46 protein-coding genes are annotated in these 53245 nt (G+C 31.9%); 31 read left to right on the forward strand and 15 right to left on the reverse strand.

From position 1 onward, the window contains the following. Positions 1 to 123 precede the first annotated feature (123 nt). The 6 genes from proS (at position 124) to AB671_RS09830 (ending at position 6974) form a co-directional block, all read left to right on the forward strand. On the forward strand, positions 124 to 1599 hold the full coding sequence (proS, locus tag AB671_RS09805; RefSeq protein WP_066675533.1) for a proline--tRNA ligase: 1476 nt from the start codon (positions 124 to 126) through the stop codon (positions 1597 to 1599). A 126-nt stretch (positions 1600 to 1725) separates the two neighbouring features. Next, positions 1726 to 3015, forward strand: coding sequence for an OmpA family protein (locus AB671_RS09810; protein ID WP_066675530.1), 1290 nt, complete (start codon positions 1726 to 1728; stop codon positions 3013 to 3015). A gap of 124 nt (positions 3016 to 3139) precedes the next feature. Then, positions 3140 to 4462: an Nramp family divalent metal transporter gene (locus tag AB671_RS09815; RefSeq protein ID WP_228390885.1), complete on the forward strand. Its 1323-nt coding sequence runs from the start codon at positions 3140 to 3142 to the stop codon at positions 4460 to 4462. A gap of 324 nt (positions 4463 to 4786) precedes the next feature. Then, positions 4787 to 5323 (forward strand): nucleotide exchange factor GrpE, encoded by a 537-nt coding sequence (locus tag AB671_RS09820; protein ID WP_066675528.1) that lies wholly within the window; start codon positions 4787 to 4789, stop codon positions 5321 to 5323. A 78-nt stretch (positions 5324 to 5401) separates the two neighbouring features. After that, positions 5402 to 6520, forward strand: a complete 1119-nt coding sequence (gene dnaJ, locus AB671_RS09825; protein ID WP_066675527.1) for a molecular chaperone DnaJ — start codon at positions 5402 to 5404, stop codon at positions 6518 to 6520. Between the two features lie 103 nt (positions 6521 to 6623). Continuing rightward, positions 6624 to 6974, forward strand: a complete 351-nt coding sequence (locus AB671_RS09830) for a prevent-host-death protein (protein WP_066675525.1) — start codon at positions 6624 to 6626, stop codon at positions 6972 to 6974. 74 nt (positions 6975 to 7048) lie between these two features. On the opposite strand, the gene AB671_RS09835 is transcribed toward AB671_RS09830, so the two are convergent. Next, the gene (locus tag AB671_RS09835; RefSeq protein WP_066680829.1) at positions 7049 to 7966 is read right to left on the reverse strand and encodes an acyltransferase family protein; all 918 of its coding nucleotides are present in this window, start codon (positions 7964 to 7966) and stop codon (positions 7049 to 7051) included. A gap of 728 nt (positions 7967 to 8694) precedes the next feature. Next, positions 8695 to 9600, reverse strand: coding sequence for a DUF808 family protein (locus tag AB671_RS09840; RefSeq protein WP_066680190.1), 906 nt, complete (start codon positions 9598 to 9600; stop codon positions 8695 to 8697). 126 nt (positions 9601 to 9726) lie between these two features. On the opposite strand from AB671_RS09840, the gene AB671_RS09845 reads away from it, so the two are divergent. Then, positions 9727 to 10212 (forward strand): hypothetical protein, encoded by a 486-nt coding sequence (locus AB671_RS09845; protein ID WP_066680192.1) that lies wholly within the window; start codon positions 9727 to 9729, stop codon positions 10210 to 10212. Between the two features lie 57 nt (positions 10213 to 10269). Then, complete coding sequence (locus AB671_RS09850) at positions 10270 to 11130, forward strand: alpha/beta hydrolase (protein ID WP_066680194.1); 861 nt, start codon at positions 10270 to 10272, stop codon at positions 11128 to 11130. A gap of 183 nt (positions 11131 to 11313) precedes the next feature. On the opposite strand, the gene AB671_RS09855 is transcribed toward AB671_RS09850, so the two are convergent. From AB671_RS09855 to AB671_RS09870, 4 genes are all read right to left on the reverse strand, one after another. Next, complete coding sequence (locus AB671_RS09855) at positions 11314 to 12030, reverse strand: DedA family protein (RefSeq protein ID WP_066680196.1); 717 nt, start codon at positions 12028 to 12030, stop codon at positions 11314 to 11316. 87 nt (positions 12031 to 12117) lie between these two features. Next, a complete protein-coding gene (prfB, locus tag AB671_RS09860; protein ID WP_066680198.1) occupies positions 12118 to 13230 on the reverse strand; it encodes a peptide chain release factor 2 in 1113 nt (370 codons plus the stop codon). Between the two features lie 244 nt (positions 13231 to 13474). Next, on the reverse strand, positions 13475 to 14434 hold the full coding sequence (locus AB671_RS09865) for a T9SS type A sorting domain-containing protein (protein ID WP_066680200.1): 960 nt from the start codon (positions 14432 to 14434) through the stop codon (positions 13475 to 13477). Between the two features lie 369 nt (positions 14435 to 14803). Beyond that, the gene (locus tag AB671_RS09870) at positions 14804 to 16159 is read right to left on the reverse strand and encodes an AAA family ATPase (protein WP_066680202.1); all 1356 of its coding nucleotides are present in this window, start codon (positions 16157 to 16159) and stop codon (positions 14804 to 14806) included. A gap of 176 nt (positions 16160 to 16335) precedes the next feature. Between AB671_RS09870 and AB671_RS09875 the strand changes: the two genes are divergently transcribed. Together AB671_RS09875 and AB671_RS09880 are read left to right on the forward strand one after the other, a co-directional pair. Further along, positions 16336 to 17238: an ABC transporter ATP-binding protein gene (locus tag AB671_RS09875; protein WP_066680204.1), complete on the forward strand. Its 903-nt coding sequence runs from the start codon at positions 16336 to 16338 to the stop codon at positions 17236 to 17238. A gap of 2 nt (positions 17239 to 17240) precedes the next feature. After that, a complete protein-coding gene (locus tag AB671_RS09880) occupies positions 17241 to 18086 on the forward strand; it encodes an ABC transporter permease (RefSeq protein ID WP_066680206.1) in 846 nt (281 codons plus the stop codon). A 239-nt stretch (positions 18087 to 18325) separates the two neighbouring features. Here AB671_RS09880 and pruA read toward each other — a convergent pair whose 3' ends face one another. The 3 genes from pruA to AB671_RS09900 form a co-directional block, all read right to left on the reverse strand. After that, the gene (gene pruA / locus AB671_RS09885) at positions 18326 to 19951 is read right to left on the reverse strand and encodes an L-glutamate gamma-semialdehyde dehydrogenase (RefSeq protein WP_066680208.1); all 1626 of its coding nucleotides are present in this window, start codon (positions 19949 to 19951) and stop codon (positions 18326 to 18328) included. A gap of 213 nt (positions 19952 to 20164) precedes the next feature. Continuing rightward, the gene (locus AB671_RS09890) at positions 20165 to 21268 is read right to left on the reverse strand and encodes a DNA topoisomerase IB (protein ID WP_066680210.1); all 1104 of its coding nucleotides are present in this window, start codon (positions 21266 to 21268) and stop codon (positions 20165 to 20167) included. Between the two features lie 205 nt (positions 21269 to 21473). Continuing rightward, positions 21474 to 21911, reverse strand: coding sequence for a DUF6526 family protein (locus tag AB671_RS09900; protein ID WP_066680222.1), 438 nt, complete (start codon positions 21909 to 21911; stop codon positions 21474 to 21476). 305 nt (positions 21912 to 22216) lie between these two features. On the opposite strand from AB671_RS09900, the gene AB671_RS09905 reads away from it, so the two are divergent. The 12 genes from AB671_RS09905 to AB671_RS09960 all read left to right on the forward strand — a co-directional run bounded on the left by AB671_RS09905 (position 22217) and on the right by AB671_RS09960 (position 33631). Then, the gene (locus AB671_RS09905; RefSeq protein ID WP_066680225.1) at positions 22217 to 23986 is read left to right on the forward strand and encodes an aminopeptidase P family protein; all 1770 of its coding nucleotides are present in this window, start codon (positions 22217 to 22219) and stop codon (positions 23984 to 23986) included. A 290-nt stretch (positions 23987 to 24276) separates the two neighbouring features. Further along, positions 24277 to 24843 carry a Crp/Fnr family transcriptional regulator gene (locus AB671_RS09910; protein ID WP_066680227.1) on the forward strand — a complete coding sequence of 189 codons (567 nt, stop codon included), beginning with the start codon at positions 24277 to 24279 and terminating at the stop codon, positions 24841 to 24843. Between the two features lie 75 nt (positions 24844 to 24918). After that, the gene (locus AB671_RS09915) at positions 24919 to 25497 is read left to right on the forward strand and encodes an NAD(P)H-dependent oxidoreductase (protein WP_066680228.1); all 579 of its coding nucleotides are present in this window, start codon (positions 24919 to 24921) and stop codon (positions 25495 to 25497) included. An 84-nt stretch (positions 25498 to 25581) separates the two neighbouring features. After that, a complete protein-coding gene (gene mnmE / locus AB671_RS09920; RefSeq protein WP_066680229.1) occupies positions 25582 to 26967 on the forward strand; it encodes a tRNA uridine-5-carboxymethylaminomethyl(34) synthesis GTPase MnmE in 1386 nt (461 codons plus the stop codon). Positions 26968 to 27134: 167 nt separating this feature from the next. Beyond that, positions 27135 to 28274 carry a site-specific integrase gene (locus AB671_RS09925; RefSeq protein WP_066680231.1) on the forward strand — a complete coding sequence of 380 codons (1140 nt, stop codon included), beginning with the start codon at positions 27135 to 27137 and terminating at the stop codon, positions 28272 to 28274. A gap of 11 nt (positions 28275 to 28285) precedes the next feature. Continuing rightward, positions 28286 to 29206 (forward strand): hypothetical protein, encoded by a 921-nt coding sequence (locus tag AB671_RS09930; protein WP_066680232.1) that lies wholly within the window; start codon positions 28286 to 28288, stop codon positions 29204 to 29206. 105 nt (positions 29207 to 29311) lie between these two features. Next, entirely contained in the window at positions 29312 to 29593 is a 282-nt protein-coding gene (locus AB671_RS09935) for a helix-turn-helix transcriptional regulator (RefSeq protein ID WP_066680233.1), read from the forward strand. Between the two features lie 7 nt (positions 29594 to 29600). Continuing rightward, positions 29601 to 30590, forward strand: coding sequence for a RepB family plasmid replication initiator protein (locus tag AB671_RS09940; protein ID WP_157444177.1), 990 nt, complete (start codon positions 29601 to 29603; stop codon positions 30588 to 30590). Between the two features lie 391 nt (positions 30591 to 30981). Further along, on the forward strand, positions 30982 to 31806 hold the full coding sequence (locus AB671_RS09945) for a toprim domain-containing protein (protein ID WP_066680768.1): 825 nt from the start codon (positions 30982 to 30984) through the stop codon (positions 31804 to 31806). 136 nt (positions 31807 to 31942) lie between these two features. Then, positions 31943 to 32239, forward strand: a complete 297-nt coding sequence (locus AB671_RS09950) for a plasmid mobilization protein (protein ID WP_066680767.1) — start codon at positions 31943 to 31945, stop codon at positions 32237 to 32239. Between the two features lie 24 nt (positions 32240 to 32263). Further along, a complete protein-coding gene (locus AB671_RS09955; protein ID WP_066680766.1) occupies positions 32264 to 33133 on the forward strand; it encodes a relaxase/mobilization nuclease domain-containing protein in 870 nt (289 codons plus the stop codon). A gap of 9 nt (positions 33134 to 33142) precedes the next feature. Further along, positions 33143 to 33631: a hypothetical protein gene (locus AB671_RS09960; RefSeq protein WP_066680764.1), complete on the forward strand. Its 489-nt coding sequence runs from the start codon at positions 33143 to 33145 to the stop codon at positions 33629 to 33631. A gap of 5 nt (positions 33632 to 33636) precedes the next feature. Here AB671_RS09960 and AB671_RS09965 read toward each other — a convergent pair whose 3' ends face one another. Further along, positions 33637 to 34221 (reverse strand): hypothetical protein, encoded by a 585-nt coding sequence (locus AB671_RS09965; RefSeq protein ID WP_157444178.1) that lies wholly within the window; start codon positions 34219 to 34221, stop codon positions 33637 to 33639. 457 nt (positions 34222 to 34678) lie between these two features. On the opposite strand from AB671_RS09965, the gene AB671_RS09970 reads away from it, so the two are divergent. From AB671_RS09970 to AB671_RS22765, 8 genes are all read left to right on the forward strand, one after another. Then, entirely contained in the window at positions 34679 to 37828 is a 3150-nt protein-coding gene (locus AB671_RS09970; RefSeq protein ID WP_066680761.1) for an Eco57I restriction-modification methylase domain-containing protein, read from the forward strand. A gap of 141 nt (positions 37829 to 37969) precedes the next feature. Then, a complete protein-coding gene (locus AB671_RS09975) occupies positions 37970 to 39994 on the forward strand; it encodes a hypothetical protein (protein ID WP_066680760.1) in 2025 nt (674 codons plus the stop codon). 154 nt (positions 39995 to 40148) lie between these two features. Next, positions 40149 to 41120: a hypothetical protein gene (locus AB671_RS09980; protein WP_066680758.1), complete on the forward strand. Its 972-nt coding sequence runs from the start codon at positions 40149 to 40151 to the stop codon at positions 41118 to 41120. Positions 41121 to 41122: 2 nt separating this feature from the next. Continuing rightward, on the forward strand, positions 41123 to 41602 hold the full coding sequence (locus tag AB671_RS09985; RefSeq protein ID WP_066680753.1) for a type II toxin-antitoxin system antitoxin SocA domain-containing protein: 480 nt from the start codon (positions 41123 to 41125) through the stop codon (positions 41600 to 41602). A 217-nt stretch (positions 41603 to 41819) separates the two neighbouring features. After that, a complete protein-coding gene (locus AB671_RS22760) occupies positions 41820 to 44474 on the forward strand; it encodes an AAA family ATPase (RefSeq protein WP_066680751.1) in 2655 nt (884 codons plus the stop codon). After that, positions 44464 to 45705 (forward strand): McrC family protein, encoded by a 1242-nt coding sequence (locus AB671_RS09995; RefSeq protein ID WP_066680749.1) that lies wholly within the window; start codon positions 44464 to 44466, stop codon positions 45703 to 45705. The genes AB671_RS22760 and AB671_RS09995 overlap by 11 nt, the downstream gene beginning before the upstream one ends. Positions 45706 to 45903: 198 nt before the next feature. After that, on the forward strand, positions 45904 to 47028 hold the full coding sequence (locus tag AB671_RS10000) for a hypothetical protein (protein ID WP_066680748.1): 1125 nt from the start codon (positions 45904 to 45906) through the stop codon (positions 47026 to 47028). Positions 47029 to 47326: 298 nt separating this feature from the next. Further along, entirely contained in the window at positions 47327 to 47422 is a 96-nt protein-coding gene (locus AB671_RS22765) for a hypothetical protein (RefSeq protein WP_228390988.1), read from the forward strand. A 147-nt stretch (positions 47423 to 47569) separates the two neighbouring features. Here AB671_RS22765 and AB671_RS10005 read toward each other — a convergent pair whose 3' ends face one another. Genes AB671_RS10005 through AB671_RS10015 form a run of 3 tightly spaced genes read right to left on the reverse strand, consistent with a single transcriptional unit; the run spans position 47570 to position 50701 of the window. Further along, complete coding sequence (locus AB671_RS10005; RefSeq protein ID WP_066680746.1) at positions 47570 to 48520, reverse strand: hypothetical protein; 951 nt, start codon at positions 48518 to 48520, stop codon at positions 47570 to 47572. 10 nt (positions 48521 to 48530) lie between these two features. Next, positions 48531 to 49631 (reverse strand): AAA family ATPase, encoded by a 1101-nt coding sequence (locus tag AB671_RS10010; RefSeq protein ID WP_066680744.1) that lies wholly within the window; start codon positions 49629 to 49631, stop codon positions 48531 to 48533. Beyond that, complete coding sequence (locus AB671_RS10015) at positions 49628 to 50701, reverse strand: DUF262 domain-containing protein (RefSeq protein WP_066680743.1); 1074 nt, start codon at positions 50699 to 50701, stop codon at positions 49628 to 49630. The genes AB671_RS10010 and AB671_RS10015 overlap by 4 nt, the downstream gene beginning before the upstream one ends. A gap of 833 nt (positions 50702 to 51534) precedes the next feature. On the opposite strand from AB671_RS10015, the gene AB671_RS22260 reads away from it, so the two are divergent. Then, positions 51535 to 51750 carry a hypothetical protein gene (locus AB671_RS22260; protein ID WP_157444179.1) on the forward strand — a complete coding sequence of 72 codons (216 nt, stop codon included), beginning with the start codon at positions 51535 to 51537 and terminating at the stop codon, positions 51748 to 51750. Positions 51751 to 51902: 152 nt separating this feature from the next. On the opposite strand, the gene AB671_RS10020 is transcribed toward AB671_RS22260, so the two are convergent. Both AB671_RS10020 and AB671_RS10025 read right to left on the reverse strand, forming a co-directional pair. Beyond that, positions 51903 to 52412, reverse strand: a complete 510-nt coding sequence (locus AB671_RS10020; RefSeq protein ID WP_066680742.1) for a YkgJ family cysteine cluster protein — start codon at positions 52410 to 52412, stop codon at positions 51903 to 51905. A gap of 377 nt (positions 52413 to 52789) precedes the next feature. Beyond that, a complete protein-coding gene (locus tag AB671_RS10025) occupies positions 52790 to 53131 on the reverse strand; it encodes a hypothetical protein (RefSeq protein WP_066680740.1) in 342 nt (113 codons plus the stop codon). Positions 53132 to 53245 lie beyond the last annotated feature (114 nt).

The raw sequence follows: 53245 nt of genomic DNA on the forward strand, positions 1-53245 counted from the left end.
AAATTATATTTGCATTCTGTACCAAAAATATACCAACTTATTGGTAACAAAAATCTATCAAAAATAGATTTTTATTTTTAGATTACATAATTTTAGAAAAGTTAAAATATTAAAAAAAAATTAATGGCAAAATTAACTTCAAGAAGCGAAGACTACAGCAAATGGTATAATGAATTGGTTGTGAAAGCTGATTTGGCTGAAAACTCAGGCGTGAGAGGCTCTATGGTTATAAAACCATACGGATATGCAATCTGGGAAAAAATGCGTGATGAGATGGACAGAAAGTTCAAAGAAACCGGTCACGTTAATGCTTACTTCCCGCTTTTTGTACCCAAAAGCTTGTTTGAAGCTGAAGAAAAAAACGCTGAAGGTTTTGCTAAAGAATGTGCTGTAGTAACGCATTACAGACTAAAAAACGATCCAGATAATCCAGGAAAATTAATTGTAGACCCGGAAGCTAAATTAGAAGAAGAGCTTATCGTAAGACCAACTTCTGAGGCAATCATTTGGAATACTTATAAAGGTTGGATCCAGTCATACAGAGATTTACCAATTCTTATCAACCAATGGGCAAATGTTGTGCGTTGGGAAATGAGAACCCGTCTATTCTTGAGAACTTCAGAGTTTTTATGGCAGGAAGGTCACACCGCTCATGCCACCAAAGACGAAGCGGTAGAAGAAGCAGAAAAAATGAATAAAGTATATGCAGATTTCGCAGAAAACTTTATGGCAATGCCGGTTGTGCAAGGTTTAAAAACACCTTCAGAGCGATTTGCTGGTGCTGATGAAACGTATTGTATCGAAGCATTAATGCAGGATGGAAAAGCCCTTCAGGCTGGAACTTCTCACTTTTTAGGTCAGAATTTCGCAAAAGCATTTGACGTAAAATTCACCAACAAAGAAGGAAAAATAGAGCACGCTTGGGCAACTTCTTGGGGAACTTCTACACGTTTGATGGGTGCTTTAATTATGACGCATTCTGATGATTTTGGTTTAGTACTTCCTCCAACTTTGGCACCAATTCAGGTGGTCATTGTTCCTATTTTCAAAGGAGAAGAGCAATTAAATCAGATTAGTGAAGTAGCATTGGATATTCAAAATAAATTAAAACTGAAAGGAATTTCGGTAAAATTTGATAATGACACCCAAAATAAACCAGGCTGGAAATTCGCAGAATACGAATTAAAAGGTGTTCCGTTGAGAATTGCGATGGGACCTAGAGATTTGGAAAATGGATCTGTAGAAATCGCAAGAAGAGATAATCTTACGAAAGAAACCCGTTCGTTGGAAGGTTTAGATTCTTACATCGAAGATTTATTGAAAACTATTCAACAGGATATGTACACAAAAGCTTTAAACTTCAGAAAAGATAATTATACGAAAGTAGATTCTTATGATGAGTTTAAAAAAGTTTTAGAAGAAAAACCAGGATTCATCTATGCTCATTGGGATGGAACCGCTGAAGAAGAAGAACAAATCAAACAAGAAACCAAGGCAACCATCAGATGTATTCCTCTGGATGACGATATCGAAGAAGGTGTTTCTTTAGTATCTGGAAAGCCATCAAAAAGAAGAGTTTTATTTGCTAAGGCTTACTAAAACTTTAACATAATAATTATTAAATCTGCAAAAATTTTAAGAATTTTTGCAGATTTTTTTTGAAAATTACAATTTGGATAGATTTTTGTTTAAATTTATCTCACATTAACTTCAAAATAAATTAATATGTCATTAAACATCATTGATCTCATCAAGGGGCAGCTAGGTTCTGCACTTGTTTCTCAGGCTGCATCGCAACTTGGAGAAAGTGAAGCTGGAATTTCTAAAGCCGTTTCTGGTTTACTTCCAGTGATTGTAGGTGGACTAGCCAACAATTCTGACAATCCTGCGGTATTGGATTCTGTTTCCAATGCTTCTTCGCAAGGTGTTTTGGGGAATTTATTAGATACAGCATCTAACAATTCTATGGTTTCAGGACTGCTATCATCAATTTTTGGCGATAAGCTCAGCGGAATTATCAACACCATTGCTACTTACGCAGGAATCAGCAACAATTCTTCATCTTCTTTATTCAATTTAGTAACCGGAGCAACAGTAGGTTCTGTAGGAAAATATGCCGCAGAAAATAATCTTGATAAATCTGGAATCTCTTCTTTATTAAATGATCAGAAAGGAATTGTTTCTACACTTTTACCAGCCGGACTTTCCTTAGCATCATTAAATATCGGAGATTGGGCTAAAGGCTATAAGTTTGATAACGATGCGATCACAAGCCCTCCGCATGACGAACCTAAAGTAGAAGTTACCAGAAGCGTTGCTGATGGCGGTACTTTTCCAAACAATCCTACTCCTTCCGAAGGGGGATCTATCTGGAAATGGCTTCTTCCCTTATTGCTATTAATTGCAGCAGGGTATTTTTTATGGAAACAATGTGAGAAAAAAGAAACAACTACAACAACCACCGTTTCTGGTGACAGCTTAAGTACTGTAAATGATACGATGTCGACACAAAACGACACAACTACAATGACGACCACCAAAGTTGATGAAGATATCGATTTAAACGGAATGGCATTGAAAGGTTATAAAGGTGGACTGGAAGATCAAATGATCACTTTCCTAAAATCTGATGGCTATAAAAATGCAGCAAACGATGACGCTTTAAAGACCAAATGGTATGATTTTGACCACGTAAACTTTACCATCGGAAGTGCAAACACTTTAGAAGCAGGATCTGAAGGACAATTACAAAATTTGGTGGCGATTTTAAAAGCGTATCCCGATGCAAAAATAAAAATTGGAGGTTATACGGATAAAACCGGAGATGAAGCTAAAAACAAAAAGCTTTCTTCTGACAGAGCTCATTTCATTAAAGATTGGTTAGGAAAACAAGGTGTAGGAGCACAAGTTATTGCAGCCGATGGATACGGAAGTGAATTTGCAAAAGTAGACGCTTCAGCTTCTAACGAAGAAAGAGCAATTGACAGAAAAATGTCTGTAAGATTTGCAAAATAATCGTATTTAAAAATATAAATTCAATCCCGAAAAATATTTTTCGGGATTTTTTATGAGAACTTTACGTTCATTTCATTTATTTAATTAAATTTGTTAGTCATTTCTAACAATGACTCAGTTCAATATGAAAAACGCTTGGCGAAAAGATAAAACATCCCACTCATTACCAGAGGTATTCTCTTCTATTTCTATTCCTAAAAAATCAGGTTTTTGGAGGAAATATCTTGCTTTTGCTGGTCCCGGATTAATGGTTGCAGTCGGATATATGGATCCCGGAAACTGGGCAACCGATATTGCCGGTGGATCGCAGTTTGGATATACTCTCCTTTCTGTAATACTTATTTCTAATATTTTTGCAATGGTTTTGCAACATTTGTCTGTAAAATTGGGCGTTGTTGCTGAGAGAGACTTAGCTCAGGCTTGTAGAGATCATTTCAAACCAACTACTAATTTTATTCTTTGGGTATTTTGTGAAATTGCCATCGCCGCCTGCGATTTGGCAGAAGTGATAGGTTCAGCAATTGCCTTAAATTTACTATTTGGAATTCCGCTGACTTGGGGAATCGTCATTACAACGATTGACGTATTAATTATTTTACTGCTTCAGGCAAAAGGTTTCCGCTGGATAGAAAGTATCGTTGCCGGATTAATGTTTATTATTTTAGTTTGTTTCGGGTACGAAATTATCATTTCCAAACCTGAGATCAATGCTATTTTAGGTGGATTAATCCCACAAAAAGAGATTATCACCAATCCCGCAATGCTTTATATCGGAATAGGAATTTTGGGTGCGACCGTAATGCCACACAATTTATATCTCCACAGCAGTATTGTACAGACACGTGACTACACAAGAGACCGAGAAGGTAAAAAAGAAGCCATAAAATTTGCAACTTTAGACAGTACAGTTTCTCTATTATTAGCTTTTTTCATTAATGCTGCTATTTTAATTTTAGCCGCCGCCACTTTTCATACCACAGGAAATGAGCATGTTGCTGATATTCACGACGCTTATCAAATGTTAACTCCTATTTTGGGAGCTTCTATGGCAAGTATCGCTTTTGCAATTGCTCTTTTAGCTTCCGGACAAAATTCAACATTAACCGGGACTCTTGCCGGACAAATTGTAATGGAAGGATTTTTAAATATCAGACTAAAACCTTGGCTGAGAAGATTAATTACGCGACTCATTGCTGTAATTCCAGCATTAATTGTAACCATTATCTATGGAGAACACGGAACGACAGACCTCTTGGTTTTAAGTCAGGTTATTTTGTCGATGCAACTTAGTTTTGCGGTGGTTCCTTTGGTTATATTTACGAACGATAAAGCGAAAATGGGTGAATTTGTTAATAAACCTTTTTTAAAAATCTGTGTATGGGCTATTTCTATCGTTATTATTATTCTAAATCTTTATCTTTTGTATCAAACATTTTTTGGAGATTAGTATAAAAGTGAATAGTCACTTAGTTACATTGTCAATCTTCCTTAGTGAAGGTTGACTACTTTGTTTTTAGCCCGGATTGAACGGCATGTTTGAGCTCTTTTTGCTAAAAAGGAAAGTTAGGGCGCAAAAAAGCGAGTAGTGAAAGCCGGAATAAGCTCCTAAAAATAACATAAATACTATTCAACAAAGTAAAAAAGCTTTTAAAATCATCAATTGATAAATAAGAAAAAATGGCAATGTTAAATTTCTCTAAAGTGACTAAATGTCATTCTTTTCCCTTTGGCAGAATGTTTGTGAAACAACCTTGTAAAAAGTTATTGAAATATGGAAAATAAGGATATCAACGAAGAAAATATCAATAATCAGGAAGAAAACATCACTCAGACTCAAGAAACAGTTGAGGAAAATGTGACAGAAATACCTACCGCAGAAGAACTTTTGGCAGTAGAAAAAGACCGTTACATCAGACTGTACGCTGAGTTTGAAAACTATAAAAAAAGAACATCTAAAGAAAAAATGGAATTTTTCACCTACGCCAATCAGGAAATGATGGTTTCTATGTTGGGTGTTTTGGATGATTTTGAAAGAGCATTGAAAGAAATTGCTAAAAACGGTAACGAAGCCGACCTTCAAGGTGTTGAATTGATTTACAACAAGTTTAAAAACAAACTTACTGAAAAAGGCTTAAAAGTAATGGAAGTAAGAGCGGGAGACGACTTTAATGTTGATTTCCACGAGGCTATTACACAGATCCCTGCACCTTCAGAAGAATTAAAAGGTAAAATTGTAGATGTTATCGAAACAGGATATACTTTAGGTGATAAAGTAATTCGTTTTGCAAAAGTTGTAACAGGAAACTAAAACATAAGCAATGAGCAATCGATAATAAGCAATTTTGAATATTATTGATTACACATTACTAATTACTCATATAAAAAGATGTCAAAAAGAGATTATTACGAGGTTCTTGAGGTAAGCAAATCTGCGAGTGCCGACGAAATAAAGAAAGCATACCGAAAAATGGCTATCAAATTTCACCCAGATAAAAATCCGGGAGATAAAGAGGCTGAAGATAAATTTAAAGAAGCTGCAGAAGCTTACGAAGTTTTAAGCGACGACAACAAAAAAGCACGCTACGACCAATACGGACACGCCGGTGTAGGTGGTGCCGGAGGTTTTGGAGGCGGAGGCTTCGGAGGCGGTATGAACATGGAAGATATTTTCAGCCAGTTTGGAGATATCTTTGGTGGTGGTGGTTTCGGAGGATTTGGTGGCGGCGGTGGTCGTCAACAGGTGAAAGGTTCTAATCTAAGAATCAGAATCAAGCTGAATCTTGAAGAGATGGTGAACGGAACTCAAAAAACTCTTAAAGTAAAAAAAATGAAGATGGCAGAAGGTGCCACTTCAAAAACTTGTCCTACTTGTAACGGAGCCGGAGTTCAAATGAAGGTGATGAATACTATGTTTGGGCAGATGCAAACGCAAACCACTTGTGGAACTTGTCAGGGAATCGGTAAAGTCGCCGATAAAATTCCTGCAGGAGCCAATGCACAAGGTTTAATAAAAGATGAAGAAGAAATTACCATCAACATTCCTGCAGGTGCAAGAGACGGCATCCAGCTGAATGTAAGAGGAAAAGGAAACGATGCGCCATTTGGCGGTATTCCTGGAGATCTTTTGGTGATTGTTGAAGAAGAAGTAGACAACACAATCAAAAGAGAAGGTGATAATCTTCACCAGGAATTATATGTTTCTTTTGCTGAAGCTGCTTTGGGAGCTAAAAAAGAAATTCCTACCGTGGGTGGAAAAGTAAAAATCACTGTTGATCCAGGTACACAATCCGGAAAAATCTTAAGATTAGCAGGAAAAGGGTTACCAAGTATCGATAGCTACGGTAAAGGTGATATGTTTATCCACATCAATGTATGGACTCCTCAAAAACTTACAAAGGAGCAAAAAGACTTTTTCGAGAAACAAATGAACAGCGGAGAAATGGTAGCTGAGCCTTCTGGAAAAGAAAAAACCTTCTTTGATAAAGTAAAAGATTTATTCAACTAAAAAAAAATTAAAAAGGGGCTTTTTAAAGTCTCTTTTATTTTTAAATTTACATCATATTTAATTTGATATATTCCTTTAAAAAGGATATTGTAAAAAATCTCTCATGAACTACAAGCTTGAACTTCGCACACCAGATTCACAACCTAAACTAATCTTCCATGCCATTACTTTTGATACATTCAAAGTGAATATTGTGGAAAGATATGGTGGCGTAAAACCAATATTATGTGATGTTTTATTTAGAGTAAGAACTCTGGATGATCAAATCATCAAAAGAAAAGACGGACACATAAAAATAAGAATTAAAGGGGAAGAGCTTGAAATATATCAAAGATTATTAAAGGTTTTCAAATCTTATGACTATAAAAACCGTCTTATCAGCAGAAGAGATGCTGAGCAGGATTTGGTGCATTTTATTTTGCGAATGGTCATTATTAATTACGAAATGAACTAATCTATACTAAGACTAAGACAACGATATTTTTTTCGTTGTCTTTTTTTATAAAACAAAATAGTCCACTATAAAATTTACAGCAAATACTTCAGTTTTTTATTAAGGTAGACCAAAGCAAAGCTTACCGGAATTAAAATAGCTAAAAAAATAAGGACCTTAAAAGACTCTATTTCTTTGTAAAGATCCGATTTCATGATCAGCGGATGTACAACGTATATTGCAGTTGAAAAACTGGCTAAAATTTTCGAAGTGGTTTTTATATATATTTTTTGACAATACAAAAACAGCAACGGGCTCGCAAAAATTAGAGAAAATAATATATCTGTGCTTTCGATACTGATGTATTTATAGTTTAAAAAAGCCTCGCCAATAACACATAAGATTGATAAAATTACCAGCAGAGACGAGTGTTTATATGTTGAAATATCAATTTTGTGCCTGTTAATTAAAAAGCCAATTGTTAAAAACGGAAAACATACGAAAAGGAAGTTTCGGTAAAGCAGATAATCATTCAAAAGGGAATCTGATTCAGCATTTAAATAATGAAGATTTCCTAAAACCTGAACAACGTATCCAAGCGAGAATAAAATAGCCGTCAAAGCAATCAACAATTTTGAATTTTGGTTTCTTAGTACATAAAGGATTAATCCGGAAAAAAAGGTTCCTATCAAGTACCATAAATGATGATATCCGAAAATAATTGTCAGTAAAATCTCATCATTATCTTTCCAGTAAGAAATGTAAATCAGCATCCAGATTACATACAAAAGAAACGTTCTAAAGAGCCATTTTTTTAGTTTTTTTGCAGTATCGATATGGAAGAAATAAAATCCTGTGATGACTAGAAAGACGGGAACAGCAATTCTAAAAAGTCCGTTCACTAAAAGGTAGCTTAGCAAAGGATGTGTTTCTTTCAGAAAGTTCATGTGCAGAAACACGACAAAGAATGCCAAGATAATTTTTAAAACATCAATTGATAAATTTCTACCCATAATTAAAATCAAACCTTTATTGAAGATTTATATTTTAGCAAAAATAAATATTTAAAATTGATTAATAAGTCCAATTATTCACTGTTTATTTTCAAAATAAAAAGAAGTAAGCAGATTAATTCATATTAAAAAGAAAACTTTAATGTTTGTCCGCAGTTTCTCATATCTTATTACTTCTTGTATTTCTTTGCTAAGTTTACGCCTTTGCATAACTTTAAAACGGTCAAAATTTTAATATTCTTTGTTTGTCTTTGCGTTAGTAAAAAACGGACATTCATTAAAACTTTAGATAAAAAAATTGTTTAAACTTTTTGTTTAACCACAAAAGAGGCAAAAGATTTAGATATTTCTTTTTAAAGTTAATGAGTAAGTAGGTTAAAACAATTAACAATATATTTTTGGGCAGCTATTCCGCCCTCCGTTCCCAATCTTTTTTGCCCTCGTTTTTCCAGCCGCAAAAAAGGATTTCCACTCAGGTCGGGCTGCAATCATATTGCTTTTCAAAATGTATGGTTTAATTATTATTAATACTTATAAAGAAAAAGTACACAAAAACTCTTTAAAAATTTTTGATTTTTATTCTTTTGAAAATTTTAATTATCTAATAATAGCTTTATGATTATCTTTTGTTCCTTTTGCGGTTAAATCTCAAATTAGTTTAAACAGACTTAAAATTAAAATCCTGCTCCAGAAAACTGAAGCAGGATTTTTTTATGAAAATCTAACAATTATTTCTTTGTTGCTAATGAATAAATTTTCTTTCCACCGGTAATTAAAAACAAAGCAATCAATCCGCCTGCTAAACCGAAAAGAACTTGTTTCAGAACTTCATTCCAGGTTGGTAATGCATGATGAAGCTGGTCGATATTATGATCAAAAATTCCACCTGCAACCAAAATCAATGCGATAGTTCCGATAATCCCTAAAGATTTGATGACCCAAGGAAGCGCTTTCACAAGCAAATGCCCCAATTTACCAAAAAGGCCTTTATCATTACTTTTTTTAATTAATTTAAAACCAGCATCATCCATTCTTACGATCAATGCTACAATTCCGTAAACTCCCACTGTTGCAATAATTGAAACGATGGAAACGGTAACAATCTCTACAAGAAAAGGATCAAATTCAGATTTTAAAGCATGATATCCATCTTTTGCAGCAGCTAATGCAATTATAACAATCTCAAGAGACAAGATAAAATCAGTAGTAACTGCAGATTTCACTTTAGCTTTTTCTACAGCCTCACCGTCTTCTTCAACATCCTGGGCTTCTTCGATTACCTCGTGTCCTTTTTTATCTCTATGAAATAAAAATTCAACAATTTTTTCAACACCTTCATACGCCAAATAAAATCCTCCAATAATAAGAATGATTTTTATAGCAGGTGAATACAGCCATTCCAGCAGGAAAACAAAAGGAACAATAATCAGTTTATTGATAAATGAACCTTTCATAATTTTCATTAATACAGGAATTTCCCTTGAAGAAAGGAAACCTGTGGCTTTTTCTGCGTTTACCGCTAAATCATCGCCCAAGATACCTGCTGTTTTTTGGGTTGCAATTTTACTTGTTACAGCAACATCATCCATCAAAGCAGCGATATCATCTAAAATCGCAAAAAAACCAGACGCCATAGTATTTTAATATTTTTTTAATAAGTGTTAAGTCTTACAAAAATATAGATTTAATTTGGTTTTTAAAGGCTTATAATCTTAATAATTATTCATTTAAATTAAAGCGTTTTCTTTAATTTTACTTCAATGAAAATATATTTAGTTTTCCTCCTTACTATTTTCTCGCAAATAGTATTTGCTCAGATAAATGATGGCAACATCCGATTAAAAACTTTGCAAAAATCAAACATTGGTAAAAACTATGTCTATGGAAAATGGAATGAAAAAGGCGGAATGGAGACCCACTTAACATATTTAGGAAATGTAAAAACTAAAAAAGGAAAAACTTATAAAATTATGACCTCTGTATGGCTTTGGGGATTGTCAAGGAGAGCGACTAATAAGATCTTAATTTTTAATAATCTGAATCAATATATCGGAGAATATAGTGTAACAATGATTTCAGATTTACCTAAGAAATTAAAAAATGGAATATTGATATTTGAAAATAAAAATAATGATTGTGATCAAAAAGTTTCATCAAAAATTAATTTTAAAAACGGTATTCCAAAAGAATTTTTCCGAGAATGTAAAAAAGGCTCTGGTGACATTTATGAGTTCTATAGTTTTTAAGAATAAAATCATCTTTGTTTGTCATCATAAAAATCAAATTCTCCTTACCTTTACTCTATGAAAAAGCTGATTCTCAATTACCATTTTTTTGTTTTAGGATTGATTGGTTTGGTATTAAATTCATGCAATTCAAAATTCAGGGTTTGGGTGGGAAAAGACAGTCAGAAAATTTATAATCTGAAATATGGTGAACACAAACGTCAGAAAATGGATGTTTTTCTTCCCGCAGATTATCCGCAAGATTCTCCCGTTATTTTAATTGTTCACGGTGGTGCATGGAAATATGGCAGAAAGGAACACATGATTCAAATTCAGAAAATGCTTTTTGAAAATAATATTCCAAGCATTAATATGAATTACCGCTTGGTTTCAAAACATCTCACGTACAAAGAGCAATTGGAAGACATCAATTCTGTGATTGAAAAATTTAACGCACTTTCAGAAAAATCGGAACTGCTACCCAATAATTATATTTTATTAGGTGAAAGTGCAGGCGGTCATTTAGCATTGCTTTACGGTTATCAAAATCCTGATAAAATCAAGAAAATCATTTCTCTCAGCGGACCGACAGATTTTTATTCTCATGAATATTTAAAGTCATTTTATTCAAAATATACTTCAGGAACGATTCAAAAAGTGGTGGGAACTAAATTTGACCGCAAAAATTTGTCTGAGGATTTTCAAAAAGCCAGTCCGGTAGCGAATGTGACGAATGTTCCAACGCTTTTATTTCAGGGAAATCAGGATTTTTTGGTGAATCAGAAACAGGGTTTAGCATTAGATTCTGTTTTAACGAAGATGAATATTCCTCATAAATTCGTATTTATGGATAAGACCGGTCACGCACCGAGATTTTTCAATAAGAAAAAAAGAGACAGCATCATCTATCCGAATATTTTGGAATGGATCAGGAATTAAAATTCAATTCTTTTTTTAATTCTTTAAATCTTTTTCTCTCGCTGATTATGCAGATTCCGCAGATAATTTGTGCTAAAAATCTAGCCAATTTGTAGAATCTTTACGCTAAATTATGGTGCGTTTTTTAGAAGCAAAAAAAATAACCCGCAAAAATTGCAGGTTATTTTCTATATTTTAAATTGATTATTTTTCTTTGTCAATCAAATCATCCAGAACCTCATCTTCCAGTTTCGGATTTCCTTTTGGTGCTCCAAACATAAATTTAAGAACAACAGGCACAGTCGTAATTAAAACAATTACAATAATAATAAACTCAAGTTTTTCTTTCAGATTGATGCCAAACTGATCTAAGAATAACTTATCCAAGTAATGTCCTGCAAAAATCAAACTGAAAGACCAAAGAATACCTCCAATGATGTTATCACGAACGAAAGATTTTTTGTCCATCTTCACAATTCCTGCTACAATTGGCATAAAAGTTCTTACCACAGGTAAAAATCTTGCCATAATAATTGCTAAAGCTCCGTTTTTTTCAAAAAAATCATGTGCCTGGTAAAGGTATTTTTTCTTGAAAAGCATGGTATCTTTTTTCTTGTATAAAGCCGGACCTGTTTTGCTTCCGAACCAATACCCTACCTGATTACCTACAATCGCAGCAAAAGCTACTGCGCTTGCCAAAATGGTGGTATCTAAAAAGTCACTCCCTGTAGAACCAAATGTTTTAGAAATAATGTCTACTGCATAAATTCCTGAAACAAAAAGCAGTGAATCTCCCGGAAGGAAAAACCCTACAAACAAACCTGTTTCGGCAAATATGATAAACAATATTACCCAAAACCCACCCATGTTGATATAAAACTCAGGGTTTAATAAATCTCTCCAACTATTGAATTCTTCCATATGTAATGATGATGAACAAAAATAAGCTTAATAAAATTATGCTGAAAATATATTAGCATATTTTAACAAAAATGTAAACATGATTTTCTATAGGTCGAAATCATCGTCCGAAACCGCCGTTCCATCGGCCATAAGAAACGCTTTAAGGAATGGCGTAAGATTTCCGTTCATCACTCCATCAACATCTGATGTTTCGTGACCCGAACGCACATCTTTTACCAATTTGTAAGGATGCATCACATAATTTCGGATCTGACTTCCCCACTCGATTTTCATTTTGTTGGCCTCAATTTCGTTTCGGGCTTTCAGACGTTCTTCCAATTCCATTTCATATAGTCTGGATTTCAAAAGCTGCATTGCTTTTTCTTTATTCTGAAGCTGAGAACGTGATTCTGAGTTTTCGATGATAATTCCTGTCGGTGCGTGACGAAGACGAACCGCAGTTTCTACCTTGTTTACGTTTTGTCCACCCGCTCCGGAACTTCGCATGGTTTCAAATGAAATATCTGCAGGGTTGATGTTGATCTCGATCGTATCATCCACCAAAGGATAAACATAAACAGAAACGAAACTGGTATGACGTTTTGCATTAGAATCAAAAGGAGAAATTCTTACCAGTCTGTGAACGCCATTTTCACCTTTCAAATATCCAAAGGCATATTCACCATCGATTTCTAAGGTTACGGTTTTCACACCTGCAACTTCGCCTTCCTGATAATTCAGTTCTTTTATTTTATAGCCCTGTTTTTCCGCCCACATGTTATACATTCTCATCAGCATTGCAGCCCAGTCACAACTTTCGGTTCCACCCGCTCCTGCCGTGATCTGAAGCACCGCTGAAAGCTCATCGCCCTCATTAGAAAGCATGTTTTTAAACTCCAGATTTTCTATTTTCTCTAATAATACTGGGAAGGCTTCATCTAATTCTTTTTCAGAATCAGGGTCTTCTTTTGCAAACTCAAGCAAAACCTGCAAATCCTCAAACTGAGTATTGATCTCTTCATATTCTTCTACCCATTTTTTCTTGGAACGAAGTTGTTTTAGAAAAACCTCAGCCGTTTTAGGGTTGTCCCAAAATTCCGGAGCTGCCGTTTTTTCGTCATCATTAGATATCTCTATCTTCTTTTTATCAATTTGAAGATATTTATGAAGGTCTTCAATTCTAGATTGAATTTCTTTTATCTGGTCGTTATTAATCAAAACTAAAAAATTTGAAAAGCAAATTTACGGATAAAATCACGAGTTTGGGTAATGTTAAAAAACTAATTAGAGGTTTACAAAATTAGCTTCAAATACTTTAATTTTTAATGTTAAGAAACAAAGCATTTAATGAAACGTATCATTAGTTTATAAAAGCAAAAACAAGCCGATTAATTAAAACCGGCTTGTTCCACAATGATTTTCGTGTAAATTATATAATAATCAAAGTGAAAAAAACTCCAAATTAATGTTTAACAACTTTCTGAGAAGTTGAAGTCCCGTTCTTATTTTTAAGAACAAGAATATAGTTGCCTTTATCTAAGAATGAAAGGTCTAATTTTAATTTTGGCTGAATATTTCTCTTAACAGTCTTACCTGAAAAATCTAAAATATCGATAGAGACCAAATCTGAAATATTTGCTAAATTCAATTCATTTGAAAAAGGATTTGGGTAAACTGATTGTTCTTTAGCCTTTTTAAGATCTGAAACAGAAAGCTGAGCAACCTGTGCAGAAACTCCAAATACATTGATCACCGTTACCGCTGTAGAAGTTTTTTGAACAGTAATAGAAGTAATTAATTTACTTTGATTGGCTGCATTTATCGCTAATGAGATCTGATAAATTCTTGGGTTTGTTCCACCTGCTGCATCTAAAGCATTGGAAGCTCTGTTGATCCTACCGATTCCCTGAATGGCAGCACTTGTTCCGCCATACCAGTCTTGAAAATTTGTAGCGGCAAAAACCTGTGTTGTTCCATCTTGAAAATTAACGGTAATATCTCCTGTAGAAGGCCCGCTTCCACTTACGGCAAGTACATATAGATTATTGGCTGCTGTTGGTGTTGATAAAGTAAGTGTACCTATATCATTTGCATTGGGAAGTCTTAAAGAATTATTTGCAGAGTAAGAAGCCAATTGGTAAGTTAATCCACTGGTTGTTGCTACAGCAGAAGTAATCAAACCATTTTCCGGCAAGCCATACGTTAAAGCGGAAGCGGAAGAATTTACTTTGAAATCTCTAGACATATAAGCAAAATTATCGGTGTCTTTATCTAAGCTCATTGTTGTAGAATTCAGAGACGGACCAACTCCGTTTGCAATCACATCTGCATTAAATCCTGAAACCGCTAATGTTTGATAAGATTGTGCATTTATCTGAGTAAAAGCCAAGATTACCCCAAGAGAAAATAGTTTTCTTTTCATAAGTTTTTATATTAATGTTGATAAGTTTTTGAAAATGAGTTAGTTTCTTCATCAGAATCAAAAAGATGAACAAATATATAAGATGACCTGTGAAAAGCGCTACTCTGAGCATAGAAAGTACATACTCAACACATACTCACACCGCATAGAATTGCTTATATGACAACATTTAAGAAACATTAAATAATTCACAACAATTAATACAATCATAAAAAACAAAAAAACAACATAAAAACAATCAATATCATGAAAAATTAATAATGATAAAAAAGTAGCAATTTAGAAATACTTACAGCATTAAGTTTGAGACAAAAAAAATCCACTACTATTTAAAAGTAATGGAAATTCATATTTTTACAAAAGGTAGATTTATTTCTCTTTTTCGTCTTCATCATTATGCTGAAACCCAATTTCACGTCTCGGAATTTCAACTTCCTGATAAGTCTCGAGCTCAGACTTCAAAGCATGAATCCTCATTTGAAAATCATCCAGATTATTGATAATAACATCATTTAAAAACTGGGCAATTTGATTAAGATACTCTTCCGTTAATTTTGCAGCAGCATCACGCAAAGCACCATTGAGAAGAGTTTCATCAATTTTCAATTTTTCATCTTTCGTTCGTTGGTAACGGTTTTTAATTCTCTTTTTTAAGCTTTGGGTAAAATCGATAAGCATTGTATTGCTGAAAACTTTCATTTTTGCAACAGTTTCTGTCCAAAAAGGAATTTTATCTGCTTTATTATTTTTAAGAATTTTAAAAAGAAGAGAATCTTTATCCAAATTTTTGGTCATTGAATACAAAATAATCTCTGATCTTTCGGCAGCATTCGGCGGGAAAACAGGAATAACAACATCAAATCTTCCGGGTGCAAGAATTTCTTCGTTAATGTCAACAACAGAATTAGCAGAACCAACCATCAACACTCCTTCGCTTTCAAATTTTGAAACATGATGAAGAATAATCTCCTGAGTTTCAAGATTGCAGGAAGCTACACTATTTTCAGCATTTCTTTCCATCATAATTTCATCAAAATCTTCAAGGAAAAGCAAAACTTTATCTTCCTTCATCATCGATACCAAAAAATCATTGAAGTTGGTTTGATTTCCGTCGATGAATGAAGTTCCTAAATAATGTTTTTTAACTTCTTTAAATTTATAATTAATGATTTCGGCAATTTTATTCGCCCAAAATATTTTTCCGCTTCCTGGAGGTCCATACAAAATAATTCCTGCAGGTTTGTGAATTCCCCAGTCTTTGGTTTGCTGAGGATTTAAAAACGGTTCTAAAACATCGGAAATATAAAAGAAAAGATCTCTGTAACCAATGAAATCTCTTTGCTGAAGCTTGGTTTTATTCCCAAAATAATTGTAGACAAATTTATAATTTCCACCTAATTTCTGATCGATCCCGTAACTTGAAATAGAAGAACGAAATAATCCGTTATCAAAAATATTTGACGGGCTTTCTTCAATGGCTTTTTCTATTTTTTCTTTGGGCTGATTGATGGTTTCTGCAATTTGCTCAACGGTTTTGTTTTCATCCAGATCCTTTTCATATAGTTTTAAAAAATCTACATTTTCACGGGCAAATTTTTCAAAATCTTCTTTCACTTCAAATTGAGTCGAAATACAATCAATCAAATCAAGATCAAAATCCTGAATAAACTGCTTGATAGATTCTGCGGAAACATTTAATTCTTTTGCAAGTTCAATTAACTTCATACCAACATCTTTTAAATCAAATTTAATGAAAAAAATTGGTTGTTAGTTATTTGTTGTTAGCTAAAAGTATTCATCATTCATCATTCATCATTCATCATTCATCATTTATATTAAAATTAATCTTCTTTGTAACATTTCACAAAAAAGAGAAACTCATAGTACATACAATATACTACATGGAAAAAATTTTATCAGTAAAGAATCTGACGAAAAAATTCAAAAGAGTCGTAGTCAACAATATTTCTTTTGATGTGGAAAGAGGTAATGTTTACGGTCTTCTTGGTCCCAACGGAAGTGGAAAATCTACCACTTTCGGGATGCTTCTTTCAACCATTAATCCCACAAGCGGCGACTGGTTTTGGTTTGGACAAAAAGGAACAACTCCTGAAACGCTTAAAAAGATCGGAGCCATTATTGAACAACCCAACTTCTACCCTTATTTAAGTGCAGAAACCAATCTGAAAATTGTTGCCGAAATTAAAGGAACTCCTTTTTCGAGAATTGATGAAGTTTTAAATACAGTAAAGCTTTTAGAAAGAAAAAAAGATACGTTTAAAACCTTTTCTTTGGGAATGAAGCAACGTTTGGCAATCGCTTCTGCTTTGCTCAACAATCCTGAAGTTTTGATTTTGGATGAACCTACGAATGGTTTAGATCCTGAAGGAATTATTCAGATCAGAGAAATTATCGGGACTATTGCAAAACAAGGAATTACCATCATTATTGCGAGTCACCTTTTAGATGAAATCGAAAAAATTTGCAGCCATGTAATTGTCTTAAAAGAAGGAAACGCTATTTATTCTGGACTTGTGGATGAAATTACCAGCAACCAAGGCTTTTTTGAATTGAAAGCAGATAATAATACTGCTCTTTTGAGTGCTTTGGAAGAACTTCAATGGTTTACTTCAGTTACGGCAGACGGTGAACTGATAAAGGCACAGGTTCGTGATGATGCGTCGATTTCTGCATCGGCATTAAACCAGAAACTTACTGAAAAAGGTATTTTCTTGTCACACTTAGCTAAGAAAAAACAATCGCTTGAAAACCAATTCCTTGAACTTGTAAAAAACACTAATTAATCATGATGAAATTATTAAAATTAGAATATTATAAAAATCTGAATTATACGCCGTTTAAGGTTTTTACCATAATGTATTTTGCTATTTTGGTAATCTTTCTTTGTATTGGTTTAATTGATCTGAAACTTTTTGGAGACACCATCAATTTAAAAGAACAGGGAATGTATAACTTTCCTGAAATATGGAACTTCACCACATATATTGTAGCATTATTAAAAATATTTTTAGGACTAATTATCGTTTTCTCAATCTGTCAGGAATTCAGCAACAGAATGTTTAAGCAGAATACAATTGATGGTTTAAGCAGAGAAGAATTTATTGGTTCAAAATTACTAACGATTGGTATTTTCACTCTAATCTCAACAATTATTGTATTTGCTATTACTTTGTTTTTAGGTCTAAAATATTCAAAAACTACAGAATCAGCATTGGTTTATAAAGAAATGTTTTTCATCGGAAATTATTTTCTTAAGCTATTTGCATTCTTTTGTTTTTTAATGTTTTTATCTATTTTATTAAGAAAATCAATCTTTGTTTTCCTTGCATTTTTTGTAATATGGATAGGAGAATCTATTCTTGGTGGAATTGAAACTTATAGTAAAGTAGCAGGAACACAGGCTGCTCAGCGAAACGAAATTCTACAACATGAATTTTTCTTTAGCAAACTTTTTCCTTTGGAAAGCATGTCTAATTTAATTCCTAATCCAATGTTGAGGCTAAATATGGCTAAAGCCTTTGGTTTAAAGTATGAGTTTACTTACCCAACTGAAAGCCTTATTGCTTGTCTGGTTTGGTGTGCTTTATTTATTGTAGGATCTTATTTGATTCTAAAGAAAAGAGACTGGTAAATTTATTTTACATATTATTCAAAATTAAAAGTGATTCATTTGAGTCACTTTTTTTTGTTTTACTTATTATTTCATCGGGTTTTACCCGATGCTTTGATAAATCGTCCTTTCAGGACTCTTCCATTCAAAATATTTAATTTTATATCTGATGCCTTAAAATAAAAAAGCTCCGAAACACAAAGTTCCGAAGCTATATGTATAGAGGCAAAAATTACTCATTGCCTATTATTCATTACTTATTAACCAAGATATGGGTATTTGTAATCTTTAGGAGAAACAAAAGTTTCTTTGATAGATCTTACAGAAGTCCATCTTAGTAAGTTCATTTTAGAACCCGCTTTATCGTTTGTTCCTGAAGCTCTACCTCCACCGAAAGGCTGTTGTCCAACAACTGCACCAGTTGGTTTGTCATTGATATAGAAGTTTCCTGAAGCATTTTCCAATGCTTTGAAAGCTTCGTTTACAGCATATCTATCTTGCGCAAATACAGAACCTGTCAATGAATAAGGAGAAGAAGAATCAACAACTTTTAAAGTCTCAGACCAGTCTGCATCTTCATAAACAAAAACAGAAAGAATAGGTCCAAAAATCTCTTCCACCATACTTTCGTACTGAGAATCTGTAGTTTCAATAACTGTTGGATATACGAACCAACCTTTAGAATCATCAGTTTTACCACCGATCACAACGTTTGCAACATCTGAAGCATTTGCTCTGTCGATATAACCTTTACACTTTTCGAAAGAATTTTTATCAATCACTGCATTCACAAAGTTTGAAGGGTCTTCCGGAGAACCTACTTTAATTGAAGCAATTTGAGTTTCCATTACTTTTTTCACATCAGCCCAAAGAGATCTAGGAATATATGCTCTTGAAGCTGCTGAACATTTTTGTCCTTGATATTCGAAAGAACCTCTTACCAAACCTGTTGCTACAGCTTCTACGTTTGCAGAAGGATGCGCAATGACAAAGTCTTTTCCACCAGTTTCACCAACAATCCTTGGGTACGTTCTGTAGTTGTGAATATTGTCGCCGATCATTTTCCACATTCCCTGGAAAACTTTTGTAGATCCTGTAAAATGAAGTCCTGCAAAATCTCTGTGAGCCATTACTTTCTCAGCAGTTTCTTTTCCGTCTGTAAAGATCATGTTAATAACCCCCGCAGGAAGACCCGCTTCTATTAAAACATCCATAATTACTTTTGCAGAATAAATCTGTTTATCTGAAGGTTTCCAAACTACAACGTTTCCAAGCATTGCCATACAAGTGGGCAAGTTTCCTGAAATTGCTGTAAAGTTGAACGGAGTTACTGCAAAACAGAATCCTTCCAACGGTCTGTACTCTACTCTATTCCAGATTCCTGCATCAGAAACCGGCTGCTCAGAATACATTTCTGTCATAAATTCTACGTTGAATCTCAAGAAATCGATGAATTCACAAGCTGCATCAATTTCAGTCTGATGAACGTTCTTAGACTGTCCAATCATTGTTGCTGCATTAATCACGTCTCTATAAGGTCCAGCTAAAAGATCAGCTGCTTTTAAGAAAATTGCAGCACGGTGCTCCCAACCTAAGTCATTCCACGCTTTTTTTGCCGCTAAAGCAGTATTGATTGCATCATCTACATGCTGCATCGTTCCTTTGTGATAAAAACCGAAATCATGTGCATGATCTTGTGGAGACTGAAGCTTTACAGTATCACCTGTTTTTACTTCTTTACCATTGATTACCATTGGGATTTCTATCTTTTCTGCCCACATTTTTTTGTAAGTTGCAAGAAGAGATTTTACTTCTGCTGATCCCGGTTCGTAAGAAGTTACCGGCTCATTTACTGCAAATGGTACTTGCGAAATTGCTTTTGACATATGAGTTGTATTGTTTAATTTTTGCTTTTTACAAATTTACAACATTTAAAATTTATTTTGAAGAATTCTGAATGCTGAATTTTTCTTTGAAAGTGAAAAGTCAATTATCAATTTTGCTTTGCAAGCGAAGAGTGAATTTTAAATGATTTCAGTTTAAATTTTAGTCAAAAAAAATGATAAACAAAGCGAAGTGACCTTCTACGATTTACTTTTTTACATCTTTTCCTTTTCCAAAATTTTTAAAACCAATTTCTCTTCCTGTGTCAAATCTGCTTTACCATCGTTTTCTTCAATGACTTCAATTTGGTCTAGGTATTTTTTTATAGAATTATTTTCGTAAAGATTAATAATTAAAGGATGTACGTAATATTTTCGGCAAACCGTACTTGTATTTCCCAGATGTTCTGCAACAATATCTAAAGCAGCCTTCACTTTCTTTTTGTATTGCGAATTATTTTCAGCATAACCGATTTCTTTAAACGCAATTAAAGCATTCACCGTTCCTGACCAGGTTCTGAAATCTTTAGCTGTAAAATCTTCACCGCTTATTTCTTTAATATATTCATTCACCATTCCCGAATCCACAGAATGCCTGTTTCCCTCGCTATCAAAATATTGAAACAGTTCTTTTCCGGGAATTTCTTTGCATTTCATAATTAACCTTGCCAATCTCTTACTTTTGAGTTTGACATCGTGCATTACTCCTTTCTTCCCTTTAAATGAAAAATTAATTTTTTGCCCTTCTACTTTTACGTGTTTTCCCTTTAAAGTAGTCAAACCAAAAGAACCGTAGAGTTTTTCGTAAATATTATTACCGATACGAATGTTGGTACGTTGCATTAAACTGACAATTAAAGCCAGAATTTTTCGCTTTTCAAAATTTCTTAAGGCTAAATCTTTCTCAAGTTGCAGACGAATTTTTGGTAAAACGTAACCAAACTGAAGCATTCTGTAAAATTTGGTATGATTTCTCAATGCACTCCAAAGAGAATGATAACGATATTGTTTTCTATTTTTAACATCAAAACCTGTTGCCTGAAGATGACCATTGTCTAAAGCACAGATCCAGACATTTTCCCAAGCCGGCGGAATTACCAAGCTATTAATCCTTGCAATTTCATTCTTACTTTTAATTTTTTCGCCGTCTTTAAAATACAGATATTTTTTGCCTCTTTTTCTACGAATAATTCCGGAAGTTTCTGCATCGGAAGTGTAAATAAGATTCACCGCCTTTGCAGAAGCTACCGGATCTTTCATAATTTTTACAATCTTTGAAGGCTTAAGATGAGAAATAATCTCTAAGTCTGATTGTTCCATAAAAATTGGTTAAGAGTTCTTACCCCGCGAAAAAAGCCATAATAAAATACCGACCACTCCGACAACTAAAATAATCCCCCACCACATTCCGGCCTTAAAGATCGTTTCCACTGCTTCGCAGCTTGTAAGTAGCATTAAACTAAGAATAGTCATGCTGTATAAGGTCCACTTTTTCATAGTAATATAATTTAGGTTGTTAATTATTTTAAATTCGATGAAGATCGGCTCTCCATTTTTTTATAGATCTTTTGATCTGATCTCCCGAAATATTTTCGTTCAAAGCTTTATATAAGAGTTCTTTAAATTCTTCATCATAAGCGAATCTCAAAGCAGCGATTTGTCCGAAACTCAGTTTTTCTTCTACCTCATCTGATCTTTTATTGAATAATTCAAAATATCTTTGCTTAAATTCCAGTCTTACCAAACGGTTTTGAAGTCCTAATGCATAATGTTGACGCAGCATAAGAGCTAAATAGAGCATTAAAAATATTACAACAGAAAACAGCAACCATAACAGTTGGTTTTCGGAATCTGCAAAGAGCTTATAAACTCCAAAGATTTCTGCAATAAGCAACAATGGCAGATAAATAAAATGATGTGGCGGATAAAATTTTCGGTGGTTATTATAGTTTTGCGTTCCCATGTTGCTGATACTGCAATAATCTTTCCAAAAAATAAATTTTCCGTAATGAAGAGCGCGATGTGGTATGTAAAAAGGCTGGATGTTTGATGAGGGAAGTTGGAAGTAGTTTCTCGTTTCTTTATGTCTACATAGTCATTATTGAATTAAAAAAATTCTAAAAAAAATCAAAAATCTAATTTTGTATTCCTAATTAACTTCCCTCTCCCAGCTTCCCACATCCAACAAATCCGTTCAAAATTTGTACAGTTTTTAATCTTAAAATCAGCATTAATTCGTAACTTTCCATCTTTAAAATTGATAGAAAAATGACTTCAAAGGAAAAAGTAGCTGCGCTTCGTGATGAAATGCAGAAAAATAATGTTGATGCATTTATAGTTTATTCTGCAGATCCTCACATGAGCGAATATTTACCTGAAGAATGGCAAGAAAGAGCCTGGCTTTCAGGTTTTCTTGGTTCTGCAGGTTTTGTGGTAATTACTAAAGATAAAGCCGGACTTTGGACAGACGGAAGATATTTCACTCAGGCTCCAATTGAATTGGCTGGTTCAGGAATCGACCTTTTCAAAGATGGAATGGAAGGCACACCCAATTACATCGACTGGATTATCTCTGAAATTCCTGCTAACGGAAAAGTGGCAGTCAATGCTTTAGCGACTTCACATTCAAACTGGGAACTTTTATCCCAAAAACTGAATGCCAAAAATTTAACTTTAGTTGATTCTCCTTTATTAAAAGAAGTCTGGAAAGAAAGAGGAACCCCTTCAAAAAATCCAATTTTTGTACATCCGCTTGACAGAGCAGGAAAATCTGTTACCTATAAAATTTCTGCAATTCGTCAAAAAATGGAAGAGCAGGAAGTTACCGTTCATGTCATCTCAAGTCTTGATGATGTTGCATGGACCTTGAATTTAAGAGGAAGTGATGTAGAAAGCAATCCTGTATTTTTAGGATATATTTTAATTACTAAAAATGATGCAATTTTGTTTACAGATCTCGAAAAAATGGAGGTTGAAGCAAGAAAACAAATGGATGAATCATTCGTAAAAATGATGCCTTACGAAGAATTCTACAATCATCTTAGAACGATTAAAAACGAAAACATTTTAGTCTCACCAAACAGCAACCAATCGATTTTTGAAGCTTTAAAAATTGACAATAAATTTGTAAAAGCTGCCGTTCCTGGAAATCTGATGAAAGCTCAGAAAAATGAGACAGAGCTGGAAGGTTTCAGAAAAGTAATGGTGAGAGACGGTGTTGCGATGGTAAAATTCCTTTACTGGTTAACTCACAATGCAGGAAAAGAGGCAATGAACGAATATTCTATTGGTAAAAAACTGAGAGAATTCCGTGCTGCAGGCGAAAATTTTGTGGGTGAAAGTTTCGGAAGTATTATTGGATACAAAGATAACGGTGCAATGATGCACTATTCTGCTAAAAGCGAGGGAAGCAAAGAAGTGACCAACGACGCAAGCATTTTGGTTGATTCTGGAGGTCAATATTTAGAAGGAACAACAGATATTACAAGAACTTTAGCTTTGGGAGCGGTTTCTGAAGAGTTTAAAACCAACTCTACTTTAGTTTTACAAGGAATGATCCGTTTATCGATGGTGAAATTTCCAAAAGGAACAAGAGGTGTTCAGCTTGACGCGATTGCAAGACTTCCTTTGTGGATGCAAGGAAAAGACTATAATCACGGAACAGGTCATGGTGTCGGAAGCTTTATGAACGTTCACGAAGGTCCTCAAAATATCAGAAAAGATATGAATCCGCAGGAACTTTTGGTTGGAATGGTCGTTTCAAATGAGCCTGGTTATTATTTGGAAGGCGATTATGGGATTCGTCATGAAAATCTGATTGCTGTAAAAGAATCTGAAACTACAATTCACGGTACATTTTATGAGTTTGAAACATTAACTTTCTGCCCGTTCTTTAAAAATGATATTGTAAAAGAAATTCTTTCTGGGGATGAAATCAACTGGTTAAATTCTTATCATAAAACGTGTGAAGAAAAAATCGCACCATATTTAGAAGGTGAAGTAAAAGAGTGGTTCTTTTCACTTGTGAGCCCGCTTTAAAAGAATACAATTATTCTGATACAAATTATACTAATCGTCCTGCAAAGAAATTCGCAGGACGATTTTTCTATTTTACACAACCGTATTTTTACGGTATTATTTATGGGGGATATCCTGATGGAAAGTAAATTCTTATCAACTATTTTTGTGCTTACAAAACCGATCACAGTTATATACTAAAAAACTAATATCCTTTAACATCATCTCTATTTAATAGAGGTGGTGTTTTTTTAATAATGGAAAATCATTACTTAAATTTGTTACAATTAACAATATAATTTATTGACTCAATGATTCACCAGTTCTTCCAAAGCTTCAACCTTTTTTCTAAAAATGAAATAGATAATCTTTTGATTTTTTTTAAAGAAAGAAAGCTTGCCAAAAATGATTTCTTTGTGAAAGAAGGTGGAAAATGTAAGGAAATCGCTTTTATACAATCAGGAATTTTCAGGTCATATTATGTTTCAGAAAAAGGAAAAGATAATACATACTGTTTTAGATTTCCTAACGATTTATTAGCCTCATATTCTTCATTTATTTCTGATCAGCCAAGCATAGAAAACCTGCAGGCTATTTCTGAAGCTACTCTACTCATCATTAAGAAAGAAAAAATTCAAGAACTGGCATCGAAAAACCCGAAATGGAGCGAATTTTTAAGAATGATTGCTGAGCAGGAATATTTAGAACTTGAAAAACGTTTTTTCCAGCTTCAACGAGACAGCGCAACTAAGAGATATCTTTTTTTAATTGAAAACCAACCAGATTATATCCAGAAAATCCCTTTGCAATATTTAGCATCTTATTTAGGCGTTACCCAAAGACATTTGAGCCGCATTAGAAAAGAAATTTATTTTTAGACATTTGTCCTATCCATTGATATTGATGTTACCTAATTTTGTTTGAAAGAATCCGAGTATTCAAATAAATATATCATGAAAAAGATTGCATTAATTAACGGACATCCCAATAACGAATCATTTAATTTCGCTTTAGCCGAAGCCTATAAAAAGGGAGCCGAAAATTCAGGAGCTGAAATAAAGGAAATTATTATCCGAAATCTTGATTTTAATACAAATTTACAATTTGGCTACCAAAAAAGAACAAACCAGGAACCTGACTTAATAAAAGCGTGGGAGATTATACAATGGGCAAATCATCTCGTGTGGATTCATCCGGTTTGGTGGGGCGGACTTCCTGCCATTACAAAAGGTTTTATCGACCGTCTTTTTCTTCCCGGTTTCGCTTTTAAATATCGTGAAAATTCAGTTTGGTGGGATAAGTTTTTAACCGGAAAAACAGCACACATTATTACAACCTTAGATCAACCCAGTTGGTATTACAGGATATTTTACGGAAGACCAAGTGTCAATCAACTCAAAAAATCAACTTTAGAGTTTTGTGGAATAAAGCCTGTAAAAGTTACTTACATCGGAATTATTAAAAATTCAAAAGATGAGCAGCGTAAAAAATGGATTGAAAAAGTATATTCATTAGGTGAAAAATTTAAATAAAATTATCTAAATTAAAATTTAATCAGAATCAATCGGTTTGAAGATTAACATAAAAATCTTCATATAAAACCGTAAATTTGCAAAATGAATCATGACACTATCTGCGCACTTGCCACAGCAAACGGAATTGGAGCTATCGGAATTATCAGAATTTCCGGGGATGATGCAATTTCCGTTTCAGCTAAAATCTTTGACGGTAAAAATCTTGAAAAAGTACAGTCACATACTGTTCATTACGGATTTATAAAAGATGGTGATGAAGTGATTGATGAGGTCATGATTGCCGTTTTTAAAGCTCCCAAAACCTTTACTGCTGAAGATTCTGTAGAGATATCTTTTCACGGCTCACCACACATTGCCAAAAAAATTCTTGAAGTTCTTATTAAAAACGGAGCAAGAATGGCAAAAGCAGGTGAATTTACTATGCGCGCTTTCATGAATGGAAGAATTGATTTAAGCCAGGCCGAATCGATTGCCGATTTGATTGCTTCAGAAAATGAAGCTTCAAGAAAAGTAGCATTAAACCAATTAAAAGGCGGAATCACTCATGAAATTTCCTTTTTAAGAACCGATTTATTAAATTTTGTTTCTTTAATCGAATTAGAACTTGATTTTGCCGAAGAAGACGTAGAATTCGCAGACAGAACCGCCCTGAATCAATTGCTTGATAAAATTGAAACTAAATTAAATTCTCTTATTGAAAGTTTCCAATACGGAAATGCCATTAAGAACGGAACCGCCGTTGCCATTATCGGAAAACCAAATGCAGGAAAATCTACTCTTCTGAACGCTTTGCTAAAAGAAGAAAGAGCGATTGTAAGCAATATCGCAGGTACGACGAGAGATACGATTGAAGAAATACTTCATATCAAAGGTCATGCATTCAGATTAATTGACACTGCTGGTTTGCGTGAAACTTCCGATGAAATCGAAGCCATTGGTGTGAAAAAAGCAAAAGAAAAAGTTGAAAATGCCAATATTCTAGTTTACCTCGCTGATGCAGCTACAAAAGACTTTTCTGAAGACATCGAGATGATAAAATCTCTGCAAAGAGATGATTTAAAATTGATAATCTGTGCAACAAAAATAGATGAAGTTTCTCCTACCCAATATGAGTTGGTGGAAAATATTTTCAGAAAAGAAATCTCACAAGATTTTGATCTCATCACTATTTCTGCAGTTGAAAATCAAAATATGCAAGATTTGAAAGACGAATTATCCTCTTATGTAGAACAACTAAAATCGGAAGAAAGCAACGTAATCATTACCAATCAGCGTCACTTTGAAGCTTTAGGAAAATCTTTGGATGCCGTAAATAAAGTTAAGGAAGCCATTACTTTCCAGATTTCTACAGAGCTTTTAGCTTATGAACTAAGAAATGCTTTAGAACATCTTGGTGAGATTTCAGGCGAAGTGACAAATGATGAAGTTTTGGGAAATATTTTTTCTAAATTTTGTATCGGGAAATAAATACACTTTCTCTTGCTTTCTTTTAGTTTCTTATATTTGATTAACAGTTATTTATGTGATTTTTATTTTCTTTTGTTAGAGTTTGTTTGTACTTTTGTTACCAATCACGTACTACTTAAAAAAATTAATTCTTTTAAGTAGTACAAAGAAGTACAAAATTACAAATTATGAAAATATCACTCAACAAACGAGCTTTGAAAGATGGACGAATTAGTCTTTCGATTGAATATTATCGTGGCTCGGAAATTAATGAAGAAGGTAAAAGACGACATCTCAGAAGTTTCGAGAATTTAGATACCTATTTATTCGGTAATCCTAAGACTTCTGCACAAAAGAAACAGAATAAAGAAGGACTTGAATTTGCAGAAAATGTGCTCTCAATCCGGAAAGCAGAGTATGTTCAAGGTAAGTTCGATTTAAAGAACACAACAAAGTCAAAACGTACCTTCCTGAATTATTTTGAAGAAAAAACTGAGGAAAAGCAAAAGCAAGATTCTTCAAACAATTATGGCAATTGGTTTTCTACGTTACAACATCTTAATAAAATCATTTCCAAAAATTTAACCTTCGATGAAGTTGACGAAGCTTTGATTAAAAAAGTTCGCCATTATTTTGATCATGTTGCCCGGACAAAAAGTGACTTACCATTATCTCAAAATTCCAAATATTCTTATTTCAACAAATTTAAAGCAGCTTTAAGAAGTGCATTTGATGATGGATATCTATCAATTAACTATGCTTCGAAGGTAAAATCTTTTGAACAGGCAGAAAGCCAACGAGAATATTTGACTTTTGAAGAATTACAATCTTTAGCGAAAGCAGATTGTAAATATCCTATTTTAAAAAAAGCTTTTTTATTTTCATGCTTATCTGGTCTTCGCTGGTCAGATATTAATACATTGATTTGGTCTGAAGTTCGAGATGAAGGAGAGTTTTCTAAAGTGAATTTCAGGCAGGTGAAAACTGATGGAGTAGAATATCTTTATATCTCTGCTCAAGCAAGGGAATTACTTGGTGAAAGGCACGATCAGCTGGATCGAGTTTTTAGAGGATTGAAATATGGGATGACTTATAATACCGAAATTATCCGCTGGTGTAATCGTGCTGGAGTTCCTAAACACATTACTTTTCATTCAGCTAGACATACAAATGCGGTACTTCTTCTGGAGAATGGTGCTGATATCTACACTGTTTCGAAAAGACTTGGCCATCGTGAAATTAGAACTACCGCTATCTATGCAAAAATAGTGGACACTAAGATGAAAGAAGCTGCTGAGATGATACCAACATTAAAAATTAACTTTTAAAATATTTAAAGATGGAAATTTTATTTTACGGAAATGGGAAAAGGATGATTAAGTATTATAGCTTAATTATAATTTGTCTTTTAGTTTTAAGTGGATTAAATCTGTACTATTTACCAAATTTTAAGTTGTTAATGCTTGTTGTCTTAGTGTTAATTCTAGTCTATTTTGCAATTGTAGTCAAACTAGTTTTTGGAAAATTTATAGAATCAGGACTTAATGATATATTTTCAACGGAATTTAATAGAATGCGAACATTTATCTTCTTAGGAATTTTTGTAATGATTTATATTTCGTTTGGACTTCTTCAAGAACCAATATTGTATATAAGTGGCTTTAGTCTAGTATATATTCAAAATTCATTGGCTATAACTGGTTTAGCGATTTGTGTTGGTTTAACTGACGTAATGTATAAAACCATTACTATTGATTTTACACAAACTTATGATGGTTTAAATAATTTAAATTATACTGAAGTAAGCAATTCTGATAACAAGCGTGGGACATTGAATATAATGTATTATTGTTTTGCAAATAATCCAAAAGAAGCAAAAAAGGGATTTAAAGCTCTAATTGCTACTTCAAAACCTGATTTAAATGATGTACAAGAGTACAATATAAAAGAAGATAAATTAATCTTTCTTTACGATTCTCTTAGAAAATACGAGATTATTAGAGATTCTACTACTTATGATTTTTTTAAAGATTCTTTTCTCAGAAAACCAATAATTGTGGATATGAATTATTCCGACTTGTATTTATTTTATAAGCTATTCGTGGAAACATACTCAGTTAAAATAACAATGAAAAAATTTTGCACTTTCTTTTTACAAAACAGCTCAGGAGTGTTCGATTATGCAACATTTAGGAAAGAAGGGCGTAGGCAAAAAGAACCTAGAAAGACAGAGGTATTAGAAGATATTTTTGATATTTAATTTTCTTTTGGTAACAATAATATTATAAAGGTAACATGATACTATTGTTACCTTTTTTACTTTCCTATAGTACAACTTTGCTGCATAATTACAATAATTACAGCAATGGAAAGCGACCTTATTCTACACAAGCTCAACAGAATTGAAAAACACATTTTCGCACTGAAACCAATCCTTAATGTCGAAGAGCTGGCAGATTACACTGGATTCAAAAAATCATATATCTACAAACTCGTACACGAAAATCTCATCCCTTTTTCGAAACCTAATGGTAAAGTATTATTTTTTGAACGTAAAAAAGTTGATGAATTTTTACTTCAAAACGCGACGAAATCGAAAGACGAAATCGAGAGAGAAGCCATAGAGTTTTCTTTAAAGAAAAAGTGATTTTACTGTGAATAGTAAGAAATTTTTTATACCAGTAGAAAGAAAGAAGGTACTTATTTCTAATGATTTTAGAGAAATCCTCATCACCCAAGACACAACGATTATTGAGCAGCGTCTCATTGTTATGATACTTTCCTCAATCAAGGATGAACAATCAATGTTTATCTCTGTAAAAAGCCCCATTGATCTTGGAGTTCAAACACAGCTTTCATTTGATGATTGTTTTGATGGCTGGGCTAATCAGGGAACTGTAAACTTTATCATTCCGTTGAAAGATTTAAATCCTGAGAGAAAGATGAAAAATAAATCCATTAAAACCGCACTGATTAACATGACAAATATTAATTGGCTGCAATTGAAAGACGAATCCATTAATGGGTATAAAGCTGTTCCGTTTATTTTAGAACCAGGCTGGAATCGTAGTAATATCTTCTTCAAAATGGATAAAGCAGTGATGAAGCATTTGCTGAATATGAGCCATTATTTTCCATTAAGAAAAGATTTACCGTATAAAGCTTCATCAACGAATACTTTAAGGTTTTTGATGTGGATTCTTAAGTTTAGAAAATTTGGAGGAGTGACGATGGCGTATTCGCAGGTTTTGAAAGAGCTTTATATTCCAAATGACAAATATGACGGGCGATCTCGTTTTGAAAGAGATTTTCTTATGAATATAAAAGCCGATTTAGATTTTTGTAATGATTTAAGTTTTAATTATTCTTACAAAGAAGACAAGTATTCTTTTGCTATTTACGATACTGGAAAGACAGTGGGAGTTCATGAAAAGTTTAAAACATTAAATGATCTCCAAATAGATCGAGCATTAAAATATATTAAGAAAAAACGTGAATTAGACGAAGCTCAAATAAGAGTCTTAAAAAGCCTTTACTTGCTAAGAGGGTATGATAAGCTTGCGAAGAGGATAAAGAGCAAAATAAGTCCTTCTTACAAAGGCCAAGATTACATAAAAGCTGTTTTAGTTTTACTTGAAAAATAAAACACGACTTTATCTCCGGAACTTGGGATTTTATCTCCGGAAAGCGAGACTTTATCTCTGAAAAAGTGGACTTTATCTCCGGAAAAGTGAACTTTATCTCCGAAAAACGAGATTTTATCTCCGATTTTTCAATTTTAAAAATGCGAAAAGCTCTTTATTCATGGCGGTTTCGAGAGATTGAAAATTTACCCCTTAATTATATTAATGTTATTAATTATTCTAATGTTATTAATTAAATTAATGAATATGGATAAAAACAACATATTTATACTACTGATAATCAATTGTTTAAAAATAGTTTATTTGAGAATAAAAGTGGGTTTTATCTCCGAAAGTGATTTTTTGCTTTAGAAAAGAAAAAAAATAAAGAATTAGTAAAAAAGAAGAAAAAATGAACATACAGCAGGCAAAGAATATTTCTATCAAGAGTATCATGGAAAGTTTCTCTCTTTTTCCGAGCAAAGGCAATGATAGAACAGCTTTTTATTTTGCGCTGGATCGTGAAGAAAGAACCCCTAGTCTTTCGGTGAATTTCGTAGGGAATACAGCTTTTGATTTTGGGACAGGAAAGAAGTTTGATAATGTCTCGTTAGTTCAAGCGATTAAACAATGTTCGATCTCAGATGCTTTAAAATATATCGCTGGTTTAGATCATGCATTTGCAAAAGAAAAAATTACTCTAGAAAGAGAAACTAGCTTTGAAATTTTAACAATTAAAGATCTTGAGCACCCCGCATTAATTCAATATTTATATAGCAGAAAAATAAATTTCGAAACTAATTATTTACGAGAAATTCATTACGAAATTTCAGGTAAAAAGTATTTTGGTATAGCTTTCGAAAATAATTCTGGTGGCATTGAAATTCGGAATAAATATGCAAAGCTCTGCCTTGGAAAAAAAGATATTTCCATTTTCGAAAATAATTCAAGTACTCTTCAAATTTTTGAAGGTTTTATGGATTTTATGTCTTTCAAAAAGATGGAAGAAATTTTCGGAAATCCGTCGGCTGATTATGTTGTTTTGAATTCTATATCGCTAATCTATTTACTTGAAAAAATGATAAAAAAGTATGAGAAAGTTGAGTTGTATCTCGATAATGATAATGCTGGAGATAAAGGAACTATTGAACTAAAAAACATATTTCCTAATGCAAGTGATCAAAGGGGCTTGTACAAAGAATTTAAAGATATCAATGATTTTTTAATGAGTAGATAGGGGGTCGTTGTATAGCGAGATGTGCCTTTGTGCCCACAAACCTTTCAGATTTGCGCTCCCTAAAGGCGATCTCGCTTTTTCTCCCGAAGGTCGCAAAAGGAAGAATCGCTTTCAGTGATTAAATAAAAATTCAACAATGAAAAATGAATTTATAAAAATAAGAGTGTCTCGAATTGAGAAGAAAATTATTGAAAGAAAATCTAACAAAGCCGGGCTTTCAGTTTCTGAATTTGTACGTCGTTTAGCTTTTGAAAAAGAGTTGAAAAGCAGGCTCAGTGAAGAAGAAATAGAATGCTATAAATCTCTTTCAAAGTATGCGGATAATTTTAGAAGAATCTCGAATCTTTTTAAGCTTGGAGATGTTACCGGAATGAAACAAGAAACCATGGAAGTGGGAAGATTAATTCGTGAACATTTGAAGAAGTTTCAATAATTAATAGTCGGAAAAAACAATGTTATGATAGGAATGGCACAATCCTGCAAAGGTGGCGCAGCTTTGGGAAATTATGTGATGCAAGATGAAAAGGGCTATGAACTTTGTCGAAATGGTGTTTGTGGTGAGAATTCTAAAGAAATTCTGCAGGAAATGAAGATTATTCAGGATTTGAATCAGAATGCTCAAAATAAAACTTTTTCATTGGTTTTCTCACCCGAAAAATCAGAAGGACAAAAACTTTCCAACAAGGAGCTTCGTGAAATTACAAGAGATTTTATGAAAAAACTAAATATTGATCCGGAAAAGCAACAGTTTATCGCTTTTGTACATACCGAGAAGTCTCATAAGCATATTCATATTATTGCAAATAGAGTTCAGGACAACGGTAAATTAATTTCGGATCATTTTATTGGTAAAAAAGCACAATGGGCTGCACATGAGGTTGCGAAAGAAAAAGGATTAATCTCTGCCAAAGAGGTCATGATTAATAAACTTCAAACTATTGAACAAGGAAAAGATTTAGATAGAGCAGTAAAAAATGAAATCTTAAAAAAACATGAATTTGTAATGAATCAAAATCCAAAATCAATGGAATTATATATGAAAAAGATGGAGGAGCTTGGAGTGAAAGTTACTCCCACTATTAATAAACAGGGACAGATACAAGGACATCGTATGATGGATTTGGCGACTGGGAAAGATTTTAAAGCAAGTGAAGTGCATCGAAACTTGGGGTTGAAAAAAATAATGGAAAATGGTATTCCTTTTCAAGATTCTAATTTATCATTCACCAAGCCATTGGAAATTGTGCAAAATGTAGCATTAAAAATTTCAACAAAAATAATCAAGGAAATTGTAAAAAAGACAGTCTCTCAAGGAATGGGATATTAAAATGAAACTATGAAAGCAACACCAAAATTACAAGACACATTAGAAATATTTCTGGAACAAATTGATGGATTAGAAGCTTCTTTAAAAGAAATGAAAAATGTTTCGCCTAATCTATCTGCAAAAATTAACGAGCTTAAAACGATTAAGATTGAACCTGATTTGAAATATTTACAAACGATACATGCTAGAAATATTTCAGAATTTTCTGAAGAAATAAACCGACTTACGCTATTGTTTGATCAAAATCAAACAAGTTTAAAAACCATTCTAAATGAAAATAAGCATAAAATAAGCCACTTCTACTTTTATATATTAATAGCTTCTTTGATAACTATTGGTGCTGTATATTTTGGAATAAAAGGAATGAATTCTCAATCTCAATTAAAATCTCAAATTGAAAGAGTAAAGTCATACAATCAAGATTTAGAAGGTTTTATTGAACATTCTCAACAGTTAGAAAAATACAATAAGTGGTTAGAAAAAAATAAGGCCAAATAGAAATTTCAATCAATTTCATCAAAATTCTGATAAACAATATTGAGAACTTTGTTGTAATCGTATTGTCTTACATAGCGATCAACCAAAAATAAGTAATGCTCTTTTGTAACTACTTTTGATTCATAAGGGATGAATTTTAAAAAATCGAAAAATTGAACATGCAAGTAGTTTTTCATTTCATCGGGAAATTCTTTTGTCCAAATGAGTTCCTCTAATATTTCATTATCTTGTTTTTTGGTATCAATTTCTTTCAAATTATCTTTTGTATCGAACAGTCTAAAGATATTATTCAAAATTCTTATATTACTGAAACCATAGCAATTCATCAGATCAACTAAGTCTTCATCTTTGATCTTTTTGCGGTAGCTAGCAATCGTTATCTTATAATATGAATTGATAATTTCATTATTCTTTTCTGTAGTCTGATTTTTGAGTAGGTCATAAAAATCGAGTAATGATTTCTGAATTTCGATTTCATCGTTATTCTTCGAGAAATTTGGTTTACTAACCTTTCCGAACAATGTTAGATTAATAAATTTTTGTAAAACAAAATGATAGTCTTCAACAATAATTTCAGTAGTATTTTCCATGATTGAGTAAGAAAATACAGTTCCGATATTTTCTATTAAAATGAAAAAGCGTGGAACTGAAGCCAATCTGTTACAGAGGTACTGCGAAGAACCCTAAACCCAGATATAAACTTACAGCCCACGCCATATAATGACATGGGCGTAAGCCTATCGAATTTGGGTTTATAGAAGATTCGCAGTTTTCTGTAACCAATACGATAGCTTACGCTTTAATTAAATTTTTTATTTTCTAGAACAAAGATAAGAATTCGATCTTGAAAAAATATCCCTGAAAATTTCGCAAATAAGAATTTTATCTTAATCCGCATCTAATTTTGGGTTGTAAATCACAAAAAAGTAAAAAAAACATTGATTATGCGGTTTCCCGTTTTTTCTTTTGTTTTCCTTTAGTTATATTTATCGATTATATAAAAATCAATTCAAGGATTACTTGATGATATGAATAATTAATAAAACCATGTTTCAAAAAACTATAATTTCAAAATATCTTAAAAATCAAAATGGAAAGAATGTTACACAAAGGTGGGATCTGTTCAAAGCTCATTTTAATCATCCTGAAATTCAATCAAACATCAGACAGTCCAAAGAAGAACAATATCAAGGGGAGTTCTTAATTGACCTTTTTGTAAATATCTTGGGTTATACCAAAAACCCTACACCCAACTATAATCTTACTACAGAATATAAAAATGTAAAAGACAGCAAAAAAGCTGATGGTGCTATTGTTATCAATAATTCAGTAACTGCGATTATTGAATTAAAAGGTACTAAAACAACTGATCTCTCAAAAATTGAAGAACAGGCTTTTGGGTACAAAAACAACCAGACGGATTGTAAATACATTATTACTTCAAATTTTGAGAAACTAAGATTATATATAGATAATGCCATTGAGCATTTAGAATTCAATTTATTTGAACTTACATTTGACGAGTTCCAGCTTCTTTATTTATGTTTGGCTTATGAGAATATTTCTGTGGATGTTCCTGCAAAGATGAAAGCTGAATCTCTGAGCCAAGAAGATGCAATAACAAAAAAGTTATATAAAGATTATTCGGTTTTCAAGAGACAACTATTTCAGAACTTAGTTGAGCTTAATCCGCAGTATGACCAACTAGAGTTGTTCAAAAAATCTCAGAAATTATTAGACCGATTACTTTTCTTATTTTTTGGGGAAGACAGAGGCTTACTTCCTCCAAATTCTGTAAGATTAATTGTAGAACAATGGGAAAAATTGAAGGAACTGGATGAGTGTATTCCACTTTATGAAAGATTTAAAAAATACTTTGGATATCTCAATACAGGCTTTAAAGGTAAACAATTTGATGTTTTTGCTTATAACGGAGGACTATTTAAACCGGATGATATTCTTGATAATATAAAGATAGATGATACTTTATTACATATCCATAGTGTAAAACTTGCAGATTACGATTTTGATAGTGAAGTTGATGTAAATATTTTGGGACATATTTTTGAAAATTCTTTGAATGAATTAGATGAAGTAAAAGCCCAATTGGAAGGTCAGGAAATTGATAAATCGGAAACCAAACGTAAGAAAGATGGTGTTTTCTACACTCCAAAATACATCACCAAATATATTGTTGAAAATACAGTAGGTAAACTATGTGAGGACAAAAAAGTAGAATTTGCCATTGTGGAAGAAGAGTATTTCACCGATAAAAAAAGACAGCAGAAAACCAAACTCACTTTACTTAGAAAACTAGATGATTACAGAGCTTGGTTGCACCAAATTACCATCATAGATCCTGCTTGTGGAAGTGGAGCATTTTTGAATGAAGCTTTAAATTTCCTGATTGTCGAACACCAATATATTGATGAATTGGAAGCCAAACTTACCGGTTCATCAATTGCTTTTACTTATCATTCTGAAAGTATTTTGGAGAACAATCTTTTTGGTGTAGATCTGAATGAAGAATCTGTAGAAATTGCGAAATTATCTCTTTGGTTAAGGACTGCGGAACCCAGTAGGAAACTGAATAGTTTGAATGACAACATCAAATGCGGAAATTCTTTGATAGACGATCCCGAAGTTGCAGGCGACAAATCATTTAATTGGGAACAAGAATTCCCACAGGTTTTTGAGAAAGGTGGTTTTGATGTGGTGATTGGGAATCCTCCGTATGTGAAATTAGAATCAATAAAAGATGTTTCAGAACAACTATCTAAATTAAATTATAAAACCTTTGAGAAAAGGGGTGATTTATATGTTTTATTTGTTGAAAAAGGATTTAATATTCTAAAAGAAAACGGAATAATTTCTTTTATTATGCCGAATAAATGGCTTCAAGCAGGTTACGGTAAACCTTTACGTGAATATTTTCTTAAATTTAAAATAAATGAATTAATAGACTTCGGAGATTTACAAATATTTGAAGGAGCTACAACTTATCCTTGTATTTTTATTGCGGAGAATAAAGATGCTATCGAAAATATTGCTATTTCTGTTTTAAAGCCAGAGATGAGAAATGATTTTTATTTAAATATAGATAACAATCGGCAAATTTTTGAAACGAAATCATTTAACGGAGATACTTGGATTATTTCATCTAATAAAGATAGAGAACTTGTCCAAAACTTAAATAATCGTTTTAAATCGTTATGTGATTTTATTAGAGGAGAAGCAAATTATGGAATTAAATTCGGTCTTACTGAAGCCTTCTTAATTGATGAATTTAAAAAAAAGGAACTAGTTAAAGAAGATGTAAAATCTCAAGAATTAATCGGTGCATTATTACGAGGACGTGATTTGAGCAAATACAAAACTCCAAATGAAAATGATTTAGACTCAATTATTCTTGCCTATTTTGGAAGTTACAAAGTTCTTGAAACTGATTATCCAGCTTTACATAAACACATTCTTCAGTATGAAGATAAGCTAAAAAAAAGAGGACAATGCAATGGAAGTAAAATTACCGAAACGAAGCCTTTTGAAGGACAGCATCATTGGTTGGAACTGGATAATAATCCTTCATTAGATTATTTAGCACTCTATAGAAAACCAAAAATAATGTATCAAAAATTTCAAGTTAAATCTTGCTTTATTTTTGATGAATCTGGTTTATATTGCAATGATTCAATGTGGATTATTCCTACGGAAGATAAGGGTTTGTTAGCTATTTTAAATTCTAAACTCGGTTGGTGGTTGATTTCTAAATATTGTACACAGATTCAAAATGGCTATCAGCTTATTTGGAAATATTTTGGACAAATACCAATTGTTGAACCTAGCGATAATTTGCGTAAGAAAGCCGACCAAATGCTTTCTCTCAACAAAGACTTACAAGAAATTTCTGCCAAATTCCAAAGAACTTGCGAAAGAAAATTTGAAAATCTAAACCAAAACAAAAAACTGCAAGACTGGTACAAGCTTTCATATGCAGATTTCATCAAAGAACTCACCAAACAAAAAATAAAACTCGCCCTTTCCGAAGAAGCAGAATGGGCAGATTATTTTGACCAAGAGAAAAGTAAAGCCTTAGAAATTCAATCCAAAATTACGAGTACAGATAAAGAAATAGACCAAATGGTTTATGAACTTTATGGGCTGAGTGAGGAAGAGATTGGGATTGTGGAAAAGAGCTAGAAATAACCATAAAAAAAATTATTAGAACCATTTTACTACGAAACTTTTTAATCTTATAAAAATTAAACCAGTAAAAAATTAGACAATTTTAAATATATTATGTCGAGGTTGACGTTGTGAAAATTAAAAAAAACTTTAACTATGAGCTTGAATACTAGTTTAAGAGGAAGACTTAGAAATACTACTTTACCACTTACCAATGCATTATTCCCTGTTTTTGAGGCTGTTGTAAATTCTATTCATTCTATTGATGAAATGAAAAAGGATGATGAGAATTATCAAGGTAAGATAATCATAAAAGTTGTCAGGTCAGGGCAAACATCTGCTTTTACTGAAGTAAAGTCTGAAATTAATGGTTTTGAGATAGTCGATAATGGAATTGGTTTTAATGAAGCTAATTTTAAATCTTTCAAAACATTAGATTCTGATTTTAAAATAGATTTAGGAGGTAGAGGTATTGGACGATTATTGTGGTTGAAGGCTTTTAAAAGTGTCAAAATAGCAAGTGTATTTGAGGAGAAAGATGAATTATTTGAAAGAGCATTTGATTTTAATATTCAAAATGATATTTCAAATGAAAACTATGAGAAGTCAATTTCTAAAATTAGAGAAACATCCATTTCGCTTAAAGACATTCATAAAAATTATTTGGTCTATTTGCCAAAAACTATCGAAACAATTTCCCGAAATATTTTAGAACATTGTCTATGGTATTTTATCAGAACAGGTGGAGCGCCAGACATTGTAATAGTCGATGGTGATGAATCTGCTTCATTACAAAATGAATTCGATTATTTAATGATTGATGCTTCGGAAAAGGATGAATTTTATATTCATAAAGAAAAATTTGAGCTCACTCATTTAAAATTAAAATCTACACAACAAAACCGACACGCTATTAAGTATGGTGCGGCAGATCGAGTTGTTAAAGAAGAGAGTCTCATTGGTCGAATAGTAGGTCTCTATGGATACCTTAAAGAAAATGAAGAAAATTTCACTTATATATGCTTTGTTACCTCTAATTTTCTAACCGAAAATGTAAGTCAGGAAAGATTAAATTTCACTATTCCCGAAACTGTTGATGGAATATTCTCGGAAACTGAAATATTTTTTTCAGAAATCAGAGAAAATACATTGAATAAGGTAAAAAAATTTTTAGAGCCTTTTTTAACAGAAAGTAAAATGGCGGGGTTAGCAAAAGTAGATTATTTTGTTGACAATAAAGCACCTCGCTATAAATCAATAATCAATAGGATTCCAAAAAATGAAATGTTTGTTGATCCTAATATTTCAGATCGTGACTTAGATTTGAAACTTCATTCTCATTTAATGACAATTGAATCTGAATTAATAGCAGAAGGACATAATTTACTTATTCCTCAATCTATCGAAAACAAAGAGTATTACAGTAAGCGGATTGAAGAATATTTATCAAAAGCTAGCGATGTAAAGAAATATGACTTAGCCAATTATGTTACTCATAGAAAAGTTATTCTAGATTTATTAGCCGCCGCAATTGCAAAAAATGAAGGAGGAAGTTATTCTAAAGAAGAAGTGTTGCATAAATTAATTATGCCAATGCAAACAACAAGTGATACAACAGTATTTGAAGATAGTAATTTGTGGTTAATAGACGAAAGATTAGCTTTCCACAATTTTCTTAGTTCTGACAAAACTCTTAATTCTGCATCCATTACTAATTCAAACTCAACTAAAGAGCCTGACTTTTTAGCATTGAATGTTTACGATAATCCATTATTAGTTAATGATTCTGAATCTCTTCCTCTTGCGTCAATAACAGTTATTGAAATTAAGAGACCTATGAGAAATGATGCGAAAACTGGCGAAGAAAAAGATCCTGTAGAACAAGCATTAGGTTACTTAAAGAGAATAAGAGATGGTAAAGTTTTAACAAAAACTGGAAGACCAATTCCAAACTCCGAAAACATTCCGGGATTTTGTTATGTAATTTGTGATTTGACCACGTCTGTAATAGAACGATGTAGTATTTTAGATTTACAGATTACATCTGATAAAATGGGATATTTTGGTTTTCACAAAACTTACAAATGTTATATCGAAGTTATATCTTATGATAGACTTCTTAATATGGCAAAGGAGAGAAATAGAGCATTTTTTGATAAATTAGGTTTACCAGCTAATTAAATATAAATTTCTTATTGATGGGAAAGTGAAAAATTGTAAACTAATAAAACTCCAAAGTTGCAGTCTACTTTTAGAAAGCGATAAAAAGAGTGCTAATAGTGATAGATTTCTTTCTGTAAGAAAAAACTGAAAATTAAAAACTTACACAACTTAAGTGATAGCTATTGTCAACATTGCCGACGTTGGAAGAAAACTAAAAACTAATATTAAATACTATAGAAAACTTAAAATGGGAATTGAAAATACGTGGTTGGGTAGAACTCAAAATCATATTTATGAACATTTTTTACCATATTGGAACGGAATAAATACATTGCTTTTTACAATTGTTGGTATATTGTTTAGCTTAAATCGAGAAATACTATGGGGTAAAATTCATTCTAACACTCTTGGATGGATTCTTTTTATTTTAATAATAGGATCTAGTATATGGCATATAGCTAAGCAAATTTCTAATTCAAAGACTATAGAAAAAATAGAAAAGGAAAAAGATGGAAAAATATTTTCTCTGGAAGAAGATAAAAGAATACATGATGTCACTATACAGAATCTAGAAAACAAAATTTCTAAAATCAATAATAATTCTATTGAAATTGTAGAAATTCATTTAGCATATTTAGCTGAAAAAATGAAACTCACCAGTAATGAAAGAATTACCTTATATAAATTTATTAATGATGAATTTTATGTTTTAGGACGATTTTCTAAAAATCCAGAACTAAAAAAGAGATCTAGAAATAGTTATAAAAAGGAAGGTCTAATTTTTAAAGCCTGGCAAGAAACTAAATTTTTTAAAAATTCCGGAATTCCTGAACCGGATAACAAAAGAAATAAATTTAAATCAGGTTATTATCGTGTAATAAGCTCATTAGCTAAAATCAATGAAGAAACGGTCTGGAATATGAATATGAAAGGAAGAAGTTTCTACATTAAAGCATTAAAAGATATGATGAATTTAGAACAAACCTCTATCGTTGTTGTTGAAAGTAAGAATGACCGAGGATTTGAAGAAGTTGATATTGACATGGTTCTAAATCAAGATGAAGAAAAAAGGTTAGTAGCTTTTGTAGAAAAGATTGACTGGGATTTTCCGAATATAAATAAAGCTAAAGAACAAGGATTTTAATTATGGAAAGAGTAATAAATATTTTAGATTATTTGTATTTACAGTATCCAAATTCTAATCAATTATCTATTTCTAGAGTGATGAAGTTACTCTACTTAATTGAGTGGCGTTTTGCAATTACGAAATTTGAGAAACTTACTGATATAGAATGGTTACAGACAGAATATGGTCCGTTTTACAAAAGCCTCAGAAGTATTTTTAATGAATCTTCTAATTTTGAAGTTTTAATTAAAATTGATGATAATAACAAAGAACAATTGGTTATTAATTTCCTTAATAAAAAAGATAATTTTAATTTAAGAAATGATACTAAAGAAGTGATTGATTTTGTAGTTTCTCATTGTCAGAATTATAGCTGGACAGAGCTTAATACTTTAGTTAATTCAACTTATGGAGTTTTGAATACTCCACAAGGACAACTTATTAATTTAGTAATGTCAGGACAGCAATACATCAAAGAGCATCAAAGAAGAAAAAAATAATTTTGATTTGTAATTACATATTAGTAAAAAAGAAGAGCGAGTAATAAAGTAAGTATCCAATGAAATACACAGAATCCCAATTAGAAAAATCATTCATCCATATTTCGAAAGAAAAAGGTTATGAGCAAGTTATTGTCAAAAAGATATTATGGATAATTTATAAGAATGTTTTGGAACAGACAAAGAATTTCAAGGAGAATTAGGTAAATAATAATTTATGGCAAACTTAGCAAAACAAGTTACAAAAGAGCAAATTACAACAGCATTAGAGTTTATCATAAAAAATGATATTAGTTTAATAGGCTCCACTAAATATGATTTAGAATATAAAGGAAAAGCTTATCCCCCAAAAGAAATCGTTCGCAAAGCTGCGGAATTAGCTAATATATCAAATTGGGACCAGATGAGTTTATACGGTGGTGACAGTACAAATGAACCCCTAAGAAAAATGGGATTCATTATTAAGAACAGACTTACTGTAGATATTAACCAGAGTATTATTTCGAAGTATAAAAATATTGTTTCTGAAGATAATAAAAAGGAAATTTATAAATGGAAGCTGCTAAATTTATTTAATGATCGTCCCGATATTTCTGCGGATAATTTTACTTCTGAAATTACTTCAATTAATTATGGTAATTTAATTTACCATAATGGTATCGCTGTAAGGAATCATATGGCCAAAGAATTTCCAGAAGATTATAGAAATGTCTTTCAAAATCTCTTCGATGAGAAACTGTCACTAGAAGACAGAATTGTAGAGTTCCAAAATAGGGTATCTGAAATCTATAAAAAGATGGGTATGAAACTGAATCACCATCACGATGAAAGAACAATTTCTACATTCCTGACTTTTAAATATCCAGAAAAATATACACTTTACAAAAACTCTTTTTATAAATCTTATTGTGATCTTTTAGGAATAAAGCCAGAAAGTAAAAATAAAAAATATATACACTATCTGGATTTAGTAAAGAATCTGATCGTTAATTATATCACTAAAGATCAGGAATTACTTGATATTAAAAATAAGTTTTTAACTGATGATTGTTATCCAGATACTAATCATTTAATATTTGCTCAAGATATACTTTACCAAGTTCTTAACTCGACAGAAGAAATTGATGACTCACCAATATCATATCCAATAATGAAAAAAACAAATCAACCATTAAACCAGATATTATTTGGGCCTCCAGGAACTGGAAAAACCTATAACACTATTGATAAAGCAATTAGTATTATAAATCCAGATTTTGATCTTAACCAAAACAGAGCAATTATAAAAGAGGAATATAGTAAACTTGCCGGATCTGGGCAGATTGTATTTACGACCTTCCATCAAAGTATGAGCTATGAAGATTTTGTTGAAGGTATAAAGCCAATGATCGAAGAAGATACACAAGGTAATAAATCAGTTATTTATGATGTTGAAGATGGTATCTTCAAGAAGATTGTAAATCAAGCGAAGAAAATCGAAAAAGTTGATAGAACAGACATAGATTGGAACAATGTGGATTATTACAAGATGTCCCTTGGAGGGAAAAATAACCCTCAGGAACACTCGTATTGTATTCATAATAATCTTGGGGGAATATCTTGGGGAGGAGCCAATGATTTGTCAGAATTAGCAAAAATAAATGATTGGAGCACCTATAAAAAGAAATTTTTAGAAAAGTTTCCAGATGTTGCAGAAAAAAGTAGCTTTAATATTCAAGCATCTTTTACTTTATTTAGAATGAAAGAGGGTGATATTGTAATTGCAACAAGAGGAAACCATATTATTGATGCAATTGGGAAAGTGTCAGGTTCTTATATTTTTAATGATGAAAATCCTACAAGTCTTTCTCATTTTAGAAAAATTGATTGGTTTGCAAAAGATTTAAATTTATCACCCGAAAAGTTTTTAAAAAAGAATATATCTCAACAATCTATTTATCAGTTTTATAATGAAGATATAAAGCTTGAGTCATTTAAAGAACTTACAGCTACAAAAGACAGTTCTGTAAAAAACTATGTTCTGATCATTGATGAAATTAATAGGGGCAATGTTTCACAGATATTTGGGGAGTTAATAACTTTAATTGAAGATAGTAAACGTTTGGGTAAATCTGAAGAATTACAAGTTACCTTGCCTTACAGTAAAGATAAATTTGGTGTACCATCTAATCTATATATCATGGGTACAATGAATACTGCAGACCGAAGTATCGAAGCTTTGGATACAGCTTTAAGAAGACGTTTTAGTTTCGAGGAAATATCTTCTCAAGAAAATATCTTGTCTCCATCGGCAATGTACTGTAGATTATTATGGAAATACGAAAGTGTTGGATGGGATGATCTTGAATTTGTAGAGAAGGAAACAAATTTGTTTAATTTGTTAGGAGTGTCTGAACACTGGCATACTGAAAAAGTAAACATTTGGGATCAAATGACCAAAGCAGAAAATAAGGAATTTTATGATTATTTTTCTGAATTTCCTATTACCGGAATCAATCTGCAAACTTTATTAGAAAAAATAAATCAAAGAATTGAAATATTATTGGACAGAAATCATAAAATCGGACATTCTTATTTTATAGATGTAAATTCTGTCGATGATTTAAAATCGGTCTTTAAAAATAATATTATTCCCTTATTACAGGAGTATTTTTATGGCGATTATGAAAAAATAGGTTGGATATTAGGCGAGGGATTTTTTGTTGAAAGAAAGCTGGATAAAAATGGGGTTTTTACAAGGTTTTTTAAACAACCTAAGCCTGAATTTGAATTAGAATATCAGTTAGCTGATTTAGATGAAATTCAGATTGAGATTGCTGTGCAAAAATTATTAGGAACATTTAAGGAAACTACTTCTACCATTGAAAACTAAAGTAATACAGGTTTTTGAATTTGAAATCATTTTTATTAATGAACTTTACAACGATGTAAGGTTTGAAAAAAGTCATTACGTAGCTTTATCCAAACTAAATATTTTGCATAATGATAAGTATTTTGAAACCCGACATAATGGAATAAGATTCAAGCAATTTGTGGGTGTTATACAGGTGGAAGGTTTAACTATAGAAATTCTTCCAAAAGTTGACCGATACGAGCCAGAAGAGAATAAATCTAAATGGCGTGATGTTCTTTTGGAAATGCTGAAAGTTACTAAGAAATTAAAAATTAAGCAGATCGGTCAGGCCAATGTTTCAAGGCAATCTATTCATCTTCTGGATATTTATTTTGAATGGTATTTGAATGAAGTACAGTTGCTTATTCATCAAGGGTTAATCAAACAATACTATAAGGAAACTGGAAATATAAAGGCTCTGAAGGGCAAACTGCAATTTGCGGATCATATCCAAAAGAATCTTGTTCACAAAGAAAGATTTTATACCACGCATCAGGTTTATGATAAAGACCATTTGATTCATCAGATTTTAGCACAGGCTTTGGAAATTATTTCTACATTATCAAAAGGAAATTATCTCTACAGTAAGTGTAAAACAGTACAATTAGATTTCCCCGAGGTAGAAGGCATTAAAGCCAATGAAAATACATTTACTAAAATTCCCAAGTCTAGAAAGACTACGCCTTATGAAACGGCTTTAGCAATTGCAAGGCTCATTATTTTAAATTATGCTCCTAATGTTTCAAGCGGTTCTGAAAAGATGCTGGCACTGCTTTTTGACATGAACAGCCTTTGGGAAGAATATGTTTTGGCAAGATTAAAACAAGCAGCACAAGGAAGCGGTATTGAAGTTTATGGACAAAACTCTAAAGGCTTTTGGAATGGTATAACGATTCGCCCGGATATTGTTTTAGAAAAGAAAACAGATAATGAAAATAAAGAAATTTTAATTATCGATACCAAATGGAAGAATATTGATCAGTCACAACCTTCGACCCATGACTTGAGGCAGATGTATGTTTATAATCAATTTTGGAAATCTACCAAATCGCTGCTTTTATATCCTTCTCAAAATACTGACTTAAAAAACGAATCTTTTATTTTGTTTGATGATAAGGCACACTCATGTTCGTTAGGTAAAATAACAGTCATCAATGATTCAGGCATTTTGAATTCTAATATTGCAAAAAGTATACTTAATTTACTCTAGAATCAGGATGTATTGGGAATTTCGTTTTATAATACTTAACTTGATTATATTAAAAGTTTTTAGATTTTTAAAAAAGATTTATCTGTCAAAAATTTTTAATGAAAAACTGCCAAAAAAGTATTATTAACTTTACAGAAATAGAGATTAATTAAAGGAGTGTTGAAAGAAATATATCAAAAATTATAACAAATTTTAATTATGAATAACACGATCAAACTTTCTCGCAAAGAACTATATGACAAAGTTTGGGCTACACCAATGATTAAACTTGCAAAAGAATTTAATTTATCAGATAATGGATTACGTAAAATTTGTAAAAATTTTGATATTCCCATACCTCCAGTTGGTTATTGGCAAAAGATACAATATGGCAAAAAAGTGAACCAATTACCTTTACTCAAAAAAGATGAAGAAGGAGAAATCAAAATTAATGTTGATGTATTAAAACAAAATTATTCTCCTGAAGATTCGATCAGAAAACTTGTTACTGAAAAAATCAGAAAGAACTTATCACTAATTCTTAAAGTAAATGATAGATTAAGTAAGCCAGATGATATAGTTGTAAAAACACAATCTAACCTGGAGAATAAAAAAATGTCGAATTCTTATGAGAAAGTAAAAGGTACAATTAGTACAAGCCGAGGCTTACCAAGTATCATTGTTTCTCCAAAAAATGTTTCTCGCTCCTTGAGAATTTTAGATAATCTTATTAAGAACTTTAAAGTTTTAGGATATCGAGTTTTATTAAGCGATGAGGGACTAGAAATTATCGCTCATGATAATGATAAAATGTTAATCTACATTCGAGAAAAAAGCAATGCAACATTAACCCCGAATAAGTATGGATGGAATGATCGAGAATTGTCTGCAAATGGAAAATTAGCTATTAAAATTAGGAGGATTGCTACTTTTGAATTTGTAGATACGGACAAGTCTCCGGTTGAAAGCCAGGTTGAGAAGATTTTGATAAAAATTGAAACTGAATTTCAAAAAGTACTTGACAATAGGAAAAAGTGGGAGATACAGAGAGAAAAACAAGAAGAAATCAGAAAAGTTGAAGAAGCAAAACAAAAATGCAAAGATGAAGAACTCAGTAGATTTATTTCTTTCTACAATGATGCTCACAGATGGAAGAAATTTTTAATCCTTAGTGAGTATTTAGATTATGTGAAGTCTAGCGATACAAAAAATAAAGAATGGATAGAATGGGCTGAAAAAAAACTTGACTGGTATAATCCATCGAAAAACTTTGAGGACGATTTGATGGATGAGATTGATAGAGATACGTTAGAAAGAAAAGAAAAAAAGAAATGGGAGTGGTGAGTAAAATTACCAGCTACTTTTTTTTAATACGTTTAAATTCTATAAATGAACTTATTTTTAACAAAGTAAATATACGGCGACAGTTTTGTAAAACAAAATTCTAAAGAACATTTTGTTGCAAATTTAGCAAATATTTGAGACAAAAATCGAATGTAATATTGTATTTGAAATACCCTTTTTGTAGTATGTTTTATTAATAATTAGACTACAAAAATACTGCTGGATCAGCGAAAATATATTAATAAGGTCGATAACATTTATAGATTGATAAGGAAAAGTTATAAGTCATTCGATCAATATGAACAATGAATCTGAGAGATTGTACAAAAAAGTCTGGATTGGATTGCGAGGCAGCCATTCCGCAGTTTATCTCACGGAATTTTCTACAGAATAATATCTCGCTTATAGAATAGACCGAAAATTGGTAGTGCTGAATCTTGCAACAGAACTTGACTATAGTATGTAATATACCATCAAGAGGATTTCTCTATTGAGAATTAAAATCAGACAATAAGTTATATATTAATTTAATGATAAAATATTAATTTTTAAAGTTTACAGTATTTAAATGATGACCAATATGCCCAATACTAATTCTTCCACGGCTTTCTTCCGGATATAAATAAATTCTTAAGTTCCCTCCTAGCTTTGCGTGTGTAGAAAATATTTTAGCATTTCCTGAGGGTAAAGTAAATATTCTTTCATTACTATATTTATTAAGCGTTGCCTCACCATCAAGACTAATGTCACCAGGTAAGTTGTCAAATTTCTTTCTGCCCAAACTTACTTCTAATAAATGGAGATTTAATCTTTCAAAATAATTCATTGCTTTTGAAAAGTGAGGATGACTAATCGATGTGAATTTTTTCAGTAGATTCTCAGATTCCACTGAAAAGTCCAACATCTCAAATATTTCTGAACGTCGGTTCCAAAAATCCTCAATTGTTAAAATGTTCGAAACATTAAATTTTGCATTTTTTAATGCAGATTCAATAAAAAAAGGTTTAAATGTATCTAGCTGATTTTCATGAGGCAGATGTTTAACCTCTTTGTTTTCAACAACAACTTCAGCATCTTGTTCTTCCAATAAATATTCTTTAGTGATAGTATATGAGTTTTCAGACCAATTATCTGCATTATTAATACTGACGGTAATTTGATCATTTTCGTAAGCGTATCCAAAACCAATTGCTTCTGCTCCATCGTATGAATAATAGGGATTATCTGATATAAAAGAGGTTTGTGCCAAATATGTACTGTAGCGATTTCTTTCATCTGCTTCTAATCGTGGCAAAAAATTATGAATATTGTAATGTACTCCTTTGAAAAGCAATGTGCTAAATTCTTTTCCAATTTTAATTTTAAGTGTCCCAATTTTTAAATTGTTTACACTGTCACAAAGCTCAAAAAAACTTTTTAGAAGTGAATGTGCGTGCTCTGTATTATTTACATCAGATTGAAGACTTAATTCATTGAATATTAATTCTGGCATCTTGTTGGTTTTAAAGTAAATGCATCATTGAATACTCCCAAGTGTCAAAAAAATCTTTAGGCCACTCATTAATTCTTCCTTCTTTATCGATTACAAGTTCTTCTACATATACTCTTTCATTTCCATTATCATCATAAGAGCCAATGAATATAATATTTGTCGATTCGGGTAAGACTTTTTTATCCTTAACAGCTATTCTAATTCCGTTGAGAATATGATCACTATGAGTCTCGATGATTATCTGGATTCCAGATTCAGCTGCAAGGGCTAAAAATTTTCCCATTTCTGCTTGACCTTTTGGATGAAGATGTGCTTCAGGATTCTCAATAATCAGCAATGAGTTTTTTGGTGCCGTTAAAACGGCAACGATAATTGGAAGAGCAAAAGAAAAACCGAATCCAATATTTAAAGGATTAAAACTTTTTCCTTTTTGCCTTGCAAAATTATAGAGAATGGAAATTTGAGTAGGGTTACTTTCATCCAAACTGATTTTTGTTCCAGAATGGAGGATTTCGCTGAGCCAATTTGATACTTGATCATAAATAAATTCGCTTTTTGATAGAGATAATTTTGAATGCTCAAGTTTTGTCAAATTCGTAGCCACCTCAGATAATTTTGAAGCAGTGAATTCTCCGCGATAGCCCAAGGGACTATGTTGTTTACTTACTGATAAACGCTCATAAAATTGTCTAGGACCAATTCTTTCAGCATTTAAATATTGAAATGAAGTATTGAACAATGATGTTTTTAAGATTTCGGAATTAACAGTATGGTCTTTCAGAGGTAGGGAGTTGCTAATGCCTTCAGCATCAACTTTCCAGATTCCCTGGTATTCATCTTCAATAATATTAATAGAAACTTCACTGGATTCAGCATCAGCATTTAAAATAGCGTCTGGACTTACAAGATTAATAAGATCTTGATGCTGAATCGTAAGAAAACTTCCGTTTTGTAACTCACCTCTATCATAGCTACTTCTAAGTACTAATAAAGATTGGATTAAGCTCGATTTGCCCATACCGTTAACTCCCGCAAGTAAAGTGAGGTTTGATAAATTAAAGACTTGTTCTTTGAAACCTTTAAATTGAAATAATCTTAGTTGGTTTATCATATTGAAATATCTATTAAATCGCTGATCATTGCAAAGCGTAGATCAACCGAAGATTTTGATGTTGTTGAAGAAGTAATAGCCTTATTAAATTCTGGGATTGTAAAATATTCTATATATCTTGAGATGAGGATTTCTACATTTTCAATCAAAGCTCTATGTTGATGTTGATTTCTATATGCAAGATTAACAGTCCAAGCTTCAAAGAGCGCAATGTTAAGTTTATTATCTATTTTTTTTCCATTTTTATTAAGAATGTGAAATGCATCATCCCCAAAAATTGTTAAACATGTTTGTAAAGAGTGTTCAAACTGTGTTTTGATATCATCAAGAATAAGATTATTATATCCCTGAATATCTTCCATTGCCAAATCAAGAAACTTATCCATGGTACCTTCGTATGCATGTTTTATCATATAAAAAGCAACGAATCTTAGTGCGTAAACTCGATCTTTCATTCTTTTAGAGGAAATTTTTTTTCCAATAAGCTGTTGAAAAGTTTCGGTTTCTGTTAAATCAACAATAAAAGAAGAGGCATTACCTGAAAAATAAGCATTTCTCAACTCTTGTTTATTTAAACGGATTCCAGCAGTATTAATACGATGAAAAATATTGAGTACCACCTCTCGCGGAGTACCTGGGTTTATTATATAAGCTTGAATGTAAAAATTCCTAATAGTTCTTTGGTAAAAATAGGGTAACTCATGAAAGAAACGTCCTTCTAGATCAAACTCATATTGTAAGTCTAAAAGTGCAAAAGAATTTTTATAAATAAATTCATGAATGACGGTGAGCCTTTGTAATCCATCGATAATTTTCCATGGATGTTCGCTTCCATCCATGTAAAAAATTGGTAGGGGGATGTTCATTAACAAAGATTCTATCAACCAGCTTTTCTGTTTTACTGTCCACAATCCACTTAAACGCTGAAAATCATGAGGTCGCCATAATTCAATATCACCTTTTTCAATCATATTGACAATCATATCAACTGTAAAAGATTGTTGTCTAATGTCAACGTCATTAGGATTATAAGGCAATTGATTTGAGTTCTTATTGATATTATTAGGCATAACGATATTTGCAGTATCAAGTTTAGGAACTGCAAATTTAACCGTAAAAATACAAAATCAAAGTGATTTAAGTGTAATAAAATAAAAGGCTTGTCAATGAAATACTTAAATTTACTTACCAGTAAATTTAGCATAATTGAAAATGGTGTGGATGTAAGAGTTGATAGTGATATTTTTACAATAATCACCATATAGATTATTTTTTTGATGTAAATGAGCATATTGTAATTATTACAAGCTATAATAATTAGTTAGTATTATTTTTCGATAAACTCAAAAAATAAATTCAATATTTTTAAGATATTGAATTTATTTTCATAAGTATTTTGTATCACTTTTGTACATATTTACCTATGTGAAGTGCTATAAATAAAGGGTTTTATACTTTTTGTATCGGAAAGTAGACAGTGTTTTAGATTGTATATAGATTGCAATCACAACAATACGAAAAACCCTTTAAACGCAATATTTAAAGGGTTTTTTATTTATCTTATATTTTGTCCTATAAGTTAATATTGCAGAATACATACATTCTATTTGTTTCTATTTGTTTCTATTTCGTTTCTATGAATTTTGTTTGGAATAAAATTTGTAGTTTTATCGTTAAAAAATATTACATTTTGAAACAGTGGGAAACACAAGGAAACAATGTGAAACATTTTTGGGGAGAATTTAGACGTTATGGAAGTCAATAAAATTTGTCAATTCTGCGGAAATAGATTTGTAGCTAAAAAGACTACAACAAAATGCTGTTCCGATGACTGTGCTAAGAAATTCTACAAAAAGAGAAAACGTGATGAAAAGATTCAAGTGAGTGATAAGGTAATGCACATTTGTCGAGACTTCTTCAAAATATAGAATCGCACTGTATTATTGATTACGTGACTAAAAAGATTGCAAAAGATTATCCTGAAATGCCACTATTTACGATTCATGATTCTATTGCTACAACAGTAGATTTTGAAGCGGTTTTAGGAGAGCTTATGGTACAATATATTGAAGAATTTACAGGATCTGAGCCAAAAGTTGCTAAAGAAATTTGGCAATAAGCCTTCCGCCGGACTGAGCAGGAAATATTATTTCAAAAAAAACAGGCTTATTTTGAGCCTGTTTACTTCTTGTCTATTTTTACAAATATTAACTTATCGAACTGGCATTTTCTTTATTGGTTTTAATTTAGTAGAAATTTGGATTACTTCAGTTATAATGTATGGGAGAAATATAAGAGAGTATTTTTTTTCATTTTTATATCTGCAAATATTTCGCTTCTAATGTTGGAACTATCCCTTGAAGAAGCTCTATGAGGGTTTTTCTCACAAAGCTCTGGTTTAGACTCTACAACATGAACTCTACAAGCAAGAGGTCTATTATTGTATATGGAGCATAGATTATCAACTAATAAAGGGCATTGATGCTTATTTAACAAGTCCAATTCCATTAATTTTACAATAGTATCTTTTTCATCTAATACTTTATTTTCGGGGGTATTTTGGTTGAAAAAATTAAACCAGCTTTCTAAATTTATTTTTACAACGGACTTTATTTCGTCGCTTAGTTTGTTAACTGTACTTTTTATTGTTTGCTTTTCAAAATCAAATACCTCAATTAATTGATAACAACAAAAAGAACATCCAGCACTACAACAGTTATTTAACTGTTTTACTGCAAAATCAGTTTTCTTTTTAAGTGTTATGAATTGGTTTTCTTTCATTTCAATGTTTTTCTTATATAGGTTTTAATCAATTATCTTGTCATTTTTATAATTTGGCAACTTTATTATTTTCAGTGTTATTCTTCAACAAAATTCTGTATTGACCTCACAACAGATATTTTCCCGCCAACAGAACATTGACAACTGGAGCAATCTAACAGCTCTTTTTTACCCTCAATTTCAAATTCAGAGGTATTAGTGAGGGTGAACAGGAAGACCTTAAAACACTGCATACTCCAAAGGGTTTTATATTAGTGTTAGGTTGCTTATCTCCTTCTGTTGCCTGCAATTTCCCTTCAATACTTATAAAGGATTGACTTGTTGAATTGTTCCTTTATCACATTGTAATTGGGTTGTATCTGTAATGTGTTGGGACATTATTTCTCTAAATTTTTAATTCCTTTTTCTAAAAAGAATGACATTTTGGCTTTATAAATACATTTTTCTTCTCTATAAATTGTGATGTTTTTTGTCATTGATGAAATTGTAATATCCTGTATTTTATTACCATTAAAAAAGTATTCAATTTTTTTATTAAAATGAGACAATAATGCTCTTTGTTTAATATAACTTTTTTTTGACTTTAATAATTCATCAAGTTTTTTTATTTGTATTTCTGTAAGTTTTTTGCTACTTAATAATATGACCCTTGTGCTTTCAATTTCATCATTCACAGTAGAAGTTTCTCTATCTTGATATGAGAAGTTTTTGATAATCACACTGTCTATCTTTCCATTATAAATGTTTGTACGTCTTCAAACCAACTTAGACATTTTAGTTTAAATCCTTAAGGAGGATTTTCGGTTTATAAACTTACTAATTTTTGTTGATTA

Origin of the sequence: Chryseobacterium sp. BGARF1 (assembly GCF_001677955.1) — a bacterium.
GTDB lineage: Bacteria > Bacteroidota > Bacteroidia > Flavobacteriales > Weeksellaceae > Chryseobacterium.

What these genes read in the sequence shown, in the direction of transcription:
- proS (WP_066675533.1), top strand. Translation starts at nt 124, where the DNA reads ATGGCAAAATTAACTTCAAGAAGCGAAGACTACAGCAAATGGTATAAT.
- AB671_RS09810 (WP_066675530.1), top strand. Translation starts at nt 1,726, where the DNA reads ATGTCATTAAACATCATTGATCTCATCAAGGGGCAGCTAGGTTCTGCA.
- AB671_RS09815 (WP_228390885.1), top strand. Translation starts at nt 3,140, where the DNA reads ATGAAAAACGCTTGGCGAAAAGATAAAACATCCCACTCATTACCAGAG.
- AB671_RS09820 (WP_066675528.1), top strand. Translation starts at nt 4,787, where the DNA reads ATGGAAAATAAGGATATCAACGAAGAAAATATCAATAATCAGGAAGAA.
- dnaJ (WP_066675527.1), top strand. Translation starts at nt 5,402, where the DNA reads ATGTCAAAAAGAGATTATTACGAGGTTCTTGAGGTAAGCAAATCTGCG.
- AB671_RS09830 (WP_066675525.1), top strand. Translation starts at nt 6,624, where the DNA reads ATGAACTACAAGCTTGAACTTCGCACACCAGATTCACAACCTAAACTA.
- AB671_RS09835 (WP_066680829.1), bottom strand. Translation starts at nt 7,966, where the DNA reads ATGGGTAGAAATTTATCAATTGATGTTTTAAAAATTATCTTGGCATTC.
- AB671_RS09840 (WP_066680190.1), bottom strand. Translation starts at nt 9,600, where the DNA reads ATGGCGTCTGGTTTTTTTGCGATTTTAGATGATATCGCTGCTTTGATG.
- AB671_RS09845 (WP_066680192.1), top strand. Translation starts at nt 9,727, where the DNA reads ATGAAAATATATTTAGTTTTCCTCCTTACTATTTTCTCGCAAATAGTA.
- AB671_RS09850 (WP_066680194.1), top strand. Translation starts at nt 10,270, where the DNA reads ATGAAAAAGCTGATTCTCAATTACCATTTTTTTGTTTTAGGATTGATT.
- AB671_RS09855 (WP_066680196.1), bottom strand. Translation starts at nt 12,030, where the DNA reads ATGGAAGAATTCAATAGTTGGAGAGATTTATTAAACCCTGAGTTTTAT.
- AB671_RS09865 (WP_066680200.1), bottom strand. Translation starts at nt 14,434, where the DNA reads ATGAAAAGAAAACTATTTTCTCTTGGGGTAATCTTGGCTTTTACTCAG.
- AB671_RS09870 (WP_066680202.1), bottom strand. Translation starts at nt 16,159, where the DNA reads ATGAAGTTAATTGAACTTGCAAAAGAATTAAATGTTTCCGCAGAATCT.
- AB671_RS09875 (WP_066680204.1), top strand. Translation starts at nt 16,336, where the DNA reads ATGGAAAAAATTTTATCAGTAAAGAATCTGACGAAAAAATTCAAAAGA.
- AB671_RS09880 (WP_066680206.1), top strand. Translation starts at nt 17,241, where the DNA reads ATGATGAAATTATTAAAATTAGAATATTATAAAAATCTGAATTATACG.
- pruA (WP_066680208.1), bottom strand. Translation starts at nt 19,951, where the DNA reads ATGTCAAAAGCAATTTCGCAAGTACCATTTGCAGTAAATGAGCCGGTA.
- AB671_RS09890 (WP_066680210.1), bottom strand. Translation starts at nt 21,268, where the DNA reads ATGGAACAATCAGACTTAGAGATTATTTCTCATCTTAAGCCTTCAAAG.
- AB671_RS09900 (WP_066680222.1), bottom strand. Translation starts at nt 21,911, where the DNA reads ATGGGAACGCAAAACTATAATAACCACCGAAAATTTTATCCGCCACAT.
- AB671_RS09905 (WP_066680225.1), top strand. Translation starts at nt 22,217, where the DNA reads ATGACTTCAAAGGAAAAAGTAGCTGCGCTTCGTGATGAAATGCAGAAA.
- AB671_RS09910 (WP_066680227.1), top strand. Translation starts at nt 24,277, where the DNA reads ATGATTCACCAGTTCTTCCAAAGCTTCAACCTTTTTTCTAAAAATGAA.
- AB671_RS09915 (WP_066680228.1), top strand. Translation starts at nt 24,919, where the DNA reads ATGAAAAAGATTGCATTAATTAACGGACATCCCAATAACGAATCATTT.
- mnmE (WP_066680229.1), top strand. Translation starts at nt 25,582, where the DNA reads ATGAATCATGACACTATCTGCGCACTTGCCACAGCAAACGGAATTGGA.
- AB671_RS09925 (WP_066680231.1), top strand. Translation starts at nt 27,135, where the DNA reads ATGAAAATATCACTCAACAAACGAGCTTTGAAAGATGGACGAATTAGT.
- AB671_RS09930 (WP_066680232.1), top strand. Translation starts at nt 28,286, where the DNA reads ATGGAAATTTTATTTTACGGAAATGGGAAAAGGATGATTAAGTATTAT.
- AB671_RS09935 (WP_066680233.1), top strand. Translation starts at nt 29,312, where the DNA reads ATGGAAAGCGACCTTATTCTACACAAGCTCAACAGAATTGAAAAACAC.
- AB671_RS09945 (WP_066680768.1), top strand. Translation starts at nt 30,982, where the DNA reads ATGAACATACAGCAGGCAAAGAATATTTCTATCAAGAGTATCATGGAA.
- AB671_RS09950 (WP_066680767.1), top strand. Translation starts at nt 31,943, where the DNA reads ATGAAAAATGAATTTATAAAAATAAGAGTGTCTCGAATTGAGAAGAAA.
- AB671_RS09955 (WP_066680766.1), top strand. Translation starts at nt 32,264, where the DNA reads ATGATAGGAATGGCACAATCCTGCAAAGGTGGCGCAGCTTTGGGAAAT.
- AB671_RS09960 (WP_066680764.1), top strand. Translation starts at nt 33,143, where the DNA reads ATGAAAGCAACACCAAAATTACAAGACACATTAGAAATATTTCTGGAA.
- AB671_RS09965 (WP_157444178.1), bottom strand. Translation starts at nt 34,221, where the DNA reads ATGGAAAATACTACTGAAATTATTGTTGAAGACTATCATTTTGTTTTA.
- AB671_RS09970 (WP_066680761.1), top strand. Translation starts at nt 34,679, where the DNA reads ATGTTTCAAAAAACTATAATTTCAAAATATCTTAAAAATCAAAATGGA.
- AB671_RS09975 (WP_066680760.1), top strand. Translation starts at nt 37,970, where the DNA reads ATGAGCTTGAATACTAGTTTAAGAGGAAGACTTAGAAATACTACTTTA.
- AB671_RS09985 (WP_066680753.1), top strand. Translation starts at nt 41,123, where the DNA reads ATGGAAAGAGTAATAAATATTTTAGATTATTTGTATTTACAGTATCCA.
- AB671_RS22760 (WP_066680751.1), top strand. Translation starts at nt 41,820, where the DNA reads ATGGCAAACTTAGCAAAACAAGTTACAAAAGAGCAAATTACAACAGCA.
- AB671_RS10000 (WP_066680748.1), top strand. Translation starts at nt 45,904, where the DNA reads ATGAATAACACGATCAAACTTTCTCGCAAAGAACTATATGACAAAGTT.
- AB671_RS22765 (WP_228390988.1), top strand. Translation starts at nt 47,327, where the DNA reads ATGAACAATGAATCTGAGAGATTGTACAAAAAAGTCTGGATTGGATTG.
- AB671_RS10005 (WP_066680746.1), bottom strand. Translation starts at nt 48,520, where the DNA reads ATGCCAGAATTAATATTCAATGAATTAAGTCTTCAATCTGATGTAAAT.
- AB671_RS10010 (WP_066680744.1), bottom strand. Translation starts at nt 49,631, where the DNA reads ATGATAAACCAACTAAGATTATTTCAATTTAAAGGTTTCAAAGAACAA.
- AB671_RS10015 (WP_066680743.1), bottom strand. Translation starts at nt 50,701, where the DNA reads ATGCCTAATAATATCAATAAGAACTCAAATCAATTGCCTTATAATCCT.
- AB671_RS10020 (WP_066680742.1), bottom strand. Translation starts at nt 52,412, where the DNA reads ATGAAAGAAAACCAATTCATAACACTTAAAAAGAAAACTGATTTTGCA.